At 58.3% G+C, this 57,671-nt stretch carries 48 protein-coding genes, 2 tRNA genes and 3 rRNA genes (2 of these 53 running past the window's edge); 25 read left to right on the top strand and 28 right to left on the bottom strand.

The window, feature by feature from the left end:
- From LOY55_RS26015 to dksA, 15 genes are all read right to left on the bottom strand, one after another.
- Positions 1-417: the 5' end (the start) of a class I SAM-dependent rRNA methyltransferase gene (locus LOY55_RS26015; RefSeq protein ID WP_223522739.1), read on the bottom strand. It extends 600 nt beyond the left edge of the window; 417 of the gene's 1,017 nt are visible here — the first part of the coding sequence; it begins with the start codon at positions 415-417; the stop codon falls past the left edge of the window.
- 104 nt (positions 418-521) lie between these two features.
- Positions 522-1,394: an oxygenase MpaB family protein gene (locus LOY55_RS26010; protein ID WP_046028506.1), complete on the bottom strand. Its 873-nt coding sequence runs from the start codon at positions 1,392-1,394 to the stop codon at positions 522-524.
- 65 nt (positions 1,395-1,459) lie between these two features.
- Positions 1,460-3,397, bottom strand: a complete 1,938-nt coding sequence (acs, locus tag LOY55_RS26005) for an acetate--CoA ligase (RefSeq protein WP_109786278.1) — start codon at positions 3,395-3,397, stop codon at positions 1,460-1,462.
- Between the two features lie 179 nt (positions 3,398-3,576).
- Positions 3,577-5,241, bottom strand: a complete 1,665-nt coding sequence (gene pgi, locus LOY55_RS26000) for a glucose-6-phosphate isomerase (protein ID WP_109786277.1) — start codon at positions 5,239-5,241, stop codon at positions 3,577-3,579.
- Between the two features lie 231 nt (positions 5,242-5,472).
- Positions 5,473-5,853 (bottom strand): aspartate 1-decarboxylase, encoded by a 381-nt coding sequence (panD, locus tag LOY55_RS25995; RefSeq protein ID WP_003228271.1) that lies wholly within the window; start codon positions 5,851-5,853, stop codon positions 5,473-5,475.
- A gap of 207 nt (positions 5,854-6,060) precedes the next feature.
- Positions 6,061-6,921, bottom strand: coding sequence for a pantoate--beta-alanine ligase (gene panC, locus LOY55_RS25990; RefSeq protein ID WP_223522740.1), 861 nt, complete (start codon positions 6,919-6,921; stop codon positions 6,061-6,063).
- Positions 6,918-7,718, bottom strand: coding sequence for a 3-methyl-2-oxobutanoate hydroxymethyltransferase (gene panB, locus LOY55_RS25985; protein ID WP_109786275.1), 801 nt, complete (start codon positions 7,716-7,718; stop codon positions 6,918-6,920). The genes panC and panB overlap by 4 nt, the downstream gene beginning before the upstream one ends.
- 366 nt (positions 7,719-8,084) lie before the next feature.
- Positions 8,085-8,570 carry a 2-amino-4-hydroxy-6-hydroxymethyldihydropteridine diphosphokinase gene (folK, locus tag LOY55_RS25980; protein ID WP_223522741.1) on the bottom strand — a complete coding sequence of 162 codons (486 nt, stop codon included), beginning with the start codon at positions 8,568-8,570 and terminating at the stop codon, positions 8,085-8,087.
- Between the two features lie 4 nt (positions 8,571-8,574).
- Positions 8,575-9,975, bottom strand: a complete 1,401-nt coding sequence (locus LOY55_RS25975; protein WP_046028499.1) for a polynucleotide adenylyltransferase PcnB — start codon at positions 9,973-9,975, stop codon at positions 8,575-8,577.
- Positions 9,976-10,900: 925 nt separating this feature from the next.
- A complete protein-coding gene (locus LOY55_RS25970; protein WP_223522742.1) occupies positions 10,901-12,337 on the bottom strand; it encodes a sigma-54 dependent transcriptional regulator in 1,437 nt (478 codons plus the stop codon).
- A 22-nt stretch (positions 12,338-12,359) separates the two neighbouring features.
- Positions 12,360-15,314 carry a sensor histidine kinase gene (locus LOY55_RS25965; protein ID WP_175648970.1) on the bottom strand — a complete coding sequence of 985 codons (2,955 nt, stop codon included), beginning with the start codon at positions 15,312-15,314 and terminating at the stop codon, positions 12,360-12,362.
- Positions 15,298-15,474: a hypothetical protein gene (locus LOY55_RS25960; protein WP_003176118.1), complete on the bottom strand. Its 177-nt coding sequence runs from the start codon at positions 15,472-15,474 to the stop codon at positions 15,298-15,300. Before LOY55_RS25960 ends, LOY55_RS25965 begins: the two co-directional genes overlap by 17 nt.
- Positions 15,475-15,551: 77 nt before the next feature.
- Positions 15,552-16,436 carry a tRNA glutamyl-Q(34) synthetase GluQRS gene (gene gluQRS, locus LOY55_RS25955; protein ID WP_223522748.1) on the bottom strand — a complete coding sequence of 295 codons (885 nt, stop codon included), beginning with the start codon at positions 16,434-16,436 and terminating at the stop codon, positions 15,552-15,554.
- Between the two features lie 21 nt (positions 16,437-16,457).
- Positions 16,458-16,643: a hypothetical protein gene (locus LOY55_RS25950; protein WP_223522743.1), complete on the bottom strand. Its 186-nt coding sequence runs from the start codon at positions 16,641-16,643 to the stop codon at positions 16,458-16,460.
- 7 nt (positions 16,644-16,650) lie between these two features.
- Positions 16,651-17,094 carry an RNA polymerase-binding protein DksA gene (gene dksA / locus LOY55_RS25945; protein ID WP_046028491.1) on the bottom strand — a complete coding sequence of 148 codons (444 nt, stop codon included), beginning with the start codon at positions 17,092-17,094 and terminating at the stop codon, positions 16,651-16,653.
- Positions 17,095-17,429: 335 nt separating this feature from the next.
- Between dksA and LOY55_RS25940 the strand changes: the two genes are divergently transcribed.
- Positions 17,430-18,602 carry a pyridoxal phosphate-dependent aminotransferase gene (locus tag LOY55_RS25940; protein WP_109786270.1) on the top strand — a complete coding sequence of 391 codons (1,173 nt, stop codon included), beginning with the start codon at positions 17,430-17,432 and terminating at the stop codon, positions 18,600-18,602.
- Complete coding sequence (sfsA, locus tag LOY55_RS25935) at positions 18,602-19,315, top strand: DNA/RNA nuclease SfsA (protein WP_046028488.1); 714 nt, start codon at positions 18,602-18,604, stop codon at positions 19,313-19,315. Before LOY55_RS25940 ends, sfsA begins: the two co-directional genes overlap by 1 nt.
- Here sfsA and LOY55_RS25930 read toward each other — a convergent pair.
- Complete coding sequence (locus LOY55_RS25930; RefSeq protein ID WP_109786269.1) at positions 19,312-19,629, bottom strand: Rieske (2Fe-2S) protein; 318 nt, start codon at positions 19,627-19,629, stop codon at positions 19,312-19,314. The two genes, sfsA and LOY55_RS25930, sit on opposite strands and share 4 nt — an antisense overlap.
- A 165-nt stretch (positions 19,630-19,794) precedes the next feature.
- On the opposite strand from LOY55_RS25930, the gene LOY55_RS25925 reads away from it, so the two are divergent.
- Genes LOY55_RS25925 through LOY55_RS25915 form a run of 3 tightly spaced genes read left to right on the top strand, consistent with a single transcriptional unit; the run spans position 19,795 to position 22,468 of the window.
- Positions 19,795-20,667, top strand: a complete 873-nt coding sequence (locus LOY55_RS25925; protein ID WP_109786268.1) for a hemin ABC transporter substrate-binding protein — start codon at positions 19,795-19,797, stop codon at positions 20,665-20,667.
- A 50-nt stretch (positions 20,668-20,717) separates the two neighbouring features.
- Positions 20,718-21,701, top strand: coding sequence for an iron ABC transporter permease (locus tag LOY55_RS25920; protein WP_175649034.1), 984 nt, complete (start codon positions 20,718-20,720; stop codon positions 21,699-21,701).
- A complete protein-coding gene (locus tag LOY55_RS25915; protein WP_223522744.1) occupies positions 21,701-22,468 on the top strand; it encodes a heme ABC transporter ATP-binding protein in 768 nt (255 codons plus the stop codon). The genes LOY55_RS25920 and LOY55_RS25915 overlap by 1 nt, the downstream gene beginning before the upstream one ends.
- A gap of 251 nt (positions 22,469-22,719) precedes the next feature.
- On the opposite strand, the gene LOY55_RS25910 is transcribed toward LOY55_RS25915, so the two are convergent.
- The 3 genes from LOY55_RS25910 to LOY55_RS25900 all read right to left on the bottom strand — a co-directional run bounded on the left by LOY55_RS25910 (position 22,720) and on the right by LOY55_RS25900 (position 25,227).
- Positions 22,720-22,992, bottom strand: a complete 273-nt coding sequence (locus tag LOY55_RS25910; RefSeq protein WP_007948654.1) for a TfoX/Sxy family protein — start codon at positions 22,990-22,992, stop codon at positions 22,720-22,722.
- 243 nt (positions 22,993-23,235) lie between these two features.
- On the bottom strand, positions 23,236-23,580 hold the full coding sequence (locus LOY55_RS25905; protein WP_046028469.1) for a pentapeptide repeat-containing protein: 345 nt from the start codon (positions 23,578-23,580) through the stop codon (positions 23,236-23,238).
- Positions 23,581-23,670: 90 nt separating this feature from the next.
- A complete protein-coding gene (locus tag LOY55_RS25900) occupies positions 23,671-25,227 on the bottom strand; it encodes a bifunctional aminoglycoside phosphotransferase/ATP-binding protein (protein ID WP_109786266.1) in 1,557 nt (518 codons plus the stop codon).
- Positions 25,228-25,345: 118 nt separating this feature from the next.
- On the opposite strand from LOY55_RS25900, the gene mrcB reads away from it, so the two are divergent.
- From mrcB to LOY55_RS25885, 3 genes are read left to right on the top strand one after another with little or no spacing between them, the layout of a single operon-like run.
- Entirely contained in the window at positions 25,346-27,670 is a 2,325-nt protein-coding gene (mrcB, locus tag LOY55_RS25895; protein ID WP_109786265.1) for a penicillin-binding protein 1B, read from the top strand.
- 16 nt (positions 27,671-27,686) lie between these two features.
- Positions 27,687-28,427: a tetratricopeptide repeat protein gene (locus tag LOY55_RS25890; RefSeq protein ID WP_046028464.1), complete on the top strand. Its 741-nt coding sequence runs from the start codon at positions 27,687-27,689 to the stop codon at positions 28,425-28,427.
- Positions 28,427-28,762, top strand: coding sequence for a YqcC family protein (locus tag LOY55_RS25885; RefSeq protein ID WP_046028462.1), 336 nt, complete (start codon positions 28,427-28,429; stop codon positions 28,760-28,762). The genes LOY55_RS25890 and LOY55_RS25885 overlap by 1 nt, the downstream gene beginning before the upstream one ends.
- A 121-nt stretch (positions 28,763-28,883) precedes the next feature.
- Here LOY55_RS25885 and LOY55_RS25880 read toward each other — a convergent pair whose 3' ends face one another.
- Positions 28,884-29,300, bottom strand: a complete 417-nt coding sequence (locus LOY55_RS25880; RefSeq protein ID WP_223522745.1) for a DUF4124 domain-containing protein — start codon at positions 29,298-29,300, stop codon at positions 28,884-28,886.
- 400 nt (positions 29,301-29,700) lie between these two features.
- Between LOY55_RS25880 and LOY55_RS25875 the strand changes: the two genes are divergently transcribed.
- The 14 genes from LOY55_RS25875 to LOY55_RS25810 all read left to right on the top strand — a co-directional run bounded on the left by LOY55_RS25875 (position 29,701) and on the right by LOY55_RS25810 (position 45,105).
- The gene (locus LOY55_RS25875) at positions 29,701-31,425 is read left to right on the top strand and encodes an acetolactate synthase 3 large subunit (protein ID WP_258667089.1); all 1,725 of its coding nucleotides are present in this window, start codon (positions 29,701-29,703) and stop codon (positions 31,423-31,425) included.
- Between the two features lie 2 nt (positions 31,426-31,427).
- Entirely contained in the window at positions 31,428-31,919 is a 492-nt protein-coding gene (gene ilvN, locus LOY55_RS25870) for an acetolactate synthase small subunit (protein WP_003176102.1), read from the top strand.
- A 48-nt stretch (positions 31,920-31,967) separates the two neighbouring features.
- Positions 31,968-32,984: a ketol-acid reductoisomerase gene (ilvC, locus tag LOY55_RS25865; RefSeq protein WP_007948647.1), complete on the top strand. Its 1,017-nt coding sequence runs from the start codon at positions 31,968-31,970 to the stop codon at positions 32,982-32,984.
- A gap of 146 nt (positions 32,985-33,130) precedes the next feature.
- A complete protein-coding gene (gene pssA, locus LOY55_RS25860; protein WP_007948646.1) occupies positions 33,131-33,988 on the top strand; it encodes a CDP-diacylglycerol--serine O-phosphatidyltransferase in 858 nt (285 codons plus the stop codon).
- Positions 33,989-34,051: 63 nt separating this feature from the next.
- Positions 34,052-35,065 (top strand): protein-methionine-sulfoxide reductase catalytic subunit MsrP, encoded by a 1,014-nt coding sequence (gene msrP / locus LOY55_RS25855; RefSeq protein ID WP_109786263.1) that lies wholly within the window; start codon positions 34,052-34,054, stop codon positions 35,063-35,065.
- The gene (msrQ, locus tag LOY55_RS25850) at positions 35,065-35,685 is read left to right on the top strand and encodes a protein-methionine-sulfoxide reductase heme-binding subunit MsrQ (RefSeq protein WP_046028455.1); all 621 of its coding nucleotides are present in this window, start codon (positions 35,065-35,067) and stop codon (positions 35,683-35,685) included. Before msrP ends, msrQ begins: the two co-directional genes overlap by 1 nt.
- 498 nt (positions 35,686-36,183) lie before the next feature.
- A 16S ribosomal RNA gene (locus tag LOY55_RS25845) occupies positions 36,184-37,720 on the top strand.
- Between the two features lie 81 nt (positions 37,721-37,801).
- Positions 37,802-37,878: transfer RNA gene (locus LOY55_RS25840), tRNA-Ile, on the top strand.
- Positions 37,879-37,908: 30 nt separating this feature from the next.
- Positions 37,909-37,984: transfer RNA gene (locus tag LOY55_RS25835), tRNA-Ala, on the top strand.
- Positions 37,985-38,232: 248 nt separating this feature from the next.
- Positions 38,233-41,124 (top strand): 23S ribosomal RNA (locus LOY55_RS25830).
- Between the two features lie 152 nt (positions 41,125-41,276).
- Positions 41,277-41,392 (top strand): 5S ribosomal RNA (gene rrf, locus LOY55_RS25825).
- The 16S, 23S and 5S rRNA genes sit together here with 2 tRNA genes alongside, the layout of an rRNA operon.
- Before the next feature lie 147 nt (positions 41,393-41,539).
- Positions 41,540-42,199: a paraquat-inducible protein A gene (locus tag LOY55_RS25820; protein WP_046030087.1), complete on the top strand. Its 660-nt coding sequence runs from the start codon at positions 41,540-41,542 to the stop codon at positions 42,197-42,199.
- Positions 42,186-42,809, top strand: coding sequence for a paraquat-inducible protein A (locus LOY55_RS25815; protein WP_046030089.1), 624 nt, complete (start codon positions 42,186-42,188; stop codon positions 42,807-42,809). The genes LOY55_RS25820 and LOY55_RS25815 overlap by 14 nt, the downstream gene beginning before the upstream one ends.
- Positions 42,802-45,105, top strand: a complete 2,304-nt coding sequence (locus LOY55_RS25810; protein ID WP_046030091.1) for an intermembrane transport protein PqiB — start codon at positions 42,802-42,804, stop codon at positions 45,103-45,105. The genes LOY55_RS25815 and LOY55_RS25810 overlap by 8 nt, the downstream gene beginning before the upstream one ends.
- 71 nt (positions 45,106-45,176) lie before the next feature.
- Here LOY55_RS25810 and mksF read toward each other — a convergent pair whose 3' ends face one another.
- The 3 genes from mksF to mksB are packed head-to-tail and all read right to left on the bottom strand — an operon-like array spanning position 45,177 to position 49,979.
- Entirely contained in the window at positions 45,177-48,017 is a 2,841-nt protein-coding gene (gene mksF / locus LOY55_RS25805) for an Mks condensin complex protein MksF (RefSeq protein WP_223523500.1), read from the bottom strand.
- Complete coding sequence (mksE, locus tag LOY55_RS25800) at positions 48,014-48,715, bottom strand: Mks condensin complex protein MksE (RefSeq protein WP_046030094.1); 702 nt, start codon at positions 48,713-48,715, stop codon at positions 48,014-48,016. Before mksE ends, mksF begins: the two co-directional genes overlap by 4 nt.
- Positions 48,705-49,979, bottom strand: a complete 1,275-nt coding sequence (gene mksB / locus LOY55_RS25795) for an Mks condensin complex protein MksB (protein WP_046030232.1) — start codon at positions 49,977-49,979, stop codon at positions 48,705-48,707. The genes mksE and mksB overlap by 11 nt, the downstream gene beginning before the upstream one ends.
- Before the next feature lie 207 nt (positions 49,980-50,186).
- Here mksB and LOY55_RS25790 point away from each other — a divergent pair, with 207 nt between their 5' ends.
- Positions 50,187-50,927, top strand: coding sequence for an energy transducer TonB (locus tag LOY55_RS25790; protein WP_223523503.1), 741 nt, complete (start codon positions 50,187-50,189; stop codon positions 50,925-50,927).
- Positions 50,920-51,372 carry a ribosomal protein S18-alanine N-acetyltransferase gene (gene rimI / locus LOY55_RS25785; protein WP_109787800.1) on the top strand — a complete coding sequence of 151 codons (453 nt, stop codon included), beginning with the start codon at positions 50,920-50,922 and terminating at the stop codon, positions 51,370-51,372. Before LOY55_RS25790 ends, rimI begins: the two co-directional genes overlap by 8 nt.
- Before the next feature lie 43 nt (positions 51,373-51,415).
- On the opposite strand, the gene LOY55_RS25780 is transcribed toward rimI, so the two are convergent.
- Positions 51,416-51,820, bottom strand: coding sequence for a serine kinase/phosphatase (locus LOY55_RS25780; protein WP_109787801.1), 405 nt, complete (start codon positions 51,818-51,820; stop codon positions 51,416-51,418).
- A gap of 167 nt (positions 51,821-51,987) precedes the next feature.
- Here LOY55_RS25780 and can point away from each other — a divergent pair, with 167 nt between their 5' ends.
- Positions 51,988-52,632 (top strand): carbonate dehydratase, encoded by a 645-nt coding sequence (gene can, locus LOY55_RS25775; RefSeq protein WP_046030109.1) that lies wholly within the window; start codon positions 51,988-51,990, stop codon positions 52,630-52,632.
- Positions 52,633-52,650: 18 nt separating this feature from the next.
- Here the strand turns inward: can and LOY55_RS25770 are convergent, their stop codons facing one another.
- From LOY55_RS25770 to LOY55_RS25755, 4 genes are all read right to left on the bottom strand, one after another.
- Positions 52,651-53,172: an SET domain-containing protein-lysine N-methyltransferase gene (locus tag LOY55_RS25770; protein WP_046030110.1), complete on the bottom strand. Its 522-nt coding sequence runs from the start codon at positions 53,170-53,172 to the stop codon at positions 52,651-52,653.
- A 180-nt stretch (positions 53,173-53,352) separates the two neighbouring features.
- Positions 53,353-54,525 (bottom strand): hypothetical protein, encoded by a 1,173-nt coding sequence (locus tag LOY55_RS25765; RefSeq protein ID WP_109787802.1) that lies wholly within the window; start codon positions 54,523-54,525, stop codon positions 53,353-53,355.
- Positions 54,526-54,598: 73 nt separating this feature from the next.
- The gene (locus LOY55_RS25760; protein WP_223523498.1) at positions 54,599-56,332 is read right to left on the bottom strand and encodes a J domain-containing protein; all 1,734 of its coding nucleotides are present in this window, start codon (positions 56,330-56,332) and stop codon (positions 54,599-54,601) included.
- Positions 56,333-56,343: 11 nt separating this feature from the next.
- Positions 56,344-57,671, bottom strand: partial view of a molecular chaperone HscC gene (locus LOY55_RS25755; protein WP_109787804.1) — the 3' portion only. 370 nt of this gene lie beyond the right edge of the window; 1,328 of the gene's 1,698 nt are visible here — the last part of the coding sequence; the start codon falls outside the window, past its right edge; the stop codon is at positions 56,344-56,346.

The following is a 57,671-nucleotide window of genomic DNA, read 5'->3' as shown; positions in this document are numbered from 1 at the left end:
GCGCAGGTCGAGGAATAGCAAAGGGTCCTGGCCGGCATGGCGCCCGCGAACCCGGTAGTTCAGGCCCCACTCGTGGCCGACCAGATCCTGAAGCGCGGCTTCATCGGCCTGGTAGACGGTGTCTTCGCGGTCGATGCGCGAATTGCCACGGGAGCGGTCGTTGTAGACCAACAGGGTTTCCAGGCCCAGGTGTTGATTTATGGCGTCGTGCAATTGCAGCAGGGCGTCGCGTTCCAGAGACTGGTGAAAGCTTTGCACCAGCAGTTGCGGACCATAGCGGTCGATGGTCAGGCCACCGGCGCCTTCCTGGCTGCCGTGGAACAGGCGATAGCAATCGGTGCCTTGCTGATGCAGTTCGGCAAGCAGGTCCTGGCGATGTTCGAGGGCGGCGCGCAGCGCCTGATTCAAGGAAGACATGCTGGGCGCCTTGCAGGAGGGAATTTGGCGCGGGAGTTTAACAGCATTGCACCTGATCCCGAGCCACTGATCGTTCCCACGCGGAGCGTTGGAACGATCAATCGTCAGGTCAACAGCCCCATCCGCCGCTTCGCCCGCTGCACCGAGCCATTGCGCACTGCCCAGCGCAGCATCGGTGCACTGCGGTTAACGCTGGCGCGGATCAGTTTGCGTTGCAGTGGATTCTGGCTGACGCCGAGCATGGCACTGGCCCAGTCCGGTAGCAGATCGATACCCGCCTGCATCATCAAACCGCCAAAAGGCTTGGCCAAACGGCTGGGGGAGGGCGCGCTCAGCAGCAACCGCAACACTTCCCGGCTGCGTTCGTCGCACAGCAACTGAGGGCGAATGCGCGCAAGGTAATCGGCAATGGCCTGTCGCGAGCGGGGTACATCGCGGGCACCCAGGCGTTCGGCAACGATGGCGATTTCTGCGTAGTAGCGATCCTGATCGGCCAGCGACAGCGCCGGATTGCGGTAACGCAAATGCGCGGCGAGAAAGTTGCTGACCTCGGCCACATGCACCCAGGTCAGCAAGTCTGGATCACTGGCGGCGTAGGGGCGTCCGTCCGGTGCCGTACCGGTGACTTGCAGGTGGATGGTGCGGACTTTCTCGATCAGCCAGTCGGCATCCTTTCGCGAACCAAACGTGGTGCCAGAGATGAACTGCCCGGTGCGGCGCAGTCGGCCGAGCATGTCCTCACGAAAATTCGAATGATCCCAGACCCCGGCCAGCGCCAGTGGATGCAGGGCTTGCAGCATCAGGGCGCTGATGCCGCCAATGAGCATGCTGCTGAAATCGCCGTGCACTTGCCAACTCACCGAGTCGGGGCCGAACAGGCCGGGATCACCTTTGGGATTTTCCAGATCGAGCTTGCCCAGTGACAGACCGCTCAGGCTCATGATTTGGGTTTCGATGCGGGTACGGATGAATTCCATGGCGACTCAGTGGCGAAAAAAAGGCGCGGCCATCGCTGGCCGCGCGGGTGGGATGCAACAACAAATCATTGGTTCAGGCGTTTGTCGATCAAGCCCTGAACGACACTCGGATCGGCCAGGGTCGAGGTGTCGCCCAGGCTGTCCAGCTCATTGCAGGCGATCTTGCGCAGAATACGCCGCATGATCTTGCCCGACCGGGTTTTAGGCAAGGCCGGAGCCCACTGGATCAAGTCCGGTTTGGCGAAGCTGCCGATGTCCTTGCTGACGTGGTCGAGCAATTCCTTCTTCAGTTCGTCATTGGGGTCGGTGCCGTTCATGGGCGTGACGAAGGCGTAGATGCCCTGGCCTTTGACGTCGTGGGGATAACCGACCACGGCGGCTTCGGCGATGCTGTCATGCAGCACCAGGGCGCTTTCCACTTCGGCAGTGCCGATGCGGTGGCCGGAGACGTTGATCACGTCGTCGATGCGCCCGGTGATCCAGTAATCGCCGTCCTCATCGCGTCGCGCGCCGTCGCCGGTGAAGTAATAACCGGGGTAGGGCTTGAAGTAGGTGTCGATCATCCGTTGCGGGTCGCCGTAGACACTGCGGATCTGTGCCGGCCAACTGGACTTGATCGCCAGCACGCCGCTGCCGGCGCCTTTGATTTCCTTGCCCGTTTCATCGAGCAACACCGGTTGTACACCAAACATCGGTTGCGTGGCGCAGCCGGGTTTGATTCGTTGCGCGCTGACCAGCGGGCTGAGCATGATGCCGCCGGTTTCGGTCTGCCACCAGGTATCGACGATGGGGCAACGCTGCTCGCCGACCACATTGAAGTACCAATCCCACGCCTCCGGATTGATCGGCTCACCCACAGTGCCGAGTAATCTGAGGCTTGCGCGGGACGTTTCCTGCAACGGTTCGCGGCCTTCACGCATCAAGGCGCGCAGGGCGGTGGGCGCGGTGTAGAAGATGTTGACGTGGTGCTTGTCGATGACTTGCCAGAAACGCGAGGTGCTCGGGTAACTCGGTACGCCTTCGAAGATTAGCGTGGTCGCGCCGTTGGCCAACGGGCCGTAGACGATGTAGCTGTGACCGGTGACCCAGCCGACATCGGCGGTGCACCAGAACACTTCGTCATCACGGTAGTCGAGCACGTATTTGAAGGTCATCGCTGCTTGCAGCAGGTAGCCGCCAGTGGTGTGCAACACGCCTTTGGGTTTGCCGGTGCTGCCGGAGGTGTAGAGGATGAACAGCGGATCTTCGGCGTCCATCGGTTCCGGCGGGCAGTCGTCGCTGACATCACGCAAGGCCTGGTGATACCAGAGATCGCGGCCTTCAACCCAGTTCACATCGCCCTGGGTGCGCTCGACGACGATGACCGTGCTGACGTTCGGGCAGCTCTGAAGGGCCTTGTCGACGTTGTGTTTGAGTGGCACGAATTTACCGCCACGCACGCCTTCATCGGCGGTGATTACCGTGCGGCAGTCAGCGTCGAGAATCCGGTCGCGCAGGGAGTCCGGCGAGAAACCCCCAAACACCACCGAATGCACCGCTCCGATGCGTGTACAGGCGAGCATGGCGTAAGCGGCTTCGGGGATCATCGGCATGTAAATGCAGACGCGATCGCCTTTCTTCACGCCGCGGCTCTTGAGCACGTTGGCCAGGCGACAGACGTTGTGATGGAGTTTTTTGTAGGTGATTTGCGCGGATTCGGCGGGATCGTCGCCTTCCCAGATGATCGCGATTTGATCGCCGCGTTGTTTCAAATGACGGTCGATGCAGTTGTAACTGACGTTCAACTGACCGCCGGCAAACCAGCTCGCTTCACCGGTTTTCAGGTTATAGCGCTGGACGGTGTCCCACGGCGTACTCCAGTCGAGAAAGCGCGTGGCTTGTTCGGCCCAGAACGTACTGGGGTGTTCGATGGATTCGCGATACAGGCGCTGGTAGTCGTCTTGACTCAAATGCGCAGCCCGGCGGACGGCATCGGCTTTGGGGAACGTGCTGATATCGAACATGACGGTTCCTTATGCTTGTTTTGCGACAAGGATAAAGATGCGCCGAGTAGCGAGTGGGTTCAAGCCTTGCACCGCCCCTGTAAGAGCCGAGCTTGCTGGCGATGCAGACGTCGCGGTGGATCAGATACACCGCGTCATCGTTCATCGCGAGCAAGCCCGGCTCCTACGGGAGTGGGGTGTTAACCGCGGTGACGACCGCGGAAGTAGTTGATCAGGCCTTGGGTCGAAGCATCGTCAGCCGGGGTTTCTTCGCTGCCGACGAGGCGGTTGTAGACGCCTTTGCCCAACTCTTTACCCAGTTCCACGCCCCACTGGTCGAAGGCGTTGATGCCCCAGACCACGCTTTGCACGAAGACTTTGTGTTCGTACATGGCCACCAATGCACCGAGACGACGCGGGCTGATGCGCTCGACCACCAGGGTGTTGCTCGGGCGGTTGCCCGGGATCACCTTGTGCGGTGCGAGTTTCTGCACATCGGCTTCGCTCATGCCTTTGTCACGCAGTTCGGCTTCGGCCTCGCTGAGGGTCTTGCCGAGCATCAGCGCCTGGCTTTGCGACAGGCAGTTGGCGTACAGCCACTGGTGGTGGTCGGACACCGGGTTGAAGCTGACGATCGGCACGATGAAGTCAGCCGGGATCAGTTGGGTGCCTTGGTGCAGCAACTGGTGATAGGCGTGTTGGCCGTTGCAGCCGACGCCACCCCAGATCACCGGACCGGTGTCGGTGGACACTGGCGTGCCATCCTGACGCACGCTCTTGCCGTTGGATTCCATGTCCAGCTGTTGCAAGTGCTTGGTGATGTTCCGCAAGTAGTGGTCATACGGCAGGATGGCGTGGCTTTGTGCACCCCAGAAATTGCCGTACCACACGCCGAGCAAGGCCAGCAGTACCGGCATGTTCTGCTCGAACGGCGCGGTCTGGAAATGCTGGTCCATGGTGTAGGCACCGGACAGCAGTTCCTTGAAGTTGGACATGCCGATGGCCAGGGCAATCGGCAAACCGATGGCCGACCACAGCGAGTAACGACCGCCGACCCAGTCCCACATCGGGAAGATGTTTTCTTCACGAATGCCGAAGGCCACGGCCGCTGCATTGTTGCTGGAAACGGCGATGAAGTGGCGATACAGCTCGGCTTCCGAGCCGCCCTGAGCCAGGTACCAGGCGCGTGCGGCCTGGGCGTTTTTCAGGGTTTCGAGGGTGTTGAAAGATTTCGACGAGACGATGAACAGCGTGGTCTCGGCGCGCAGCTTCATGGCCAGTTCGTGGAATTCGCTGCCGTCGATGTTTGCCAAATAGTGGCAACGCACGCCTTTCTGGGCGTAGGACAGCAAGGCTTCGGACACCAGTTCCGGGCCGAGGAACGAGCCACCGATGCCGATGTTCACCACGTCAGTGATCGGCTTCTCGGTGTAACCGCGCCACAAGCCGTCGTGGATGCGGCCCACGAGGTCGGTGATCTGGTTCAGTACTTTGTGCACTTCCGGCATCACGTTGACGCCATTGACCGACAACTTGTCGCCAACCGGGCGGCGCAGTGCGGTGTGCAGGGCCGGACGACCTTCGGACGCATTGACGATTTCGCCTTCGAACAGCGATTTGATCGCGCCCTTGAGGTCGACTTCGTTGGCCAGACCCACCAGCAGATTGCGGGTCTCGGTGGTGATCAGGTTCTTCGAGTAATCGAGAAACAAACCGCAGCTGCTAAGGGTGAATTGAGTGAAACGCTGCGGGTCGGCATTGAAGGCCTCGCGCATGCTGAAATCCTGCATGGCTTGGCGGTGATCATTCAACGCTTGCCAGGCGGGCAGAGCGGTAACGTCGTGAGGGGTGCGGTAGTACGCCATCGCTGCGGGTTTCCTTTTTACTTGAACGGCCTTTTGAACACTAAAAATCCCGGAGCGCCTGGGGTGGCGCGTCCGGTCAACTGCGTCGACACGATCTCATGGCGCAGGGCGACTACAGTAAACCCCGCGCCTTGATCTGTCTTGACTTTGTCTGACCTGTTTCCTGTACTTTTTTAACATCGAAGTCAGGAACAACCCGACAAACGGAGGGTCGGCAGCGCTTCGGTGCGATCAGGCGACCTGAACCGGAATGGCGTTACTGGTGTGGCTCAGCTCATTGCCCGGCGCCATGTAGAGCATGCGCGGTTTGAAGTTGAGCAATTCGGCTTCGCTGTAATGGGCGTAAGCACAGATGATCACGCGATCACCGACCTTGGCCTTGTGGGCTGCGGCACCATTGACCGAGATCATGCGCGAACCTTCTTCGCCACGAATGGCGTAGGTGGTGAAGCGTTCGCCGTTGTCGACGTTATAGATCTGGATCTGCTCGTATTCACGGATGCCGGACAAGTCCAGCCATTCGCCGTCGATGGCGCAGGAACCTTCGTAATCGAGGACAGCGTGGGTGACTTCGGCGCGATGCAGCTTGGCCTTGAGCATGATGGCGTGCATGAGTGTTTCCCCAGGTCGGAATCGAACGGCGGGCAGTTTGCCCGAAGGGTTTGTGGGCGGCAATACAGCTGAAATGCAATCTTCAGAGCCACCAAAAAACCTGTGGGAGCCAAGCTTGCTCGCGATGAGGCCCGCACATTCAACATCATTGTTGAATACCAGATCGCTATCGCGAGCAAGCAAGGCTCCCATAGGGTTTGGTGGTGTTTAGACGGGGGCGTCGAGGTTCAGGTGCAGGTTGTCGATCAACCGCGTGGTGCCGAGGAACGCGGCCACCAGAATCACCAGGTCGCGATCTTCTGGCGTCGCCGGGCGCAAGGTCAGCGCCTGGCGGATTTCCAGATAGTCGGGACGCAAACCGGCGGTTTCAAGTTGTTTGATCTGTGCGTCGATCAGCGCCGGGAAATCCCGCTCACCTTGCTTGATTGCCTCGGCAATCGAACTCAGCGTGCGATAGACCACGGGCGCCACGGCACGCTGTTCTTCGCTGAGAAAGCCATTGCGCGATGACAGCGCCAGGCCATCGGCTGCACGGACAGTCGGTTCGCCAATGATCTGGATCGGCATGTTCAGGTCATGCACCAGGGATTTGATCACCGCCAGTTGCTGGAAGTCTTTCTGGCCGAAGATCGCCAGGTCTGGCTGGACCATGTTGAACAACTTGCTGACCACCGTCGCCACACCTTCAAAATGCCCAGGACGGCTGGCGCCGCACAGGCCTTCAGACAGCAGTGGAACGCTGACGCGAGTCTGGCCGGCCATGCCGTCCGGGTACATTTCTTCAACGGCTGGCGCGAACAGCAAGTGGCAACCGGCCTGGAGCAGCTTCTCCTGGTCGGCAGCGAGGGTGCGCGGGTATTTGTCGAGGTCTTCGCCAGCGCCGAATTGCAGCGGGTTGACGAAGATGCTCGCGACCACGAAATCCACCCGCTGGGAGGCTTTGGTAATCAGTGCAATATGACCGCTGTGCAGGTTGCCCATGGTCGGCACGAAGCCGATGCGCTTGCCTTCGCTGCGGGCACGGGCCACGGCGGCCCGCAGTTCGCGTACGGTTTTTACGGTGTTCATGCAGAGAATCCGTGTTCGATGCCTGGGAAAGTCGCCGCTTTGACTTCGGTCACGTAAGCACTCAGGGCTGCTTGAATGGTGTTCTGGCCAGTCATGAAGTTCTTCACGAACTTTGGCACACGGCCGGTAATCGACAAGCCCAGCATGTCGTGCAGGACCAGGACCTGGCCGTCAGTGCCGCTGCCGGCGCCGATCCCGATGACCGGAATCTTCACGGCCTGGGTGATTTCTTCAGCCAGTTCGCTGGGCACGCATTCGAGCAGCAACATGGCGGCGCCAGCCTGTTCCAGTGAGATGGCATCGGCGCGCATCTGCCTGGCCTGGTTTTCGTTACGCCCCTGGACTTTGTAACCGCCCAGGATGTTCACCGATTGCGGTGTCAGCCCCAGGTGCGCGCACACCGGGATACCGCGTTCGGCCAGCAGGCGGATCGAGTCCGCCAGCCACAGTGCGCCTTCTACCTTGACCATGTGTGCACCGGCCTGCATCAACAGGGCACTGTTGGTCATGGCTTGTTCGGTGGTGGCGTAGGCCATGAACGGCAAGTCGGCGAGGATCAACGCATCGGTGTTGCCGCGTTTGACCGCTGCGACGTGGTAAGCCATTTCGGCGGTCGTCACGGGCAGGGTACTGTCGTGACCTTGCAAAACCATGCCGAGGGAGTCGCCCACCAGCAACACTTCGACACCAGCCTCATTGCAGGCGTGGGCGAAGGTCGCGTCATAGCAGGTCAGCATGGTGATTTTTTCACCTTTTTGCTTGAGACCTTGCAGCGTGGTCAGGGTGATGGCTGGCATGAAAAGTTCCTCATTCAGGCGCTGTGGAAACTACTGCGAGTAACGCGCGTGATTCTTCGTTAAATACAGGCGCACGGTCTGTTGTCGTGCTTTTACGGCCTGGATTGCGCCCTTCAACGCCGTGTTGGCGGCAGCGGGACGCCTATAGTCGTGAGGAGAACTCGGGAAGTCAATTGCATGTGTTACCGCATTGTTACGACAGGGGTGTTACCGGGGTAACTGATGCGATTCAGCAACTATCGATCTCATGCCAGACACCAAACCAATGTGGGAGCGAGCCTGCTCGCGAATGCGGTGGATCAGTCAACTTTAAGTTTAATGACACACCGCATTCGCGAGCAGGCTCGCTCCCACAGGGGATTTGCGTCAACTTTTGGGGAGGCGTTCCAGGCCGACGAACGGGCAGGCTGCGACTAGATCCTTCAGATTGCGGCCATCGGCCAGGCGCAAATCCGCAGGCGCCAGTTCGGCCAGTGGATACAGGACAAAGGCCCGTTCCTGCAGGTGGTAATGCGGAACCTTGAGGCGCGGCTCATCGATCAGTCGATCGCCAAACAGCACGATGTCCAGATCCAGCGTACGAGGGCCCCAACGCTCCAGGCGCTCACGACCCTGTCCGTTCTCGATGGCTTGCAGCGCATCGAGCAGTTCCAGCGGGGCGAGTGTGCTGTCGAGGGCGGCGACCGCGTTGGTGTAACGCGGTTGGCCGGGTAGCAGCGAATCGCTTTGATAGAAAGCGGACACATCGACCAGCTCGGTCTGCGGTAAACGCGCCAGCGCTTCGACGGCGCTGCGCAATTGTTCGGTGGGGGCAGCCAGATTGCTGCCCATGCCGATGTAGATGCGTTCCATGGATTTACTCGCCCGAGACGCTCGGTGCGCCGGCAGCGCGTTTGCGCTTGGCGCCACCGCTGCGGCGACGTTTGCGGGGGGCGCCGGTGCCGTCGTCCTTGCCGCTGAGGTCGCGGATCATGTCGCGACGTTCGCTGTCATTGGCGTCCTGATAGTCCGTCCACCATTCGCCCAGGCCATCGGTCTGCTCGCCGGCGCTTTCGCGCAGCAGCAAGAAGTCGTAACCGGCGCGGAAGCGTGGGTTGTCCAGCAACAGGTCGGCACGCTTGCCGCTGCGGCGTGGCAGGCGCTCTTGCATGTCCCAGATCTCACGGATCGGCATGGTGAAGCGTTTTGGAATCGCAATGCGCTGACACTGTTCGGCAATCAGCTCGTGAGCCGCTTCCTGCATGGCCGGAATCGGCGGCATGCCGCGTTCTTGCAGGCGCAATACGCGAGCCGGCAGGGCAGGCCACAACAGGGCGGCAAACAGGAACGCCGGGGTCACCGGTTTGTTCTGCTTGATCCGCAGGTCCGTGTTGATCAGCGCTTCGCTGATGAGGGTGTGGGTATACGTCGGGTTGTATTCGAGCGCCTCGGCACTGGCCGGGAACAGCGGATCGAACAGTTGCAAGTCGACCAGCATCTCGAAGGTGTCCGCGGCGTGGCCGGAGAGGAACAGCTTGAGCACTTCTTCGAACAGACGGGCCGACGGGATCTCGCGCAGCATCGGTGCCAGTTCGCGAATCGGCAGGGCACTGTGTTTTTCGATACCGAAATTCAACTTGGCGGCAAAACGCACGGCCCGCAGCATCCGCACCGGGTCTTCCTGGTAGCGCTGCTTCGGATCGCCGATCAAGCGGATCAGGTGATTGCGGATGTCGTGTACGCCGTTGGCGTAGTCGAGGATGCGCTCGCTGACCGGATCGTAGTAGAGGGCGTTGATGGTGAAGTCGCGGCGTTGCGCGTCTTCTTCCAGCGTGCCATAGACGTTGTCGCGCAAGATGCGCCCGCTTTCATTACGGGAAGACTGGTTGCTGTCTTCTTCCTCGTCGTTTTGCGGGTGATTGGCGCGGAAGGTCGCGACTTCGATGATTTCTCGACCGAAGTGGATGTGCACCAGTTTGAATCGACGGCCGATGATCCGCGCGTTGCGGAATTCGGCACGCACCTGTTCAGGTGTGGCGCTGGTGGCAACGTCAAAGTCTTTGGGCGTGATGCCGAGCAGCATGTCACGCACGCAGCCGCCGACCAGGTAAGCCTGATAACCGGCGTTCTGCAGGCGTTCGACGATATTCACCGCGTAACGGCTGAATTGCGCCTTTTGCAGCGAGTGTTGGCCGCTGTTGAGCACTTCAGGCGTACTGCGAATGTGTTGCGTATGACGCTTGGGAGAACGGAATGACTGGAACAGCTTCTTCAGCATGGGATGCACTGTTTGAAGGAATGTTCGGCCATAACAGAAGAATGACCGCATGATGGGCGGGGATTCTAGCATTTAGTCGAGGGATGGTGTAGGAAGCTGCGCAAGCAGCTGAAGGGGATATCTGGCAGACGCTATCCGTGTAGCCGGTGACGAGCAACACGAGGCTGCGTCCGGCGGCGAAGCCGTCGTCATTGCGGTGTTTCAGATGAAACGGGTCGTCTGTATTACGACTGCTGCGCAGCCGAACGCAGCCTCGCAGGCTCGACAGCTGCTACACGAGCCAACGCAGCCTCGCGTTGCTCGACAGCTGCTACAGGTCGGACGGGGGTTGGCAATTGCTGTCGCGTAAACGCCAGAAACTACAAGGGGAGCCGAAGCTCCCCAAGAAGTAGTTGCATGCTCTATTTTTATTATTGGTTTCGGGCTTTTTGTTTTTGTTAAGTGCCCTCGCCATGAAGATTTTCCTTCATGACCCTCCCAATCGGGAGCCAAGAGCAAACGGATTGCTTTGGTCGCTGTGCTGCAGTGATCTTGCGATCCAACCAGTTCAGGCACTGTCTGAGTGACAGTTTTTTATTATTCTCGGCCTGGTCGTGGGGCAAGCCCCAAATACAACGCCTCTCCAAAAGAATCAGTTAGCTGCGCCTCTCGCCGTCTTGTTTTTATTGTGCGTGAGTCGATTCGTCTTATTTTTATTGTCTTTTGCATTGCTTGTTATTGTTCTTGTACTAAACATATAGCAGGGTGCGTGCCAACTTTTGCGAACCCCAATAAAACAAGGGGTTAGGTCGGTCGGTGGGGTTTTTCAGGGGCAAAAAAAACCGGGGCTTCGTTACCGTAAGCCCCGGCTTCTGTTACGTGATAAATCTGAGGTAACAGTTTTTTCAGCGTGTCACGTGTTACCCACGCCTCAGACAGGTGACGTTCAGCTCTCGCTGGCGACCCCGGTCTTGCGCCGTGGGATGCCCAGGCGCTGACGCCGCTCCCACAGGCATTTGCGGCTGACCCCGAGTTTGCGGGCCAGCTCGGTTTCGGTCATGTGGTCCTGGTGCTCGAGAACGAAGTGCTGGAAATAATCTTCCAGTGACAAGTCTTCGGTTGGCTCATGACTGGAATTACCGCCGTTGTTGCCCTGCTGCGGCGCCAGGCCGATGAACTCGTCCTCTTCCAGATCGCTCAGCTCGATGTCGATACCCAGCAGTTCAGCAGAGATTTCCGGGCTCTCGCACAGGATGACCGCGCGCTCGACCGCGTTTTCCAGCTCGCGAACGTTACCGGGCCAGGAATAATGACGAATCGCTTGCTCGGCATCCGCGGCGAATTTCAGGTCGGTGCGGTTGATCCGCGCGCTCTGTCGCGCCAGGAACGCATTGGCGATTTCGTTCACGTCCGCACCGCGCTCGCGCAAGGCTGGCAGCTTCAGGGCGATCACATGGAGGCGGTAATACAAGTCTTCGCGGAACTGGCCGATTTTTGCCAGGCTCTTGAGGTCGCGGTGAGTCGCCGCGATCAGGCGCACGTCAACCTTCTGCGATTGAACCGAACCCACACGGCGAATTTCGCCTTCCTGCAACACGCGCAGCAGGCGAGCCTGGGCTTCGAGTGGCAGTTCGCCGATTTCGTCGAGGAACAGGGTGCCGCCGTCCGCCGCTTCCACCAGGCCGGCACGCCCGGCGCTGGCGCCGGTGAATGCGCCTTTTTCGTGACCGAACAGCTCGGACTCGATCAGGCTTTCCGGAATGGCCGCGCAGTTCACCGAAATCATCGGCGCCTTGGCGCGGCGGGACAGGTTGTGCAGGGCGCGCGCCACCAGTTCTTTACCGGTACCGGATTCGCCCTGGATCAGGACGTTGGAATCGGTTGGGGCGACTTTGCGAATTTTGCTGTACAGGTCCTGCATCGGCGGACACGAGCCAATGATGCCGATTTCGCCGTTGCTGTTGTCGGCACCCGCTTTCGCGGCGCCATTGCCGGCTTTACCCGCAGCAGGTTCACCGTTGGCTGGCAGCGATTGTCGGTCACGCAGGATCCGGGCGACGGCCTGGAGCATTTCGTCGTGATCGAAAGGCTTGGCAATGTAATCCACCGCGCCCATCTTCATTGAGTCGACCGCCGAACGCAGGCTGGCGTAGCTGGTCATGATCAGCACCGGGGTGCCTTGGCCGAGTTTGATCAACTCGGTGCCAGGTGCGCCGGGCAGGCGCAGGTCACTGACGATCAGGTCGAACGTGGGAATGGTGAAGCGTTCTTGTGCTTCCTGCACTGAACCGGCTTCGCTGACCTGGTACTGGTTGCGTTCCAGCAGGCGGCGCAAGGCGGAGCGGATAATTGTTTCGTCTTCGACGATCAAAATGTGCGGCATTGATTCGATACTCTCGACGGTCTCAGTTCACAGCGGACGTCGCTTCGACATGACGCGGCAAGGTCACCCTGATACGGGTGCCGCGTTGGCTTTGAACATCAGCCGGGCTGTCGATGGTGATTTGTCCATAATGCTCTTCAACGATGGAATAGACCAGTGCAAGGCCCAGACCGGTGCCTTCGCCAGGATCCTTGGTGGTGAAGAAAGGTTCGAACAATCGGTCCATGATGTTCTTCGGAATACCGCTGCCTTCGTCTTCCACGATCAGGTCGACCGTGTGTTCGCCGGCTTCGCTTTTAACCCGCACGGCGCTACCCGCAGGCGAGGCGTCGCGGGCGTTTGAGAGCAGATTGATGAGTACTTGGGCGAGTCGCTGCGGATCGCCTTCGACCCAGTGATCGGGGTCGCACAGATTATAGAACTGCACTTCGAAATTGCGTCGGTTCAAGGCCAGCAGGCCGATGGCATCTTGAGCCACTTCGGCCAGACAGACGGGTTCGTCGCTGTGCTGGTGACTGCCGGCGTGGGCGAAGCTCATCAGCGATTGAACGATGCGTGAGACGCGTTTGGTCTGTTCGAGGATCTGCCCGCTGATTTCCTTCAGCTCGCCATCGTCTTCGCGCTCTTCGCGCAGGTTCTGCGCCAGGCACGCAATGCCGGTAATCGGGTTGCCGATTTCATGGGCCACACCTGCCGCGAGTCGGCCGATGCTGGCCAGGCGCTCGGAATGCACCAGCTTGTCTTCGAGCATCTGGGTTTCGGTCAAGTCTTCCACCAGCAACACCAAACCGCTGTTACCCGGCGCCAGCGGTTCATCGATCGCCGCTTTGTGCAGGTTCAGCCAGCGAGTCTGGCCATCAAGGGCCAGGTGCTGCTTGTGCAAATGCTCGTCGGGCAGGTTGATGAAGCCTTGCAGCAGTTCTTTCCACGGATCGGCAATGGTGCTCAGGCGTGAACCGACCACACGCTGCGCGGCAATACCCGTCAGTTCCTCCATGGCTTTGTTCCACATGAGGATTTCCTGATCCTTGGCCAGCGAGCAAACGCCCATCGGCAGTTCTTGCAGGGTCTGGCGGTGATAGCGGCGCAGGGCATCGAGTTCGGCGGCCAGGCCGGTCAGCCGTGAGTGGTAATCCTCAAGGCGACTTTCGATGAAGTGAATGTCCTCGGTGACGTAGTTCTCGCCACCCGCCTTATAAGGCAGGAACGTCTCGACCATGTCTTGGGCAACGCTGGGGCCCATCAAGCCGGACAGGTTGGCTTCGATACGGTCACGCAAGCGACGCAAGGCGTAAGGCCGGCGCTCGTCGAACGGCAGATAGAGATCGCGCAGCGCCTGTTCGACTTCCTTCTGTGCAGCCTTGGCGCCCAAGGGTTTTGCCAGCTGCGTGGCGAATTCCTGGGGTGACGCGGCGTGCAGTTCGCGACGTTGCGGGCGACGTACATTGTCCACGGCGCAGGCTTCGGCGGCGCTGGCCTCTTCGGGGCTGGCGTTGGTAAACAGCGAGATCAGGGTGAACATCAGCACGTTGGCCGCCAGCGATGCGATGGCCGCCATGTGCCAGCTAGTGTCGTCCAGCACGTAGATCATGTTCAGCAGGGGAATGTAGAAGCCCTGCAGGTTGCCCACCAGTGGCAACAACATGGTCACCAGCCACACCAGAATCCCTGCCAGCAAACCGGCAATGAAGCCCCGGCGGTTGGCGGTCGGCCAGTACAGAACCGAGAGAACGCCTGGCAAGAACTGCAATGTGGCGACAAACGCGACGATGCCGAGATTGGCCAGATCCTGCTCCACGCCCAGCAGCAAGTAGAAACCGTAGCCGGCCATGATAATTGCGACGATCAGCGCCCGACGAGTCCACTTCAGCCAGCGGTAGATATTGCCTTCGGCCGGTGGTTGATAGAGCGGCAGCACCAGGTGGTTCAGTGCCATCCCGGACAGCGCCAGGGTGGTGACGATGATCAGGCCGCTCGCTGCCGACAAACCGCCGACATACGCCAGCAGCGCCAAGGCTTTGCTGTTGGCGGCGATGCCGATGCCAAGAGTGAAATACTCAGGATTAGTCGTGGCGCCGAGTTTCAGCCCGGCCCAGAGAATCAGCGGCACCGCCAGGCTCATCAGCAGCAGAAACAGCGGCAAACCCCAGCTGGCACTGACCAGCGAGCGCGGGTTGAGGTTTTCGGTAAACGTCATGTGATACATGTGCGGCATCACGATTGCCGAAGCAAAAAACACCAGCAGCAGCGTGCGCCACGGACCTTCTTGCAGCGGGGTGTGCAAGGCGGCGAGGGCGGTCTGGTTTTGCAGCAGCCACAGTTCAAGCTGTTGCGGGCCGTCGAACACGCCGTACAGCGCATACAGGCCGACGCCGCCAATGGCGATCAGTTTGATGACCGATTCGAAGGCAATCGCGAACACCAGGCCTTCATGTTTTTCTCGGGTGGCGATGTGGCGCGAGCCGAAGAAAATCGTAAACAGCGTAATCAGGGCGCAGAAACTCAGGGCCACGCGATGTTGAACCGGTTCGCGAGTAAGGATGCCGATGGAGTCGGCCACGGCCTGAATCTGCAACGCCAATAACGGCAGGACGCCGATCAGCATGAAAATCGTCGTCAGCGCGCCGGCCCAGGTGCTACGGAAACGGAACGCGAACAGGTCGGCCAGGGACGACAACTGATAAGTGCGAGTGATTTTCAGGATTGGGTACAGCAACACCGGTGCCAGCAGAAATGCGCCGGATACCCCCAGGTAGCTGGACAGAAAGCCGTAACCGTACTGGTAGGCCAGGCCGACCGTGCCGTAAAAAGCCCAGGCGCTGGCGTAGACGCCCAGCGACAGGGTGTACGTCAGCGGGTGGCGAATGATCGCCCGGGGGATCATGCCCCGTTCACTGACCCAGGCCACGCCGAACAGCACCGCCAGGTACGCGGCGCTGATCAGGATCATCTGGGTCAGGCTAAAGCTCATCGGCATCTTTTTGGCTCTGCAGGATGAAGGTCACAACGATCAGGATCAGCCAGAGCAAATAAGGGCGATACCAGGCGCCAGTGGCGTCGATCCACCAATCCATGATGGCCGGGGAGAACAGATAAATCCCCACTACCAGGAGCAGGACCAAGCGATAGATGTACATCCCGGCCTCTCTTTTTTATGCGTGTGCCCGAAAACGTGCGGCGATGGTAACGGATGGGCGCGCCACTGCAAGTGCGATCACTGCAGTTGCGCCTCGGGCAGGTTCAGTGTGCGCGGGATCAGCGACGCATCCCAGTGGGCAATGCCCCAGTCCAACACTTCCCGTGGGGTGGCGTAAGCCAGTTCGGTACCGGGTTTTTGCCCGAGTGCGCGTAAGGCACGCAACAACAAAGGTGTCGCCTGATCTTCGGTCAACGGCGGCGATCGGTAGGATTTGCCGAGTTTGTTGCCATCGGGCTGGGTAATCAGCGGGATGTGCAGATAACGCAGTTGGCGCAGGCCGAGCAGTTCTTGCAGATAGAGCTGGCGCGGCGTGGAGTCCAGCAGGTCGGCACCCCGCACGATATCGGTGATGCCTTGCCAGGCGTCATCCAGGACGACGGCCAGTTGATAGGCATACAGCCCGTCGCGGCGGCGAATCACAAAATCGCCCACCTCGCGACCCAGGTGCTGACGGTATTCGCCCTGGACGCGGTCGGTGAAGTGGTATTCCAGTTCAGGGACGCGCAGGCGAATCGCGGCGTCTTCGGTGCCATGGCCGGCATTGCGGCACAGGCCCGGATAAATGCCGTGATAAGGCTCCAGCTGTTTTCGCGAGCAGGTACAGGCGTAAGCCAGGCCATGGTTGAACAGGCTGTTGAGCACTTCGGCGTAGGCGTCGTGCCGTTCACTCTGGCGGACCATCTCGCCGTCCCATTCAAAGCCATAGCTTTCCAGGGCATTGAGGATCGCCGCTTGAGCGCCGGGTTCTTCCCGTGGCGGGTCGAGGTCTTCCATGCGCATCAGCCAGCGGCCCCCCACCGAGCGGGCGTCGAGGTATGAAGCGAGTGCGGCGACCAGCGAACCGAAATGCAGGTGGCCGCTGGGGGTAGGGGCGAAGCGCCCGATGTAAGCGGAAGAGATGATGGCAGTCATGAGGGGCGATTACGTTGTCTGGTCGTATTGAGCATGGCTTGAAGCCGTCATCGCGAGCAAGCTCGGCTCCTGCAGGAAGTCGCGCCAGCCTTTGTAGGAGCCGAGCTTGCTCGCGATGGCGATTTTAAAGACAACAGGTATCTTCAAATACCAGAAACAAAAACGGAGCGTTCGCACGCTCCGTTCTTCGTTCAAGTCGATGTTACTTGCCGACTTGCTTTTCCTTGATTTCCGCCAGGGTCTTGCAGTCAACGCACATGTCGGCGGTAGGGCGGGCTTCCAGTCGCTTGACGCCAATTTCGACGCCGCAGGACTCGCACCAGCCATATTCTTCGTCTTCAATCAACTGAAGGGTTTTGTCGATCTTCTTGATCAACTTGCGCTCGCGGTCGCGGGCGCGCAGTTCGAGGGCGAACTCTTCTTCCTGGCTGGCACGGTCTGCCGGATCCGGGAAGTTGGCTGCCTCGTCCTTCATGTGATCAACCGTGCGGTCGACTTCCTGCATCAAGTCCTGTTTCCACTTGTTCAGGACCTTGGTGAAGTGCGCGCGCATGGGCTTGCCCATGTACTCCTCGCCCTTCACTTCTTTGTAGGGTTCGAAGCCGCTGATCGTCGGGCTCGGTTGTTGCTTTGCTTGGGTGGACATGAAATAGACCGCCTCTACTCTTGTAATCCATCTGCGCAGGATTGCTCCATCACCGACACCTGCCGGCCCCGCGGCTGCAAGCGGGCGAACTTACCAGATCAAATCGGACCGCGCTACTCCCGGATGTCGAGGTAGTGGCCCGCAGGCCTTGCAAATCATTGCAAAGCCTTGTCTGGTGGTGCTGGAGACCTGATCAAATATTGATTTTAGTCAAACTTGGGGTACTCGTTTGGGTCGTTTGTGGCCGGGCTTATTAACGGTTGTGACCGCTTTAGGTTCTCGCTCGTTCCTGTGCTTGGGTAGAATTGATTTTTTTCTCTGTTGAAGGAAGGCTAATGGCTCAGTCCTACAGTGCCCGCAGTCGCGCGATCGAACCTTTTCACGTCATGGCGTTGCTGGCACGGGCCAATGAGCTGCAAGCCGCCGGTCACGACGTGATCCACCTGGAAATCGGCGAGCCGGACTTCACCACCGCCGAACCGATCATTCAGGCCGGCCAGGCCGCGTTGACGGCGGGGAAGACCCGTTACACCGCCGCACGGGGCATTCCCGAGCTGCGAGACGCCATCTCCGGTTTCTATCAGCAGCGGTATGGGTTGAACATCGACCCTCAACGAATCCTCATCACCCCCGGCGGTTCGGGTGCTTTGTTGCTGGCCAGCGCCTTGCTGGTGGACCCGGGCAAGCACTGGCTGCTGGCGGACCCCGGCTACCCGTGCAATCGCCACTTCCTGAGATTGGTGGAAGGCGCGGCGCAGCTTGTTCCAGTAGGTCCTGAGGTGCGTTATCAACTGACCCCTGATCTGGTGGCGCGTCATTGGGACCACGACAGTGTCGGCGCATTGGTAGCGTCCCCGGCCAACCCGACCGGGACGATCCTGACCCGTGACGAGCTGGCGGGGTTATCGCAGGCGATCAAGGTTCGCCATGGTCATCTGGTGGTGGACGAGATCTATCACGGCCTGACCTATGGCACCGATGCGGCCAGCGTGTTGGAAGTCGATGACAACGCCTTTGTGCTGAACAGTTTTTCAAAGTACTTCGGCATGACCGGTTGGCGGCTCGGCTGGCTGGTGGCGCCGGAAGCGGCAGTCGGCGAGCTGGAAAAACTCGCGCAAAATCTCTATATCAGCGCGCCGAGCATGGCCCAGTATGCCGCTCTGGCTTGCTTTGAACCGGCGACCATCAGCATTCTCGAAGAGCGTCGCGCCGAGTTTGGTCGTCGTCGCGATTTCCTGCTGCCGGCCCTGCGTGAATTGGGATTCGGCATTGCCGTGGAGCCTGAGGGCGCGTTCTATTTGTATGCGGATATCAGCAAGTTCGGCGGAGATGCCTTCGCGTTCTGCCGGCACTTCCTCGAAACCGAGCATGTGGCATTTACTCCGGGGCTGGATTTCGGGCGATATCAGGCTGGGCACCATGTGCGTTTTGCCTACACCCAAAGCCTGCCGCGCCTGGAAGAAGCGGTCGAGCGGATCGCTCGTGGATTGAAGAGTTGGCAAGGCTGATGCGTTTTCATCCTCCCCTCGAAAAAGGGCGACTTATCCGCCGTTACAAGCGTTTTCTTGCCGATATCGAAACCGTTAGCGGCGAGTTGCTGACCATTCATTGTCCCAATACGGGCTCGATGCTCAATTGCCAGGTCGAAGGCGGGCAGGTCTGGTTCAGCCGCTCCAATGACCCGAAGCGCAAGTTGCCCGGTACCTGGGAGGTTGGCGAAACCCCGCAAGGGCGCCTGTTTTGCGTTAACACCGGGCGAGCCAATGGTTTGATCGAAGAGGCGCTGCGCGGCGGTGTCATCAGCGAGTTGAACGGTTTTACCGAACTGAAGCGCGAAGTCGCCTACGGTCAGGAAAGAAGCCGAATCGATTTCCGCCTCGATTACCCCGGCGGTCCTGCTTATATAGAAGTCAAAAGCGTCACCCTGGGTTTTGACGGCTCATCGGTAGCTGCGTTTCCCGACGCCGTTACCCAGCGCGGGGCCAAGCATTTGCGTGAATTAGCGCATCTGGCCCGTGACGGGATTCGCGCGGTTCAGTTGTATTGCGTCAACCTGACCGGCATCGACGCGGTACGTCCAGCAGAGGAAATCGATTCGGCCTACGCGGTGGCCTTGCGTGAGGCGGTCGCGTGCGGGGTCGAGGTGCTGGCCTATGGTGTGCGGTTGACCCATGAAGAGATGGTGGTCGATCGGCGTCTGGACGTGCTGCTCAACGGCTAAAGGCTGACCCAGATGCCTTGCGCGTCTTCGCGGCAGGGCACGGTGGTCAATGATTGGCCCGCGCAGGGGCCGGAAACGCACTCGCCGTCTTCAATCAGAAACAGTGCGCCGTGGGTGGCGCACTGGATCAGGCTGTTGCTGGGGTCGAGAAAGCTGTCTGGCGTCCACTCCAGGCCAACGCCGCGGTGCGGGCAGCGATTGATGTAGACGTAGACCTGGCCAGCCCGGCGTACGGCGAAGAGCTTCTGGCCGTCGATGTCGAAACCGCGACTGCTGGCGTCAGCCAATTCGGCGCCGGTGCAAAGAAACTTCATGTCTATCCTCAAGTCCTGCGTCTCGTGACCAGATATGTCCGAGCTTGACGTTCAAATGCAAACAATTATCAAATGGCCGCCTTGCCCGTCGGGCGCAGGTGCCAGTGGCCGAGAATACTTGGCCTGCCATCTCGATGCCTGGGAAAACTTTAAAGGAAGCTGTTTATGCGCCTGAGTACCCGCGTTGCTGCGCTCTGTGTCGGACTTCTCGTCAGCCACCACGGCGCAGCGGCCGAGTTGCCACAACGTTGGGTCAGTGCCGGTGGCGCATTGTCCGAGTGGGTGAGCGCGCTGGGGGGCGAATCGAAGCTGGTCGGCGTCGACACTACCAGTCAGCATCCTGAAAGCCTCAAGTCGCTGCCAAGCATTGGCTATCAGCGGCAGTTGTCGGCGGAGGGTATCTTGAGCTTAAGCCCGCAGATACTGATCGGCACCGAAGAAATGGGTCCGCCGCCCGTGCTGTCGCAGATTCGTAATGCCGGGGTGCAGGTCGAATTGTTCTCGGCGCAGCCGGATTTGCCGACATTGCAGGGTAACTTGCAGCACCTGGGCCAGTTGCTTGGGGCTGAAGATCAGGCTGCGCAGGCGTTCCAGCGTTATCAGGAGCAACTTGAACAACAAAAAGTCCGGGTGACCAAGGTGCAGCTGACGAAAAAATCACCGGGCGTGTTGGTGTTGCTCGGTCATGCAGGCGGCAAGCCGCTCATCGCAGGCAAGGACACCGCGGCCGATTGGATACTGCGACAGGCCGGCGGCCACAACCTGGCAACGCATACTGGTTACAAACCTTTTTCAGTCGAGTCGCTGGTCAGCCTGGACCCGGAGGTGCTGGTGTTTGCTGACCGGGCACTGACCGGTGATGCGGCGCGGGCCGCGCTGTTCAAGGAAAACCCGATGCTGTCCTCGACCCGTGCGGCGAAGGACGGTCGAGTCATGGAGCTGGATCCGACGTTGTTGGTGGGCGGGTTGGGGCCGCGGCTGCCGGAAAGCCTGAAAAAACTGTCTGACGGGTTCTTCCCGGGCACCGTCGGCCAATGACTCTCCTGATTAAACCTCGTGCGTTGTTCATTGGCCTGAGCCTTTTGTGTTTGCTGGCGATCTGGCTGTCATTGGCGCTGGGTCCGGTCAGCTTGCCGTTGCTCGATACCGCGCACGCAGTGCTGCGCCTGGCCGGATTGCCGATTGCACCGCAAGGCCTTGAGCAAGCCGAATTGATCGTGGGGCAGATCCGTCTGCCGCGAACCTTGCTGGGGTTGGCGGTGGGGGGCGTGCTGGCGCTCTCCGGTGTGGCCATGCAGGGCCTGTTTCGTAACCCGTTGGCCGATCCGGGATTGGTGGGGGTGTCCAGCGGCGCCGCATTGGGTGCGGCCATCGCGATTGTGGGCGGGTCGATGTTTGGCGGCCTGCCTGAGTCGTTCGGGCCTTACCTGTTGTCGGTGTGTGCGTTTCTCGGTGGGTTGGGTGTGACAGCACTGGTGTATCGGCTCGGTCGACGCAACGGTCAGACCAACGTCGCAACCATGTTGCTGGCCGGTATCGCCTTGACCGCTCTGGCGGGCTCGGCGGTGGGGTTGTTCACCTACCTGGCGGACGACGCGACCCTGCGTACGCTGACGTTCTGGAATCTGGGCAGCCTTAACGGCGCCAGTTACGCGCGTCTCTGGCCATTGCTGCTGGTGAGCACGGGCGTGGCGCTCTGGCTGCCGCGTCGAGCCAAAGCCTTGAATGCATTGTTGCTGGGGGAGTCGGAAGCCGGCCATTTGGGCATCAACGTTGAAGGGCTCAAGCGCGAATTGGTGTTCTGTACCGCCTTGGGTGTCGGCGCGGCGGTGGCGGCGGCGGGGATGATCGGGTTTGTCGGCCTGGTGGTGCCGCACCTCGTGCGCTTGCTGGCCGGTCCTGATCATCGGGTGTTGCTGCCTGCCTCGGTGCTCGCCGGTGCCAGTCTTCTGCTGTTCGCCGATCTGGTGGCGCGCCTGGCGTTGGCGCCCGCCGAATTGCCGATCGGTATCGTCACGGCCTTTATCGGTGCGCCGTTTTTTCTGTTTTTACTGCTCCGGAGTCGCGCCTGATGTTGCGCACGCAAAACCTGCAAATCCGTCGGGGCAGCAAGACTGTACTGGCGGACATCACGCTCGAACTTCGGCCAGGTGAAGTGCTTGGTGTGCTCGGCCCTAATGGCGCCGGCAAAAGTACCTTGCTCGGTGCCTTGTGCGGGGAGTTGCACGCCGACCAAGGCAGTGTCTGGCTCGATGATCGCGAATTGAATCACTGGGCCGCACCGCTGCGCGCACAGCGGCTGGCGGTACTGCCGCAGGTGTCGACGCTGGACTTTGCCTTTCGTGTTGAAGAAGTCGTGGGTATGGGGCGTTTGCCCCATCAAAGCGGTCGAGTGCGCGATGACGAGATCGTTGCCTGCGCCCTGCGCGCCGCTGATGCCGGGCACCTGAGTGGTCGCAGCTATCTGGCCTTGTCCGGCGGCGAGCGTCAGCGCGTGCATCTGGCGCGGGTGCTGGCGCAGCTCTGGCCGGGTGAGGTGGGCCAGACGCTGCTGCTCGATGAGCCGACATCGATGCTCGACCCGCTGCATCAACACACCACCTTACAAGCGGTGCGCGAGTTTGCCGATCACGGCGCGGCGGTGCTGGTCATCCTGCATGATCTGAATCTGGCGGCGCGTTACTGTGATCGTCTGTTGCTGCTTGAAGGCGGGCGCCCGGTTGCGCTGGATACGCCGCAGCACGTCTTGAAGCCTGAGTCGCTCAAAGCAGTGTTCGGGCTGGAAGTGTTGGTGCAGCAGCACCCGGAGCGCGGGCATCCGCTGATCATCGCCCGCTGAAAAATATATCGGGTTGAACATGCCTCTGGTGCCGGTTTTTCACAGGCAAAAAAAGACCCGGCAAGAGCCGGGTCAAATAACCGTGATTAGCCTGATGAGGAGATATCTGAGAGTCCGAACCAAGGGCTGTTCAAATATCGACCAGTCTCGCGACCAGCTGGTGGTAATCATAGCGATTCTCATTACCATGTCAACCGCTGTTTTTCAGTTTCTTTGAGATGCCTCGTCAATTCGGTTCAAAGCCAATGATTTCAAGCCTTGTGGCGCGAGGAAATCGCCTCCAGCTGTTTGTTCAAGGCTTCTTTGCGCTCGGCGGGAATGTCATTCCAATGCACGTCCATCAGTGCGCCTTCGATCGCATACAACAACACCTTGGACGCCCGAAAACCGCGCGTACGCACGGCCCGATAAGCATCCACCGCCCCGAGGCGACGCAAGTCCGACGCACTGTGGATGCCCACGGCATGCAGCCACTGTGCTGACGTCTTGCCAAGATTCTTCAGGTGTTGCAGTTCATCATTCATCAAGCCTCCTTGCGACGGCCGAACGGTGCGTGGGCGAGCCTATCAGGAGTGTAGCCATCAGTAGGAAAAGCGTGATTGTTTGGTCGTTTTCGACGCAAAAGCTTCTAAGAGGAAGACACCAGTCATTGAGTAAAAAGCATTGCGAATGCAGTGGGGGCGGGTGTCGGAAGTCGAACCTGGGGCAGTCCACACGGCATCCAGCGCAAAGCGGGGGCGCTGGATTTGTTGGGTAGAGCGTCGTTTTTAGCGGGTGCGATAACGCAGGCGAGTGCCGAAGTTCATCGACATAAGAATCTCGTCTGCACTCAGCTCTGGCGGGAAGTAGGCACCGGAGATTTGAGCATGTGCCAGGCTGGCACCTTCCAGTGAGGCGTTACGAAAATCGATGCCGCGCAAATCGGCGGAGCGAAAATAGGCATCGGTGAAGTCGACACCATCAGCGTTCAGCTCGCGCAAGTCCAGGCCTCGGAAATCGCCACCGACCATGTCGACAGTTCCGTAGTTGGCGCGTTCGGCGTTGAAGCCTGCGATGTCATCTTTGTGCAGCAAGGCATACAGCGGGGTGTCGAGAAGTTTGGGCTGGCTCATGTCGCATCACCTGATGGTTTTATGACGCCAGTATAGTGCCACTATTTGGCAGCCGTGAAGCCAGCGGAGGCCTCACGGCTGAAATAGTTTTTACAGACCTGGCATGCGTTGACGAATTTGCGCGACGACCGTGTCGAGCGTCCCGCTTTCATTGGTCTGAACGCGTTTGCTGTACAGAATCTCTGCTGGCGTCAGCGGTTCGCGATTGGCTTGCTGGGCTGCGATAACGGTCAGGTTGGCGTCAGACGGATCCTTTTTGTCTGCCTGGCGCAGGGCCAACCAGCTCTCGATCACGGCTTGCGGTGCATGGCAATCAAGGATCAGGAACGGAGCGCCAGTGGCTTCGGCGACTTTTGCCGCGTTTTCGCGCTGGTCGTGCTTGAGGTAAGTGGCATCGATCACCACCGGAAAACCGGCGCGCAGGATGACCGCAGCAATCTCGTGAAGACGGCTGTAGGTGGTGGCGCTGGCGTCGGCGCTATAAATGCCGGCCTGCGGGTCATTCGCGACGGTTTGTTCGCCGAACAGACGCTTGCGCTCTACATCCGAGCGAAGACGAATGGCGCCCAACGCTTCTACCAGGCGCATTGCTACGTGGCTCTTGCCGACAGCGGACACGCCGTGGGTGATGGCCATGAAACGCGAGGGAATGGTGCTGTAGCTTTCCGCGAGGTTGGCGTAGTTGCGGTATTGGCGCAGGGTCGTGGCGCGTTGTACCGGGTCGGCTTCGGCCGGCATGCTGAACAGGCTCACCTTGGCGCGAACCAGTGCGCGATAGGCTTTATAGAAGTTCAGCAGCTCAAGGCCCTGGTAGTCGCCGGTCAGCTCCAGGTACTGGCTGACGAAACGGCGCGCGAGGCATTTCAAGCCACGGTCTTCCAGGTCCATCGCCAGGAAACCGGTGTCGGCATAAACGTCGGTGAAGCGGAACGGTTCGTTGAACTCGATGCAGTCGAAGATCACGACCTTGCCATCGATTACTGTCGCGTTGCCGAGGTGGATATCACCGTGGCATTCACGAATGAAACCTTCGGCCTTGCGCTGGGCGAACAGCGGCTTGAGGCGTTCGAAGCTGCTTTCGGCCCAGGCTTGCAGGGCGTCCAGTTGTACCAGGTCGGCCTTGTCGCTGAGGAATGGACGGATCTGTTCGAAGTTCTGGCGTACGGGTGCCATAACGCTGTCGGGGGTGCCGGCTTCGTGTTCGGCAGGCACTTTCGGTGCGTTGAGGTGGAAATGAGCAATCTGCGCGGCCATCTCGTCGATGTGGGCGGTAGTCAGTTCGCCATTGGCCTGCAGGGTGCTGAGCAATTGGCTCTGTGGGAACTGACGCATTTTCAGCGCGAAATCGACTACAGGGCCGTCGCCACCGAACTGCGGTGCTTCGGCGCTGCCGGTGATTGGCAACACTTGCAGGTACAAGTCGTCGGTCAGGCGCTGGTTGAGGCGCAGTTCTTCACCGCAGAAATGCTCACGTGCATCCAGGCTGGTGAAGTCGAGGAAACCGAAATTCACCGGCTTCTTCACTTTATAAGCAAAGGGGCCTGTGAGGATGACCCAGGAAATATGGGTCTCGATGACCTGGAAACCGTCTACCGGGTGCGGGTAGAGGGCCGGGTTTTGCAGGGCAGCAATCAGGGACTGGCTCACAGGCGATCCTTCAGAGTCTGGGAAAAATTCAAGGCCGCCATTATGGCCGCAAGTCCGCCTGACGCAAACCTCGGAGGGCTCCTGTTGAGTATTAATAAAGTGCGTATAATCCGCCGCCATGACTCGTACTCGATCCCCCCGCACTCCAAAAAAACCACCTTCCCGGGGCCTGCACCCGTGGCTGGGCTGGGCCCTTAAACTCAGTCTGGTCGGCCTTGTGGTGCTCGCCGGATTCGCGGTTTACCTCGACGCTATCGTCCAGGAAAAGTTCTCCGGCAAACGCTGGACCATTCCGGCCAAGGTGTATGCACGCCCGCTGGAGCTGTTCACTGGCCAGAAGCTGAGCAAGGAAGACTTTCTCACCGAACTCGACGCCTTGGGCTACCGGCGCGAAAGCGTGAGCAATGGCCCTGGTGCGGCGTCGGTCAACGGCAATACCGTCGATCTGAACACCCGTGGCTTCCAGTTCTATGAAGGCCTGGAGAAACCTCAGCCCGTGCGCGTGCGTTTCTCCGGCGACTATGTTGCTGAACTCTCGGCGACCAACGGTTCGAAGCTTTCCGTGGTGCGCCTTGAACCGCTGATGATCGGCGGTATTTACCCGAAAAATCTGGAAGACCGCATCCTGATCAAAATTGATCAGGTCCCGCCGTATCTGCTGGAGACCCTGGTCGCCGTGGAAGACCGGGATTTCTATAGCCACTGGGGCGTGTCACCCAAGTCGATTGCACGCGCTGTCTGGGTCAACACGTCTGGCGGCAAGATGACCCAGGGCGGCAGTACGCTGACGCAACAGTTGGTCAAGAACTTCTATCTGACCAGTGAGCGCAGCCTGACCCGTAAACTCACCGAAGCCATGATGGCGATGTTGCTTGAGCTGCATTACGACAAACCGGAGATTCTTGAGGCTTACCTCAATGAAGTGTTCGTCGGTCAGGACGGCCAGCGCGCGGTGCACGGTTTCGGTCTGGCCAGTCAGTTCTTCTTCGGGCAGCCGTTGTCCGAATTGAAACTGCATCAAGTTGCCTTGCTGGTGGGGATGGTCAAGGGGCCGTCCTATTACAACCCGCGTCGCAATCCTGAGCGAGCGCTTGAGCGGCGCAATCTGGTGCTCGATGTCCTCCAGGAACAAGGCGTCGCCACCGCCGAGCAGGTCGAAGCTGCGAAAAAAATGCCGCTGGGTGTAACGACACGCGGCAAGCTGGCCGACAGCTCGTTCCCGGGCTTTATCGACTTGGTCAAGCGCCAGTTGCGCGAAGACTACCGCGACGAAGACTTGACCGAAGAAGGCCTGCGGATCTTCACCAGTTTCGACCCGATTCTGCAGATGAAAGCCGAAGCTTCCGTCAACGACACCTTCAAGCGACTGTCCGGTCGCAAGGGTTCCGATGACGTCGAAGCGGCCATGGTCGTGACCAACCCGGAAACCGGTGAAGTCCAGGCCATGATCGGCAGCCGCCAGGCCAGTTTTGCAGGCTTCAACCGTGCGCTGGATGCGGTGCGCCCCATCGGCTCATTGATCAAACCGGCGGTTTATCTGACGGCGCTTGAGAAGCCTACCCAGTACACGCTGACCAGTTGGCTGTCGGACGAATCCTTCTCGGTCAAGGGCGCGGACGGTCAGGTCTGGAAACCGCAGAACTATGATCGCCGTTCCCACGGTACAGTGTTCCTGTATCAGGGGCTGGCGCATTCCTACAACCTGTCGACTGCGCGTCTCGGATTGGCAGTGGGTGTACCGAATGTCCTCAAGACCCTGGCGCGCCTGGGGGTAACTCGCGAGTTCCCGGCATTCCCGTCGATGTTGCTGGGGGCCGGTGGCATGACGCCAATTGAAGTGGCGACCATGTACCAGACGCTGGCCAATGGTGGTTTCAACACGCCGATGCGCGGGATTCGCAGCGTATTGACCGCCGAAGGCGAACCGCTCAAGCGCTATCCGTTCCAGATCGAACAGCGTTTTGATCCGGCTTCTATCTACCTGATCCAGAGCGCCATGCAGCGAGTCATGCGTGAAGGTACCGGCAGTTCGGTTTATAACGTGTTGCCAAAGACCCTGACCCTGGCCGGCAAGACCGGTACCAGTAACGACTCGCGGGACAGTTGGTTCGCAGGTTTCAGTCAGGACCTGCTGGCGGTGGTCTGGCTGGGCCGTGATGACAACGGCAAGACGCCGTTCACCGGTGCTACCGGTGCCTTGCAGGTCTGGACCAGCTTCATGCGTAAAGCCGATCCATTGCCACTGGACATGCCGCAGCCGGATAACGTTGTTCAGGCGTGGGTCGATTCGCATACCGGACAAGGCTCCGATGCCAACTGCCCGGGCGCCGTGCAGATGCCGTATATTCGCGGCAGCGAACCACCTCCCGGTGCAGCTTGCGGTGGCGAAGGCCCTGCTTCCGGCGAAACGGTGATGGATTGGGTCAAGGGCTGGATGAATTAAGCAAAGAGGGATTCACGTGAACAAGTGGTTGATACCAGCGGTTGCCGCCGTGGCATTGCTCAGCGGTTGTTCCACCGTACAACGCGGTTCGATTCCGGTTGAGGATTCCGGTACGGCTGTGTCCAACAGCGAGCGGATCTCGGCGAATGGCGGTTTCCGCAAGACGACAGTGAAGCGTCCTGTGCAAGCCCAGACCCAAACCCAGGCGATTCCGCAGGGCGACACCGGTGTGGTGGTGATGGTCCCGGGTGGCGGCGCCGTCACTTCGGCCCCGATCAGTACCTCGCCGATCACCCCAGGCCCGATTACTCCGGGGCCGATCGATACGTCGCCGGTCCAGTCGGCACCGATCAATCAGGGCAGCTACAGCATGCCGTCGACACCGAGCGGGATTCCTTCGGCCAGCGCCGGTGGCCTGTCGGCCGATGAGCAACTGGATGGCCCGGTGCTCGCGCTGTTGACCACGGCTCAGCAGCAACAGGCCAGCGGCGACCTCAACGGTGCTTCGTCCAGTCTCGAGCGCGCCCAGCGTGTCGCGCCGCGTGAGCCACAAGTGCTTTATCGCCTCGCTCAGGTGCGCATGGCTCAAGGTGATGCCGCGCAGGCTGAACAATTCGCTCGTCGTGGGCTGACGTTCGCCAATGGTCGTCCGGATCTTCAGGCCAGCCTGTGGGAATTGATCGCCCAGGCACGCGAGAAACAGGGTGATTCCAGCGGCGCTACGCTGGCCCGCCAGAAGGCCAAGGTTTCGCTGTGATGGATGCCCGCTTTCCGAAGATTGCCGAGCAGTTGCTGCTGATCGAGCGTGAATTGCGGGTGCAGGGGTGGTGGGATGAAGTCCCACCCTCCGCTGAAGCGCTTGCCAGTGTCGAGCCGTTTTCGGTCGATACGCTGGATTTTGAACAGTGGCTGCAATGGATTTTCTTGCCTCGCATGAAGATCATCCTCGAACAGGATTTGCCGCTGCCTAACGCTTCGGGCATTCAGGAGATGGCCGAAATGGTCTTCGCCGGGCGCAATGTCCAGGGCAAGGACCGGCAGCTACAAGTGCTGCTCAAAGAGTTCGATCTACTGATCACCGCCTCCCGCTAACACCGATCTCTGTAGGAGCCGAGCTTGCTCCGGGCGGCGTTCCGACGATAGCGGTGCAACATTCAACAGGCCGGTTGGGTGTTTCGCCCTCATCGCGAGCAAGCTCTGCTCCTACAGGTACTTACTGGCAGTTATCCGTAATCTGTTTCTGTGTTTCGCTGATGCGCTCCTGACGTTGTTGATCGGTCAGGCGGCGAATCTCGCCGTCCACATCTTCCCGAAGTCGCGGATTGTTCTGCAGTTGCGCCAGATTCGTTCGCGCCTGCATGCAAAATGTCTTCAACTGAGCTTGCTGCTCGGCGACCTGCTTTTTTACGTTGTTGTCGATGACCTGTTGATCGCCTATGGCGTTGCTGCGTGGCAGCGTCTGCGGATTGCTGACAGAAGAGGAGGGCGGCAGCACGGTGGTGGCCTCCTGTCCTTGGGGCGGTTGTGAATCAAAGTGCGTTACGCCTTGGGCATCGACCCATTTGTAGATCTGACCCGCCATGCATAAAGGGCTGATCAGCAGGCAGACCATGAAGAATGTCGTTCGCATGCCATTTCCTTGTCATTAGTTGCGCAATCCAAGCTAACACAGTGGCTGTTTAGCGATTTTTTCTTGCTTTCTCATGTGCTTACTTCAATAAAGCACATACACGACTTGACTTGCAGGGGACGAAACAGAAGAATCCAAAGTCCGCTGTAGAGGGACTGCCAGAAGCAGACCCACTCGGCAGATCATGAGGCGCACATCCGCGCCGACCTGTTACACCCGCAACGCGTTACCTCGCGCTGGGTGGGAAAAGCCCGCAACACTTGGGACGATCCCAATACTTGCTCAGTCAGTGCTGACGTAGTCGGCGACCACCGTCGCTCATGCTCTGCTGAGAAGTAAACCTATTAAGACCCGTCCCTGTTTATGTGGGCGGTATTCTGGCGTTTTAGAGGTGAACAACGTGGAGCTTTTATCTGGCGGTGAGATGCTCGTCCGCTTCTTGCGTGACGAAGGCGTCAAATATATCTACGGGTACCCGGGTGGTGCTCTTCTTCATGTCTACGATGCCCTGTTCAAAGAACCGGAAGTGACCCACATCCTGGTTCGTCACGAACAAGCGGCTACCCATATGGCTGACGGCTATGCCCGTGCCACCGGTAAAGCCGGCGTGGTACTGGTGACTTCCGGTCCTGGCGCAACCAATGCCATCACCGGTATCGCCACGGCTTATATGGACTCCATTCCGATGGTGGTTATTTCCGGCCAGGTGCCTAGCACCATGGTGGGTACCGATGCGTTCCAGGAAACCGACATGATCGGTATCTCCCGGCCGATCGTGAAGCACAGCTTCATGATCAAGCACGCGTCGGAAATTCCGGAAGTCATGAAGAAGGCCTTCTACCTGGCGCAATCCGGTCGTCCTGGTCCGGTCGTTGTCGATATCCCGAAAGACATGACCAACCCGGCCGAGAAGTACGAATACGTATTCCCGAAAAAAGCCAAGCTGCGTTCCTACAGCCCGGCCGTTCGTGGTCACTCTGGGCAAATCCGCAAGGCGGCAGAAATGCTCCTGGCGGCCAAGCGTCCTGTGATGTACGCAGGCGGCGGCGTGATTCTCGGTGGTGGCTCCGCGCCGCTGACCGAATTGGCGCAGATGCTCAACCTGCCAGTGACCAATACCCTGATGGGTCTGGGTGCCTACCCTGGCACCGACCGTCAGTTCATCGGCATGCTCGGTATGCACGGCAGCTACACCGCCAACCTGGCGATGCACCATGCCGACGTGATCCTTGCGGTCGGCGCTCGTTTCGATGACCGCGTGATCAATGGCCCGGCCAAGTTCTGCCCGAATGCCAAGATCATTCACATCGACATCGACCCGGCTTCTATTTCCAAGACCATCAAGGCTGACGTGCCTATCGTTGGTCCGGTCGAGAGCGTCCTGACCGAAATGGTCGCGATCCTCAAGGAAATCGGCGAGACCCCGAACAAGGAGTCCGTTGCCAGCTGGTGGAAGCAAGTTGACGAGTGGCGTGGTGATCGCGGCCTGTTCCCTTACGACAAGGGCGACGGCAGCGTGATCAAGCCGCAGACCGTGATCGAAACCCTGTGCGAAGTGACCAATGGCGATGCCTATGTCGCTTCGGATGTAGGGCAGCACCAGATGTTTGCTGCGCAGTACTACAAGTTCAACAAGCCGAACCGCTGGATCAACTCCGGTGGCCTGGGCACCATGGGCTTCGGTTTTCCGGCAGCCATGGGCATCAAGTTGAGCTTCCCGGAAGACGATGTCGTCTGTGTCACCGGCGAAGGCAGCATCCAGATGAACATTCAGGAACTGTCGACCTGTCTGCAATATGGTTTGCCGGTAAAAATCCTGATCCTGAATAACGGTGTGCTGGGTATGGTTCGCCAGTGGCAGGACATGAGCTATGGCAGCCGTCATTCTCATTCCTACATGGAATCGTTGCCTGACTTCGTCAAACTGGCAGAAGCTTACGGCCACATTGGCGTGCGCATCACCGATTCGAAAGATTTGAAGTCGAAGATGGAAGAGGCGTTTGCCATGAAAGATCGCCTGGTGGTGATCGATGTTTCGGTCGACACCAGCGAGCACGTCTACCCGATGCAGATCAAAGACGGCTCCATGCGCGATATGTGGTTGAGCAAGACGGAGCGTACTTAATCATGCGGCACATTATTTCCTTGCTTCTGGAAAACGAACCCGGCGCTTTGTCTCGCGTAGTCGGCCTGTTCTCGCAGCGCAACTACAACATCGAAAGTCTGACCGTGGCGCCAACCGAAGACCCGACCCTGTCGCGTCTGACGCTGACCACTGTCGGTCACGATGAGGTCATCGAGCAGATCACCAAGAACCTGAACAAGCTGATCGAAGTGGTAAAACTGGTCGACCTGTCGGAAAGTGCTCACATCGAGCGCGAACTGATGCTGGTCAAGGTCAAGGCCACCGGCGCCCAGCGCGCCGAGATCAAGCGCACTACCGATATTTACCGTGGGCAGATCGTCGATGTCAGCGCCAGCGTGTATACCGTTCAATTGACCGGTACCAGCGACAAGCTCGACAGCTTCATTCAGTCCATCGGCACTGCGTCGATTCTGGAGACCGTCCGTAGCGGCGTGACCGGTATTGCTCGCGGCGACAAAGTACTCAGCATCTAAACCAAATTAGCGAATGGCCTGAACGGCCTGGATATATAGGGGAATTTCATGAAAGTTTATTACGAAAAAGACTGCGACCTGTCCATCATCCAGGGCAAGAAAGTTGCCATCATCGGTTACGGCTCCCAGGGCCACGCTCAAGCGTGCAACCTGAAAGATTCCGGCGTTGACGTGACTGTTGGTCTGCGTAAAGGCTCGGCCACCGTTGCCAAAGCTGAAGCTCACGGCCTGAAAGTGACTGACGTTGCTTCCGCTGTTGCTGCCGCCGACCTGGTCATGATCCTGACCCCGGACGAGTTCCAGTCTGCCCTGTACAAGAACGAAATCGAGCCGAACATCAAGAAGGGCGCCACCCTGGCCTTCTCCCACGGCTTCGCGATTCACTACAACCAGGTTGTTCCGCGCGCTGACCTCGACGTGATCATGATCGCGCCGAAGGCTCCGGGCCACACCGTACGTTCCGAGTTCGTGAAGGGCGGCGGTATCCCTGACCTGATCGCTATCTACCAGGACGCCTCGGGCAACGCCAAAAACGTTGCACTGTCCTACGCTGCTGGCGTTGGTGGTGGTCGTACCGGCATCATCGAAACCACCTTCAAGGACGAGACTGAAACCGACCTGTTCGGCGAACAAGCCGTTCTGTGCGGCGGTACCGTTGAACTGGTCAAAGCCGGTTTCGAAACCCTGGTTGAAGCTGGCTATGCGCCGGAAATGGCCTACTTCGAATGCCTGCACGAACTGAAGCTGATCGTTGACCTCATGTACGAAGGCGGTATCGCCAACATGAACTACTCGATCTCCAACAACGCCGAATACGGCGAGTACGTGACCGGCCCGGAAGTAATCAACGCCGAATCCCGTCAGGCCATGCGCAACGCCCTGAAACGTATTCAGGATGGCGAATACGCCAAAATGTTCATCAGCGAAGGCGCAACCGGCTACCCTTCGATGACCGCCAAGCGTCGTAACAACGCCGCTCACGGTATCGAGATCATCGGCGAGCAACTGCGCTCCATGATGCCGTGGATCGGTGCCAACAAGATCGTCGACAAAGCTAAAAACTAAGTCACGCGCTTGTACGGAAAACGCGGCCTAGGCCGCGTTTTTTCGTTTGAGTTCGCCGGTTCTGGTATAAAGCTGCATCGTTTGTGGCCGAACCGTCGCCCCAGACACCTGTCGAAAACTTTCCACCCTGTTGCAAGGTAATGTCCATGAGCGAACGCCCCGAAGAGCCAAACCAGGCTTCTGACGCCGAAAGCCTGCTGCCCATCGATGAGCACATCGAAGAAGGGCATGACGCTGAAGGCCGTAAAGTCCGGCATCGTGGTATCTATCTTCTGCCGAACCTGTTCACCACTGCGAACCTGTTCGCAGGGTTTTATTCCATCATCAACTCGATGAGTGCCCAGGCCGCGTTGAGCGCCGGTGATTCGGTCAATGCGAGCAAGTACTTTGCTTTTGCGGCGATCGCGATTTTTGTCGCGATGGTGCTTGATGGTCTCGATGGTCGTGTGGCCCGGATGACCAATACCCAGAGCGCATTTGGTGCCGAGTACGACTCGCTGTCAGATATGGTCGCCTTTGGCGTCGCGCCGGCATTATTGGCGTTTGGCTGGGCCTTGGGTGATATGGGCAAGGTCGGCTGGATGGTTGCCTTCATCTATGTGGCGGGTGCGGCTTTGCGTTTGGCGCGCTTCAACACCCAGGTCGGCACTGCGGATAAACGCTACTTCATCGGTCTGGCCAGTCCGGCGGCGGCGGGTGTGGTTGCCGGGATTGTCTGGGCGTTCAGCGACTACGGCATCCAGGGTTCCAAGATGTCCTTCCTGGTTGCGCTGATGGTGGCTGCTGCCGGTATGCTGATGGTCAGCAATATCAAGTACAACAGCTTCAAGGAGCTCGACTTGAAAGGGCGCGTGCCTTTTGTGGCGATCCTGGCGGTGGTGTTGGTGTTTGCTGTGGTATTCAGCGATCCACCACGCATCCTGCTGCTGGTTTTCCTTGCTTACGCGGCCTCCGGTCCGGTGCAGTACTTGTTGCGTCTTCGTCGGCACAAAAACGCCGAGTGATGTAATTTCCCTCATACTCCGCAGTCTATGGGTGCATCTGTCCTCCAAAGCTGCGGAGTTGTCATGCTGATCAAAGTCCCCAAAGCGTCTGACTGCCATGAGTCGGACGTCACATCTGAAGCCTTCTATCTATCCCGTCGAAAAGTTCTTGGTGCTGCCGTTGCGGGCTTGGCGATAAGCAGCCTGCCTCGTTGGGCGTCGGCCGAAGATGTTGCTCGTTATGCAGACGTCGAGCCTGGCAAGGCACCTACCTGGTTTACTGAAAAGCTTCCCTCTACCAAATGGGGGGCGGTCAACGTCAAGGATGAGTCGATTACGCCATTCAAGGACGCGACCCATTACAACAACTTCTACGAGTTCGGCACTGATAAAGGTGACCCGGCTGCCAATGCCGGCGCACTGAAGACCGAGCCGTGGAGCGTTGTAGTGGATGGCGAAGTGGGCAAGCCTGGACGCTATGCGCTTGAAGACTTCATGAAGCCTTATCAGTTGGAAGAGCGCATCTACCGTCTTCGCTGCGTAGAGGCTTGGTCGATGGTCATTCCGTGGATTGGTTTTCCCATTTCGGCATTACTCAAGCAAGTGGAGCCAACCTCCAAGGCGAAGTACATTCGCTTCGAAACCCTCGAGGATCCCAAGAGTATGCCGGGGCAGCGTTCCGGCTTTGCCTTGATCGACTGGCCCTATGTAGAAGGGTTGCGTCTGGATGAGGCGATGAACCCGTTGGCGATTCTTGCGATCGGCATGTATGGGCGTGAGTTGCCCAATCAGAATGGAGCGCCGTTGCGTTTGGTGGTGCCCTGGAAGTATGGATTCAAAAGCATCAAATCCATTGTGCGTATCAGTCTGGTCAGCGAGCAGCCGAAAACAACATGGCAGAGCATTGCAGCGGATGAGTATGGTTTCTACGCGAATGTGAATCCTGCGGTTGATCATCCGCGTTGGACTCAGGCGCGGGAGCGCCGTTTGCCCAGTGGTTTGTTCAAGCCCAATGTGCGCGACACACAGATGTTCAACGGCTACGCGGATGAAGTCGCCTCTCTTTATACAGGGCTCGATTTGCGGAAGAACTACTGATGCGTTTTCCGGTTTGGCGTCTTGGCGTTTTTATAGTGGCAGCGGTGTGGCCGCTGCTTTGGCTGTATCAGGCCTGGACGGATGTGTTGGGCCCGGACCCAGGCAAAATTCTGGTTGATCGGCTTGGGTTGGGCACGCTTGTTTTGCTACTCATTACGCTCAGTATGACGCCCCTGCAAAAACTCACCGGGTGGGCAGGGTGGGTGGCTGTGCGAAGGCAGTTGGGGTTGTGGTGCTTTGCTTATGTGGTTCTGCATTTGAGTGGCTATACGGCGTTCATTCTAGGATTTGACTGGTCGCAGCTGGGTGTTGAGTTGCGCAAACGGCCATACATTATCGTCGGTACGCTGGCGTTTCTGTGTTTGCTGGCGTTGGCGGTGACATCTAATCGTTACAGTCAGCGGCGTTTGGGCGCACGCTGGAAGAAGCTGCATCGGCTCGTCTATGTGATTCTCGGGCTTGGGTTGCTGCATATGTTGTGGATCGTGCGTGCTGATCTGAAGGAGTGGACGGTATACGCCTCGATAGGGGCGTTGCTGTTAGTGCTGCGTGTGCCAGCAGTTGCCCGGCGAATCCCGCGGTTTGTGGCTAAAAAGGTACCGTCTGCACGAAAGGTGTAATTAAGTGTTGACGGCAGATTCAGGATGTCTATAATTCGCCCCACTTCCGGCGCAGTCGAAACGGAAAACTCCTTGGTAAACAAAGAGTTACGCAGTTTTCGGCAGTGAGTGGCTTCAGTTCATCGAAGTCCGAAAGGAGTTGAAAAAGAGGTGTTGACAGCAGCGTGTAACGCTGTAGAATTCGCCTCCCGCTACCGAGTGATCGGAAGCGCAAGTGGTTGAAGTTGTTAAAGATTTCCAAGCGAAACTTTGAAAACTTCTGAAAATAACCACTTGACAGCAACAGAGGCTGCTGTAGAATGCGCGCCTCGGTTGAGACGAAAGATCTTAACCAACCGCTCTTTAACAACTGAATCAAGCAATTCGTGTGGGTGCTTGTGGAGTCAGGCTGATAGTCAACAAGATTATCAGCATCACAAGTTACTCCGCGAGAAATCAAAGATGTAACCAACGATTGCTGAGCCAAGTTTAGGGTTTCTTAAAAACCCAAAGATGTTTGAACTGAAGAGTTTGATCATGGCTCAGATTGAACGCTGGCGGCAGGCCTAACACATGCAAGTCGAGCGGTAGAGAGAAGCTTGCTTCTCTTGAGAGCGGCGGACGGGTGAGTAATGCCTAGGAATCTGCCTGGTAGTGGGGGATAACGTTCGGAAACGGACGCTAATACCGCATACGTCCTACGGGAGAAAGCAGGGGACCTTCGGGCCTTGCGCTATCAGATGAGCCTAGGTCGGATTAGCTAGTTGGTGAGGTAATGGCTCACCAAGGCGACGATCCGTAACTGGTCTGAGAGGATGATCAGTCACACTGGAACTGAGACACGGTCCAGACTCCTACGGGAGGCAGCAGTGGGGAATATTGGACAATGGGCGAAAGCCTGATCCAGCCATGCCGCGTGTGTGAAGAAGGTCTTCGGATTGTAAAGCACTTTAAGTTGGGAGGAAGGGTTGTAACCTAATACGTTGCAATTTTGACGTTACCGACAGAATAAGCACCGGCTAACTCTGTGCCAGCAGCCGCGGTAATACAGAGGGTGCAAGCGTTAATCGGAATTACTGGGCGTAAAGCGCGCGTAGGTGGTTCGTTAAGTTGGATGTGAAATCCCCGGGCTCAACCTGGGAACTGCATTCAAAACTGTCGAGCTAGAGTATGGTAGAGGGTGGTGGAATTTCCTGTGTAGCGGTGAAATGCGTAGATATAGGAAGGAACACCAGTGGCGAAGGCGACCACCTGGACTGATACTGACACTGAGGTGCGAAAGCGTGGGGAGCAAACAGGATTAGATACCCTGGTAGTCCACGCCGTAAACGATGTCAACTAGCCGTTGGGAGCCTTGAGCTCTTAGTGGCGCAGCTAACGCATTAAGTTGACCGCCTGGGGAGTACGGCCGCAAGGTTAAAACTCAAATGAATTGACGGGGGCCCGCACAAGCGGTGGAGCATGTGGTTTAATTCGAAGCAACGCGAAGAACCTTACCAGGCCTTGACATCCAATGAACTTTCCAGAGATGGATCGGTGCCTTCGGGAACATTGAGACAGGTGCTGCATGGCTGTCGTCAGCTCGTGTCGTGAGATGTTGGGTTAAGTCCCGTAACGAGCGCAACCCTTGTCCTTAGTTACCAGCACGTAATGGTGGGCACTCTAAGGAGACTGCCGGTGACAAACCGGAGGAAGGTGGGGATGACGTCAAGTCATCATGGCCCTTACGGCCTGGGCTACACACGTGCTACAATGGTCGGTACAGAGGGTTGCCAAGCCGCGAGGTGGAGCTAATCCCAGAAAACCGATCGTAGTCCGGATCGCAGTCTGCAACTCGACTGCGTGAAGTCGGAATCGCTAGTAATCGCGAATCAGAATGTCGCGGTGAATACGTTCCCGGGCCTTGTACACACCGCCCGTCACACCATGGGAGTGGGTTGCACCAGAAGTAGCTAGTCTAACCTTCGGGAGGACGGTTACCACGGTGTGATTCATGACTGGGGTGAAGTCGTAACAAGGTAGCCGTAGGGGAACCTGCGGCTGGATCACCTCCTTAATCGACGACATCAGCTGCTCCATAAGTTCCCACACGAATTGCTTGATTCATTGAAGAAGACGAAAGAAGCAGCCCGAAATTGGGTCTGTAGCTCAGTTGGTTAGAGCGCACCCCTGATAAGGGTGAGGTCGGCAGTTCGAATCTGCCCAGACCCACCAATTTTGTGTGGGAAACGCCTGTAGAAATACGGGGCCATAGCTCAGCTGGGAGAGCGCCTGCCTTGCACGCAGGAGGTCAACGGTTCGATCCCGTTTGGCTCCACCACTACTGCTTCTGAAGTTTGAAAGCTTAGAAATGAGCATTCCATCGAGAGATGGTGAATGTTGATTTCTAGTCTTTGACTAGTTCGTTCTTTAAAAATTTGGGTATGTGATAGAAAGATAGACTGAACGTTACTTTCACTGGTAACGGATCAGGCTAAGGTAAAATTTGTGAGTTGCTCTTAATTGAGTATTATCGAATTTTCGGCGAATGTCGTCTTCACAGTATAACCAGATTGCTTGGGGTTATATGGTCAAGTGAAGAAGCGCATACGGTGGATGCCTTGGCAGTCAGAGGCGATGAAAGACGTGGTAGCCTGCGAAAAGCTTCGGGGAGTCGGCAAACAGACTTTGATCCGGAGATGTCTGAATGGGGGAACCCAGCCATCATAAGATGGTTATCTTGTACTGAATACATAGGTGCAAGAGGCGAACCAGGGGAACTGAAACATCTAAGTACCCTGAGGAAAAGAAATCAACCGAGATTCCCTTAGTAGTGGCGAGCGAACGGGGACTAGCCCTTAAGTGGCTTTGAGATTAGCGGAACGCTCTGGAAAGTGCGGCCATAGTGGGTGATAGCCCTGTACGCGAAAATCTCTTGGTCATGAAATCGAGTAGGACGGAGCACGAGAAACTTTGTCTGAATATGGGGGGACCATCCTCCAAGGCTAAATACTACTGACTGACCGATAGTGAACTAGTACCGTGAGGGAAAGGCGAAAAGAACCCCGGAGAGGGGAGTGAAATAGATCCTGAAACCGTATGCGTACAAGCAGTGGGAGCCCACTTTGTTGGGTGACTGCGTACCTTTTGTATAATGGGTCAGCGACTTATTTTCAGTGGCGAGCTTAACCGAATAGGGGAGGCGTAGCGAAAGCGAGTCTTAATAGGGCGTCTAGTCGCTGGGAATAGACCCGAAACCGGGCGATCTATCCATGGGCAGGTTGAAGGTTGGGTAACACTAACTGGAGGACCGAACCGACTACCGTTGAAAAGTTAGCGGATGACCTGTGGATCGGAGTGAAAGGCTAATCAAGCTCGGAGATAGCTGGTTCTCCTCGAAAGCTATTTAGGTAGCGCCTCATGTATCACTGTAGGGGGTAGAGCACTGTTTCGGCTAGGGGGTCATCCCGACTTACCAAACCGATGCAAACTCCGAATACCTACAAGTGCCGAGCATGGGAGACACACGGCGGGTGCTAACGTCCGTCGTGAAAAGGGAAACAACCCAGACCGTCAGCTAAGGTCCCAAAGTTATGGTTAAGTGGGAAACGATGTGGGAAGGCTTAGACAGCTAGGAGGTTGGCTTAGAAGCAGCCACCCTTTAAAGAAAGCGTAATAGCTCACTAGTCGAGTCGGCCTGCGCGGAAGATGTAACGGGGCTCAAACCATACACCGAAGCTACGGGTATCACTTAGGTGATGCGGTAGAGGAGCGTTCTGTAAGCCTGTGAAGGTGAGTTGAGAAGCTTGCTGGAGGTATCAGAAGTGCGAATGCTGACATGAGTAACGACAATGGGTGTGAAAAACACCCACGCCGAAAGACCAAGGTTTCCTGCGCAACGTTAATCGACGCAGGGTTAGTCGGTCCCTAAGGCGAGGCTGAAAAGCGTAGTCGATGGAAAACAGGTTAATATTCCTGTACTTCTGGTTATTGCGATGGAGGGACGGAGAAGGCTAGGCCAGCTTGGCGTTGGTTGTCCAAGTTTAAGGTGGTAGGCTGGAATCTTAGGTAAATCCGGGATTCTAAGGCCGAGAGCTGATGACGAGTGTACTTTTAGTACACGAAGTGGTTGATGCCATGCTTCCAAGAAAAGCTTCTAAGCTTCAGGTAACCAGGAACCGTACCCCAAACCGACACAGGTGGTTGGGTAGAGAATACCAAGGCGCTTGAGAGAACTCGGGTGAAGGAACTAGGCAAAATGGCACCGTAACTTCGGGAGAAGGTGCGCCGGTGAGGGTGAAGCATTTACTGCGTAAGCCCATGCCGGTCGAAGATACCAGGCCGCTGCGACTGTTTATTAAAAACACAGCACTCTGCAAACACGAAAGTGGACGTATAGGGTGTGACGCCTGCCCGGTGCCGGAAGGTTAATTGATGGGGTTAGCTAACGCGAAGCTCTTGATCGAAGCCCCGGTAAACGGCGGCCGTAACTATAACGGTCCTAAGGTAGCGAAATTCCTTGTCGGGTAAGTTCCGACCTGCACGAATGGCGTAACGATGGCGGCGCTGTCTCCACCCGAGACTCAGTGAAATTGAAATCGCTGTGAAGATGCAGTGTATCCGCGGCTAGACGGAAAGACCCCGTGAACCTTTACTATAGCTTTGCACTGGACTTTGAATTTGCTTGTGTAGGATAGGTGGGAGGCTTTGAAGCGTGGACGCCAGTTCGCGTGGAGCCAACCTTGAAATACCACCCTGGCAACTTTGAGGTTCTAACTCAGGTCCGTTATCCGGATCGAGGACAGTGTATGGTGGGTAGTTTGACTGGGGCGGTCTCCTCCTAAAGAGTAACGGAGGAGTACGAAGGTGCGCTCAGACCGGTCGGAAATCGGTCGTAGAGTATAAAGGCAAAAGCGCGCTTGACTGCGAGACAGACACGTCGAGCAGGTACGAAAGTAGGTCTTAGTGATCCGGTGGTTCTGTATGGAAGGGCCATCGCTCAACGGATAAAAGGTACTCCGGGGATAACAGGCTGATACCGCCCAAGAGTTCATATCGACGGCGGTGTTTGGCACCTCGATGTCGGCTCATCACATCCTGGGGCTGAAGCCGGTCCCAAGGGTATGGCTGTTCGCCATTTAAAGTGGTACGCGAGCTGGGTTTAGAACGTCGTGAGACAGTTCGGTCCCTATCTGCCGTGGACGTTTGAGATTTGAGAGGGGCTGCTCCTAGTACGAGAGGACCGGAGTGGACGAACCTCTGGTGTTCCGGTTGTCACGCCAGTGGCATTGCCGGGTAGCTATGTTCGGAATAGATAACCGCTGAAAGCATCTAAGCGGGAAACTAGCCTCAAGATGAGATCTCACTGGGACCTTGAGTCCCCTGAAGGGCCGTCGAAGACTACGACGTTGATAGGTTGGGTGTGTAAGCGCTGTGAGGCGTTGAGCTAACCAATACTAATTGCCCGTGAGGCTTGACCATATAACACCCAAGCAATTTGACTACTCGAGAGAGCATCAGATTGCGGTGTGTGAAGACGATACATTGTCGAAAATTCGAAACACACAAATCTATTACATACCCATTCGCTGGAGCGTGATCTTGCAAGAGAGCACGACCTGGCTACCGAATTTCTTGACGACCATAGAGCATTGGAACCACCTGATCCCATCCCGAACTCAGCAGTGAAACGATGCATCGCCGATGGTAGTGTGGGGTTTCCCCATGTGAGAGTAGGTCATCGTCAAGATTAAATTCCGAAACCCCAATTGCGAAAGCAGTTGGGGTTTTGTTTTGCCTGCGAAAAAGTACTCACCTGCTTAACGCACAAAATGGCGCAGTTATTTTCGACTCATGCCTCTAGAATAGGACCAACTTTTTCGGAATCAGAGTCTTTATGTCAGATCCGGTTGACGCCACCAGGCTGTCAGAATTACCGCTGAACGATTTGGTCGCGTGTCATGAGTGCGATTTGCTGATGCGCAAACCTGAACTCGCCCACGATGAGAAAGCGCTGTGCCCGCGTTGTGGTTATGAACTCTACGCACATAGGCATAACGTCGTGCAGCGCAGCCTCGCCTTGGTCATCGCCGCTTTATTGTTGTATGTGCCGGCGAACTTTTTACCCATCATGGAGCTCAATCTACTCGGGCAATCGACGCAGGACACTGTCTGGAGCGGCGTTGTCGGCTTGTTTGATACGGGTATGCAAAGCGTTTCTGTGATTGTGTTCCTGTGCAGCATGGGCATTCCGTTGCTCAAACTGCTCTGTCAATTAATCGTGCTGTTGAGCATTCGCTTTGATATCGGACGCAGCTACGGCTTGCTGCTCTATCGCATTTATCACCATTTACGGGACTGGGGAATGCTCGAGGTTTACCTCATGGGCGTACTGGTCGCGATCGTAAAGCTGGCAGATATGGCGGCCATTACCGTAGGTCTTGGCCTGGTGTGCTTTATCAGTTTGTTGTTGATTCAGGTCTGGTTGGAGGTGGTGATGTCGCCTCATCAGGTCTGGCAGGCGTTATCAGGAGAGGATGCCCATGCGGGCGATTGATGCAGGCATTCTGATTTGTGCGGAATGCCATGAGTTGAACAAGCAGGAAGCTGACACCGACGAGCAAGTTTGCACCCGTTGTGGTGCGCTGGTTCATGCCCGTCGCCCGAACAGCCTGGTGCGCACCTGGGCGCTGCTGATTACCGCGGCGATTCTTTACATTCCGGCCAACCTGCTGCCGATCATGACCATCAATTCACTCGGTAAGGGCGCCCCGAGCACCATCATGTCCGGCGTGATTGATCTGGTTCATTACGGCATGTTTCCCATCGCGGCAGTGGTGTTCATTGCCAGTATTCTAGTGCCGACGTTCAAATTGGTGGGCATCGGCTTGCTGCTGTTTTCGATACAGCGCCGCCAGCCACTCTCGGCTCGCCAACGAATCTGGATGTACCGCTTTATCGAGTTCATCGGCCGCTGGTCGATGCTGGATATCTTTGTGATCGCCATCCTGGTGGCGGTCGTTAATTTCGGACGGCTTGCCAGTATCGAAGCCAATCTTGGCGCCATCGCCTTCGCCAGCGTGGTGATTTTGACGATGCTTGCCGCAGTATCTTTCGATCCCCGACTGATTTGGGATAACACGGAGTCGGACGACGACCATGACTGATTTGCCTACAGCAAAAACCCGACCGGCCTCGAACTGGTCGGCTATCTGGATTCTGCCCCTCATTGCGTTGATCATCGGTGGCTGGCTCGGGTGGCGTGCCTACAACGAGACCGGAATCGAAATTCAGGTGCGGTTCGAAAGCGGTGAAGGCATCCAGGCCAACAAGACTGAAGTGGTCTACAAAGGGATGTCGGTCGGCAAGGTCAAAGCCCTCAAGCTCGATGACGAAGGCGCTTCCAAGGGGGTGATCGCAACCGTCGAGATGAATAAGGATGTCGAGCAATACCTCAGGACCAGCACGCGCTTCTGGCTGGTCAAACCGAGCGTGACCCTGGCCGGGATCACCGGTCTGGAAACGCTGGTCTCTGGTAACTATGTAGCGATCAGCCCGGGAGAAGGCGAGCCTGTTCGCAAATTCAAGGCGCTGGCTGAAGAACCTCCCTTGTCAGACGCGAAGCCGGGTTTGCACCTGACCATCAAGGCTGATCGACTTGGTTCGCTCAACCGTGGCAGCCCGGTGTTCTACAAGCAGATCAAGGTCGGCCAGATCAAAAGCTACGTGCTCTCGCAGGATCAGAGCACGGTCGAGCTCAAAGTTTTCATCGAACCCACCTACGCCAATCTGGTGCGCAAACACACGCGTTTCTGGAACGCCAGTGGCGTTAGCATCGACGCGAACCTGTCCGGTGTGAAGATTCGCAGTGAGTCGCTTGCCAGCATTGTCGCCGGTGGTATCGCGTTCGCCACGCCGGAGAACCGTAAGGACAGCCCGCCCACCGATCCGAGCCTGCCGTTCCGTCTTTATGAAGACTTTGACGCCGCTGCCGCCGGTATTCGGGTCAAGGTCAAACTCACCGACTTCGAAGGATTGCAGGCTGGCCGTACGCCGGTGATGTACAAAGGCATCCAGGTCGGCAACCTGAAAGCGCTGAAGATCGATCCGGACCTGTCCGGCGCCACCGCCGAATTGACCCTTGATCCGTTGGCTGAAGATTATCTGGTGACCGGCACTCAGTTCTGGGTGGTCAAGCCATCGATTTCCCTGGCGGGTATCACCGGTCTGGAAGCGCTGGTCAAAGGTAACTACATTGCCGTGCGCCCTGGCGACAAAGGCTCTGCGCCGCAACGTGAATACGTGGCGCGGCCCAAGGCGCCGCCGCTGGATTTGCGTTCGCCGGGCCTGCACCTGGTGTTGTTTACCGAGAGCCTGGGCTCACTGGAGGTCGGCAGTCCGATTCTCTACAAGCAGGTCAAGGTCGGTTCCGTTCAGAGTTATCAATTCTCCAAAACCAAGAAGCAATTGGTGATTGGCGTTCACATCGAGAAGGAATACGAAGGGCTGGTCAACGCCTCGACGCGATTCTGGAATGCCAGCGGCATCACACTCTCGGGCGGATTGACGGGCGGAATCCAGGTTAAAAGTGAGTCGCTGCAAAGCCTGATGGCCGGCGGCATTGCCTTCGAAACCCCGCAAGCCAAGGCGCCGCTGCAAAAGAAAATTCCGCGTTTTCGTTTGTTCGCCAACCATGAAGAAGCCAATCAGAAAGGCACCCTGGTCACCATCAAGGTCGAGCGCGCCGACGGTTTGCGTGACGGTACGCCTGTGCGATTCAAAGGGCTGGATGTCGGCAAGATTGAAGACGTTGACCTCAGCGATGACCTGCAATCGGTGTTGCTCACCGCGCGGATCACCGAAGTGCCGGAACGCATCGCTCGGGTAGGCACCCAGTTCTGGGTGGTTAAACCTGAGTTAGGGCTGATCAAGACCTCCAATCTCGAAACCCTGGTGACTGGTCAATACATCGAAGTACAGCCCGCACCGAAGAACCTCGGCCCGCAGAAGAATTTCGTCGCATTGGCCAACCCGCCGGAAGCCGCCAAGTCAGAGACTGGCTTGAGTCTGGTCTTGAGCGCCGCTCGGCGTGGTTCGCTGAAAACCGGCGTGCCGGTAACGTACCGCGAAATCACCGTGGGCAAAGTGACGGGCTACGAACTTGGGCAGACCGCAGACCGCGTGTTGGTGCACATCCAGATTGAGCCGAAATACGCGCCGCTGGTGCGCAGTGGTACGCGATTCTGGAACAGCAGCGGATTTGGTTTCGACTTCGGTTTGTTCAAAGGCGCGACGGTGCGTACTGAATCCCTGGAAACGATGATCCAGGGCGGCATCGCCTTTGCCACGCCAGACGGCGACCGGATGGGCAGCGCGGTGCGGCCTGGTCAGACGTTCCCGCTGTTCGACAAGTTCGAAGACGAATGGCTGACCTGGGCACCGAAAATCTCCCTCGGCAAATAAGCTCAGGCAACAGGCATAAAAAAGGCCGCGATCCATTGGATCGCGGCCTTTTCCGTATCTAACGGATTAACTCAGACCGCATCCAGCTCCGGCTCATCCGCTTGCACAACGACGCTGGCCTTCACTTCATCATGACGACGGATGTACTTCCAGTCCGCCTCGTCGATGTAGATCCCGCTCGGCCCGCTGCCACCTTCCAGGTCAATCGCGACACTGGCGCACACTTGTGGCTTCACGCTTGCCAGGATTGGCACGAAGCCCAATTGCAGGCTGGTTTCCAGCAAGGCTGCCTGGTTCTTCTCGTCGATGTCCGCCGCCTCGTCGAGGTAGTACGGCAGACGCACGCGACCGGCCTGGTCGCGGTCCATCAAGTGCAGCAACAAATACATGTTGGTCAGCGCCTTGATGGTCATCGTGGTGCCATTGGAGGCGGCGCCGTCGATGTCGGTGTGAATTACCGGCTGGCCGTTGACCTTGGTGATCTCGAACGCGAGTTCGAACAAGTCCTTGAGACCGAGCTGGTTGTGGTTGGCCGCCACCAGCCGTGCCAGGTATTCCTTGGCCTCTTCGTTCTTGTTGTCCTGTTCGGCGCTTTGGCTCAGGTCGAAGACGGAGAGGGTTTCGCCTTCTTCGTACTGGCCGGCGCTGTGGATAATCTGGTCGATGTGCTTGAGCGCTTCCTTGTTCGGCGCGAGCACGATGCGGAAGCTCTGCAGGTTGGACACCTGACGCTTGTTGATCTCGCGGTTGAACAACGCCAGTTGGTGCTCGAGGCTGTCGTAGTCGCTACGGATGTTGCGCAGGGTCCGGGCGATGTCGGTGACCGCCGCACGGCGCGCCTTGCCCAGCGTCAGGGCTTCGTCGGTGCGATGCGCGTAGGCGTTGATCAGCAATTGCAGACGACGCTCCATGTCGTCTTCGCTGTCGAACTTGGCCACGCCCTTGAGGCGGACTTGTGCGTACAACGCTTCGATCTGACCGTCGCTGCGCAGCAAACCCTGCCAGCTGTCCTGATAGTCATTGAGCAGCGGCAGCAGGTTGTCCATGGAGTCGTCGATCGGGTCCATGAACGGGGTGCCGAACGGCAAGTCTGCCGGCAGCAACTGACGGCGACGCAGGGCGTCGTCGAGGGTGCGTTGCTTGGCTTCCATGTCGCCGATCTGACGACCGACCAGTTGCAGCTTGGCCGACAGTTGCTGGACACGCTCGGTGAAGGCGTCGCTGGAGCGTTTCAATTCATCCTGCGCGGCTTCCATCTGCGCCAATTGCTCAAGCTTGTCGCCTTCTTCGGCGCTCAAGGTTTGCGCGCGACGGAAGTCTTCCAGGGCTTTCTGCGCATCCAGCACTTGCTGGTACAGCGCTTCCGTCTGGGTCTTGCTCGCGGCGCGGTCGGCGGCGACGGCTTGTTGGGTCTTGAGTTGCTTGAGTTCTTTGTCCAGACGCTCTTTCTGATCGCGCAACGCTGCACGGTCAGCCAGGGCTTGCAGCGCCGGCGGCTCGATGTTCGAGATGTCGATGGACAGGCCCGGCACTTCGAAGCGCTCGCCTTTGAAGCCGTCGAGGATCAGCTCCATGGATTTGACCCACTGACCGTCCTCGTCCAGCGTAATCCCATGCTCGCCCAGCGGCAGGCTGAACAGCGCGCTGTTGAACAGGCGCATCAGGCGCTCGACATCCTGTTGCGAGAACTCTTCGCGCAGTCGGGCGTAGCTGTTGTTGTCGGCGTGATCGAGTTGCTGCTTGACCGACTTCAGGCGTTTTTCCAGATCGCGCAGACGCTCTTCGAGGTCTTCGGCGCTGAACTGACGGGACTGCGCCAGCGCACCGGCCAGTTCATCGTGAGCGTCCTTGGCCGCCAGCAGTTGCTGTTCCAGCACCTTGACGTCATCGACCAGGGCGAAGCGATGCTTGAGCACCGACAACTCGCCGAGCCAGCGCTGGATCCCGGTGATTTCCCGCTCCAGACGCATCAGCTCTTGCGTGCCGCCACGCTGATCGTTTTGCAGCGCGTCTTGTTCATTGCGGTAATGCTCGGCCTGAATCGTCAGCTCTTCCTTGCGTGCACTGGCGTAGTCCGACCAAGTGCCGAGCAGGGAATCGAGCAGCGGTGAGATACGGTGCAGCTTGCCACGCAGAATATTGCGCTGGGCAACGCCCGCGGCCAGGGCTTCAACCAGCGGGCCGGCGGTGACCAGCGAGTTGTAATCCTGCTCCATGCGCCGTACATCGCGGAACGCCTCTTCACACGCGGCGATGTAATCGACGCTGCCGGAACGCAGGCTGTGCTCGAACGCATCGAGGAACAGCTGCTTGAGTTTCGCCGCCGTAATTTCGCGCATGTGCAGCAAGTTGATGAACAGCGCACGGAAGGTTTTCAGGCTCTGTTCACTGGTGGAGCGCAGCGGGATCAAGGTCAGGTCGAGTGGAATCGACGTGTGACCGCCGACCAGCAAACGACGCAGCTCATCCGGCTTCAACTCGTAGGCTTTGAGGCCTTCGCGTTCAAGGTTGGTGAACAATTCTTTCTGGCGCAGGCAGGTGTCGTTCTTCTGGTAATGGGCCAGATCGAGTTTGCCAGCGTAGGCAAAGAATTGGTGACCGAAACCACCGCCCGGGCCGCGGCCGACCACGCCGATCACGTGCGGGCCGTGGGGCAGGGAGACTTCAACGAGAATGTAACTGGTGTCCGAGGCGAAGTAGAAACGCCGGGATTGCTCCAGGCTGTACTTGCCGAAACTCATGTCCGACATGCGCGCCAGAATCGGGAACTGCAAGGCGTTGATCGAGGCGGATTTACCGAGGTTGTTCGCGCCGTAGACCGACAGCGGCTCCTCCAGCGGAAACAGGCCGAGGCTGTAACCGGCGGTGTTCAAAAGGGCAAAGCGGCGAATGCCGTAGCGTTCCTTGCTCATGCGTCGAGCTCCTGTTCTTCGGCAATGGCGCGGGCCATGGCGTCTTCTTCGCTTTCACCCTCGAATTCGCTGAGGTCCAACGGGTCATCGGTTTCCAACAGTTTTTCGTCACTGTCGTCATCGATCAGCACCGGCACCGGCAGTGGCAACACGCTGTGCAGGCTGGCCGCCAGGTCACGGTCCTGCTGCACCGACAGGCAGACATCAAGGAAGCGGTGCATCGGCGGCAGGAAACGGTAGATGCCGTTTTCTTCACTGGCGAAACCGAGTTGAGTCATGCGGCGCATGATTTTTTCTTCGAGTTCTTCCTGAGTCTGCACCTCGGCCTGGATGAACAGGTCGCGGTACTTCTCCAGCAGCGACGGCAGTTCATCGCGACCGAGGCTACCGCCGTCGAGCACGGCGACCGGGTCACGGCCCTGATCGGCCAGATGCTCGACGAGGATGAAGGTGAACAGCGCCAGACGTTGCGCGGTCTTGTTCACCGCCGCGGCGGCCAGGTCCGGCACGAAGTAGTAGAAACCACGCGTGTCGCATACCAGTTCAAAGCCCAATGCCTTGAACAGCGTGCGGTACTGGTCCTGGAAATTCGACAGTTGCGCGTACAGCTCCGGGTCGCGGCGGCTGACGTGGTAGCCCTTGAACAGCTCGCGAAAGATCGGCGCCAGCTGAGACAGTTCGGATAGATCAAGATGCATAGGGAGTGCTCGCAGAATCCTCGGCGGTGTCGCTGGCCGAGAGCAGGGCGAAGGAGCGCAGGCTGACCTGGTGCTCATGAGTGTGGTATTCGCGGCGTTCCAGACGCTCGCGTTTGAAGCGTTTTTCCCGCGACAGGCGCGAGAACCAATAAAGCAATTCGTCGGTCGCGCCGTCCGGTTCCTGCTCCAGCAGCCAAGTCATCAAGTCGGGCATCGGCAGGGCGTCTTCGCAGCGTTCGAGCATTTCGCGAACGGTACGTGGCGCGCGCGGGGCTTCGCCTTTCTGGGTCTTGTGGGCCTTGGGGAAACGCGCCGGTTTTGGTTCGAACCGGGCCAGCGCATACACGTAGGCTTCAACCTGACTGGCGCTGCCAAGGAAGGTGCTTTGCGGACGGGTGAACATCGGCATCGCCGCTTGCGGTACGGCGTCGATGCCCTTGCGACGGATCATCGACAGCGCCAGCGCGGCGCCACGGGTCACGGCGTTGTGGCGGCGGGCTTCTTCACGCAGCGGCAGCAGCAACTCGCGGGCATGGCGCAGGGTCAATTGGGCGCTGGTCTGCATTTCGAGGATGCGTGCGTGGGTACGCAGCAGCATGTCGTCATCGACCAGGTGGCCAAGGCGCTGCTGCTCGCTGAGCATCTTGAGCAGGACGGTTTCGACCTTGCGCACACCTTGTTCGAAGGCGCCGTCGGCGTTCACCAGGTCGATCATCGGCTCGACGTATTCGTCCCAGGTCGCCAGGACTTCGGCGTAGCGCTGACGCAACGGAATCTGCCGGTCGCTGGTCTTGGCCCTTTCGGCCACGGCCACCAGCGCCTGTTCGTCGTTGTCGAGCTTCTTCAATACGTCGCGTACGCGCATATCGAGCAAGCGCAACTGGCGCGCCAGATCGTTGCCGTCACGAATGTCGAAAGCGTCCTGAATGTAACCGGCCAGGCGTTCGAGGTGACGCAAGTAGGCTTCGATTTCCAGGCACAGGCCCAGACGGTGCTCACGGCGCAGGTAAGCGAGGAAGTCGTGGATCTGCGCATTGAGCTCGAAGCGGTTCGGGCTTTTCGCCACCGGAACCAGAATATCGAGGCGGATCCACACGTCCAGCAGGCTGGTGATGTCCTGTGGCGTACTGTCGAGTTGCTGGGCGGCCAACTGTGAACGCAATTCGTTGAGGCTCAGAGTGCCTTGGTCGAAGTGCTCGCACAGTGGCTCCAGAAGTGCCCAGTGTTCAGCGAGGGCGCGCAAGACGCGCTTGGGTTCGATCATCGGAATGGCCGGCTGGTTGGCGATTAAAAGCCGCGATTGTACTGCATCGCGGGCGTGTCGATTCACTCTCGGGACAGACTGTCGGGTTTCTATCGATCAAGCGCGGGCGATCTTGAGCGAACGGCGGTAGAATCAGCGCACTTTTAGTTATCCACAAGTGGCCGACCTTTGCTTATCGAGTCTCGTCGTCGCGCTTATTTGACCGCCATGCAGGTGGTCAACTGGCTACCGCGCACCGAATTGCCCTTTGCCGCGCCCTCGCGCCCCGAACTGCTCGAGATGCCTGAGCCGTTGGTCGTCGCCCCGGTAGTGCTGGCTCCAGTGCCTGAAACGCCTGTGGAGCCGCTGGTCAAACCGGCCGAACGGGTGAAAATCGAGGTGCCGCGTCCATCGTTGGCCAGTACGCGCACCAACGCCAAGGTCGAAGAAGAGGCTGCTCCGGTCGTCGCCAAGGCGGTGCAAGTGCCGCCACCGCGCTTCGCCCTGCAATTGCTGCGCGCCGGTCGTTGCCTGCTGCTGGTGGAGTTACCCACAGGCGAAACGTTCCAGACCCGCGATCCCGCTTATCTGCTACTCAAGGACATGCTGCGCGCTGCCGGTTTGCCGGACAGCCCGCAGATCGTCGGCGAGCCGGTACGCTGGCCGCTGCTGGCTCGCGGCACCATGGATCAGGGCCCGGAAGCGGCTCGCGACTTCGTGCAAGGCTTTCTTTCGGCGCGCATCGAAGACGCGCCGTGTGTCTGCGTATGGCTGATCGGCCTGCCGGCGGTGCGTTTTGCCGGTGAGGCGAACGCCGAATCGTTCAACCGTGAAATCCAGGTCGAAGGCCTGGGCTCGGTCTGGGCCCTGCCGGGTCTGGAATTATTAATGGAAGAGCCACAGCGTAAGGCTGATGTCTGGCAAGCCATGCGTCGGCTGATGGCGCGCTGGAAAGAATCAAATGAGTGACGCTGTATCGTTCCGCCCGATGACCGAGGCGGACCTGGACGCTGTACTGAAAGTCGAATACGCGGCGTATAGCCATCCCTGGACACGCGGGATATTCCTCGATGGCCTGGGCAAGTACCAGATCTGGCTGATGTTCGAAGGGCAGCAGCAGGTGGGTCATGGCGTGGTGCAGATCATTCTTGATGAGGCGCACCTGCTCAACATCACCGTCAAGCCGGAAAACCAAGGCCGCGGCCTGGGTTTGACGCTGCTTGAACACCTGATGTCGATTGCCTACAAGGCCGAGGCGCGGGAGTGCTTCCTGGAAGTTCGCGACAGCAATCGGTCGGCGTTTCGCCTGTATGAACGGTACGGGTTCAACGAGATTGGCCGGCGCCGGGATTACTACCCGGCGGTGGGTGGGCGCGAAGATGCGGTGGTCATGGCCTGTACGCTGGTCGACTGAGTCACAGCTATTGCGGCGAGGGAGCAAGCCCCCTCACCGCAGATCAGCGTTTACCGTCCATCGGATCGCGCTGCGCCATCTGCTCCTCGTCCAACCCGTTCCCACCGCCGATGTCATCTTCATCGACAATACTCAAATCCCAATCCGCCTGATCACCGTCGCCCGCCTCATGCGCGTCCCGCGCACCATCCTCATGGATCAGTGTTTCGGGACTCATGTCGTCATCGGTAGGCTCGTGGTCATCGATCGAGGCACCGGTTATGCCGACTGTACGCACACGCTCGGCGGACATCAGCCGTTCGCGTTCGGTTTGGGGCAGTTCGTCACCGATTTTGGCGCTGGGCTCTTCGTCGTCAAAATCCAGTTCGTGCATCGAACCCATGCGGTCTTCGTTGTCGTCGATCGGCTCGGGCTGCACCGCATCGAACGGACGTCGTGAATCATTCATGGCAATTGCTCATACTGTGGGCTTACTAGGGTGGACCCACCGGGCTGCCGAGAATTCCGTCGGCATGGAACGCCAGTTTTAAATGTCAGCGGCTATCCGCATTGCGCGCGTGACCCCGACGGGCGGTTGTCTGTCAAAGCTGCGCACCATTCTCGAGGCTTCTTTGTATGAACGACTTACAAGATCTGATTGATAACAACGAGCGTTGGGCTGACGCGATCAAAAAAGAAGATCCTGACTTCTTCGCCAAGCTGGCCCGCCAACAGACACCGGAGTTCCTCTGGATCGGCTGTTCCGATGCACGGGTGCCGGCCAACGAGATCGTCGGCATGTTGCCGGGTGATCTGTTCGTCCACCGCAATGTGGCCAACGTGGTACTGCACACCGACCTCAACTGCCTGTCAGTGATTCAGTACGCGGTCGACGTCCTCAAGGTCAAACACATCCTGGTCACCGGTCACTACGGCTGCGGTGGCGTGCGCGCCTCGATGCAGGATCGTCAGCTGGGCCTGATCGATGGCTGGCTGCGCTCGATTCGCGATCTTTACTATGAAAAGCGCGAAGAGCTCGCCAAGTTGGCGACTGAGGAGGAGCGGGTCGACCGTCTCTGCGAACTCAACGTGATTCAGCAAGTGGCCAACGTCGGGCATACCAGCATTGTGCAGAACGCCTGGCATCGCGGGCAGAGTCTGTCGATCCACGGTTGCATCTACGGCATCAAGGACGGTCGCTGGAAAAGCCTGAACGCGACCATCAGCGGGTTTGAACAATTGCCGCCGCAATACCGCCTGCGCCCGGTCGAAACGTTGTAAGACTGATCGAGCCTCGGGTCAACTGAGGCTCCGTCGGTGCAAATGCTGATAGAACAACTCACCGTCGGCATTCGGTGGCTCGTCGTAGCCGGTGATCCATTCGCGGCACTCGGCCGACCCGCAGCGGCAGGCAAACTGTCGCAACAGTTTGTCTTCGGTGCTGGCGTAATCCATCGTCAGGATATCGCCGGGGGCGATGTCCTTCAGCGCCCAGATCCACAGTTCACTCATGTCGAGAAAGATGTTCGGCTCGCACGAGTGGCGCAAGAGCCCGCAGAAGCGTGGGTCGTAGAGGTGAATGCCGGACGACAGCTGTCGGGTATGGCGCTGGCGATAAGGCAGCAGATGCCCGGAGACACGGCAAACCCGGCTGATTCGCGGGAATGCGCGCAAGGCCGCAACGGCCGTCGCTGACTCATTGACGTGGATAATCCTGAAGTCTTTGAAGGAGGGAAACCCGAAACGAACGGGTAACTCTTCAAAGGGATAAATCCCGTCCGGTGGTTGTGCACGCGTTCCGTTCAGGGAATGAGGTTTCATAACGATCCTTGTCGGTTGGGTGTTGCGACGTCCAACGCCAACGATCCTGCTGGCCCCTGCAACACTTGGGTGTGTCTCAAGACTCTCGCAATTGAAACGTTCGGTCTACTGTCAGAACTGACAGGGGAAAAGTGCGCTTTCCCGCGTCAGCCATGACGTACGCGGGAAAGCGTTTTTGCTTTAAAGGTGGGGTGCCGGGATCGCCATTGCGGGCGCCGGGGCTTGCAGTAGTTTGAGCTGGGACTTGATCGGTGTTGTCGCGCACTGGGCCACGGCTTGTTCGGGTGTCAGATTGCGAATCGAGGTGTAGAACAACTCGCAGGTTTTTTCCGTCTCGGTCACTTGCCAGGTTTGTGTGCAGCTTTTCAGTTGAACATCAGGGTCGCTGCCCGGTTTGCTGCCCATGCCGGCCTGCCAGCACGCAGCACTCAAGTCCTGGCCCATGACCTTCAGGCCCGCAGCATCGGCCTTGGCCTGGGCATCGTCGCCGGTATAGCTGTCCGGGTTGGCGGCGTACCAGATGTAGCTCGGGTGGTTGGACCCCAGCACCGGCACCTTCACGCCGGCTTTCGGGCTGATCGTGGCCAGCCCCAGCACGTTGACGGTCGGACCATATTGCTGCTTGAGCCAGTTACGCACCGGCGCGCCAAAGGCGACCATTGGCAGCGCCGCGCCTTTGGCGTTCAGGCTGACTTCATTGACCATGGTGGTCTGGTAGTTCTTGAAGTAATCGTAAACACCCTCCAGGTCCTTGCCGGCACTGGCCGGTGCGGCGATTGGCGCGATGTCGATGATGGTCTGATAGCCCGGCGTCTGGTCGGCGGGGATGCCGTTGGCGGTCAGCAGCGTGGCCCAGCGATCAGTGGTCGCCGAACGCAGGTAATCCTGGGCTTGTGTCAGGGAGTAATCCGGTGGGAAGTGCAGCAGTTCGACACTTTTACGGTTTTCCAGGGCCATGCCCAGCGGCAGGAACAAGTACCAGTTGTAGGCCCATTTGCCATCCGCATTGAGCTTGCTGGCGCCGGTGTACGCCAGATCGCCTGCATCGAGCAGCGCGGCCAGTGGTTTTTCGTAGCCTTTTGGGACGCCGCTGATGTCGGCGTAGAGCTGATGGTTATCGGTTTTGACCCGTACTTTGGCCGCGCCATAACCATCGCGTTGCACGCTTTGGGTCAGGTAATGCTCGACGGTCTGCTCGAGCGTCCAGTTGCGAAAGCAGATCACATTGCAGTTGTTGGGGTAGGCGAACAGCCGGGTGACGCGTTCGGTGCTGCCCAGCTTCAGATCGACATCGGCATGGACGGCGGCACTCAGGGTGAGGGCCGCCAGGGTGAGTCCTGTGAGTTTTAACATGCTCAGATCCTTTTCAGCGTGGACCCGCGTGAGTCGCGGGTCACCGTACTAAAGCAGATCGGCTGGTCATCGTTTAGCTGAACCGCAGCTGAGTCAGGTGATATTCAGGAAAGTAAATCTGGCACGCCAGGTCGAGGCCGACCATCACCAGCAAGAACGCCACTTGCAGCGGGCTGAGATACGCCCAATGCAGCGCCGTCAGCCATGGACGACGGGCACGAAGTTCTGGGTCGAGTTCGCCGATGCGCCGTGTGTGCACGAAACCGATCAGCATAAAACCGACGTACGTCACGATCCCGAACCAACCCTGTAGCAGCGCAAACAGCAACAGCATGACGGCCTGCGGTGCGCCGTGGCGGATCAGTAACCAGCGCGTGTCCGGGTTCAAGCGTCGCGGAATCAGTTCTTCCGTCAGCCACAGGTCCTGGACAATAAAGTGGGAGGTGATCACCACCCACCAACTCAGCGCGAAGCGACAAAACGAGAACGGAGCGAGGGCGACAATCAACGGTATGCCGATGCTGTAGCCGACGGAGTTGTGGTTGGAGGGGAAAAAAAACAAATACAGTGCCAAGGCGAAGCCCGCCCAGACTAGCAGCCAGGTTTCGGCCGCGATGGGGCGTGGTAAAAAACGCCGCCAAAAAAACACATCGGTGCGCGGCAACCGCAAGAGCAACTGCGGATACCGCCACTTGAGGGTGTGCGCAAGGTCGTGGCAGGCCTGCCATTCATCCTGGCCGAAGCCGTCAATCATCTGTTTCTGTTGTTGGGGCCGCATTGGGTTCATCAGCAAATGCGCGGCCTGAGCATCGGCAGTCCAGTTGCGGCCATCTCGTGCCTTGGCGCGCTGGTTTTCGTAAAAGCTTTCCTGGTTGCAGCGCTCAATCAAGGCCTGCCAGATCGATGCCGGTTCCGGATGAATGCCTTTTTTGTCATCCCAGCCAAACACCTGTCCGACACGGTCGAACAGCGGCAGGCTCCATTCGGTGTCGTTGAACAATTGCAGGATGATTCGCTGCCATTCCTGGCGTCGATCGAACACCTGCAGCCAGGGTTGGGCGGTGTAACTTTTCAGTTGCGTGAGAAACTCTCGCTCTTTGCCGGCTTCAAGCAGTTCCTGCAAGGCTTGTCGATATTCCTGCAACAAACCGCTGATGAGTGCGTCTTGCTGCTCCTCGGTCATGGCGACGTTTTGCCAGGGGGCTAGCCAGTCCAGATGTTCCACGGCCCAGTTGGCAATCGAACGGCGCAAACCCGGATGATCGAAGCAAAGCCGCAGCAGCAACTGCTCAAACGCTTGAGTGCATTGCTGGTGTCGGGCTTGCTCCCAACGCTCGGGCAAGTTCTGCGCCGTGAGTCCTTCCAGTAGCGCTCGTGCCGCTTGTTCCTGCGGCGCGATGACCGGTTCGTCGTGAAGGAGGAGGGGATCCAGCGGTTTAAGGTACAGCGGCCGTATACGAGGTGGATTCAGCGGTTCGATGTTCAGGGGCCGAAGGCGAGGCGGGTTCAACGGCTCGAACTTCAATGGCTTCAGGTCAAGCACCTCGGCCCACGCCGGCAGATTGACGTGCTCCGGTTGCGTGAATACCTCGGTGGGTGTTTCAGTCGTCGCGACTTCAACCTCTTCAATCGAGTTTTCGGCTCGCCAATGCGCAATCCCCAGCGCTGCTTCATACGCTTCGCGCAAGCGCTGAAAACCGGCCGGATCTTCATCGGGCCTGAACGTTTTCAGCAGCTTTGCATAGCTGCGTTTGATGCTGCGGGCATCGGCGTCTTTGGGCAGTTGCAGGAAAGACCAGCAATCCATGTCGCGGCTCCTTATTGCCAGAGGCCGCTGTCGAGGTTGCTCAATTGCAGGGTCAGCTCGCTGCGCGCTTCACGGATCCGGCGTTCGTCCTGGGACTCCAGCACGCTCTGGAATTGCCGGGCCCACTGACCAATCTGGTCACGCATCTGCCCCAGACTTTCCTGATACAGACGCTCAAGGCGTGCCGTCAACACGGTGTTGACCTGCTGATCACGAGGATGGATCTTCAGCAACGCCAGGCCCTGCAAGCGCTCTTGAATCTCTTCGGCGGTGAGTACGCCGGGATTGTTCTCGATCACCAACGAATGCAAGTCGCCGGTCAGCGGCACGACCACCTGAGCTTCCAGCAGGCCGTTGTTGTCGTAGGTGAAGCGCACGTCCAGCGCCACTTCACCGGCCTTGCGTTTAGGCACTTTGATGTCCAGTTCACCCAGCGCGACGTTATCTTTGACCAAGCGGCTCTCGCCTTGAAAGATCTTCAGTCGCACGCATTCCTGGTTGTCTTGCAGGGTGTAAACGGTTTTGACCCGGCTCACCGGCACGATGCTGTTGCGCTCGATGATCGGCAGGTAATGGCCACTTTCGAATTGCTGGCCAATTTGGGTCGAGGTCTCGATGCCCAAGGTGTAAGAGCAGACGTCTGTCAGCACCACTTCTTCCAGCGCGGCGGAGCGGGCTTTCAGTGCCGCTTGAATAGCTGCGCCGTGGGCCACCACTTCGTCCGGGTCGAGGCTGATGGACGGGAAGCGGCCAAACAGTCCCGCCGCGAGTTTGCGCACCAGCGGCATGCGTGTCGTGCCGCCTACCAGCAGGATTTCGTCGAGATCGCTGACCCGAATGCGCGCATCTCGCAACGCGCGTTCGATCGGTGTGCGCAAGCGTTCAAGCAGCGGCGTGTAGAGGGTGGCCAGTTGCTGTTGGGTGATGGTCTGCGACCATTGTTGGCCATCCACCCGCAGGCTGAACTCCACACTGTTTTCCTGGCCCAGGGCTTTGCGCACGCGCTCGGCTTCGCGCCGTAATGGCTGGATAACGCTGGCGCGGTCCGGGAAGTTGTCGGTGGTGCGATGGTGGTCAAGAAAGTGCTCAAGTAGCACGCTGTCGAAATCCTCACCGCCCAGAAAGTTGTCGCCGGCGCTGGCGCGCACTTCCATCACACCGTCGAAGAGCTCCAGGATCGACACGTCGAAGGTGCCGCCACCGAGGTCGAAAACCAGGAACGAGGTTTCCTTGTCGCGTTGATGCAACCCATACGCCAGCGCTGCCGCCGTCGGTTCGTTGATCAGTTTTTCAACCTTCAAGCCGGCCAGTTCCCCGGCAATGCGCGTGGCTTTGCGCT

This window comes from Pseudomonas sp. B21-040 (assembly GCF_024748695.1).
Classification (GTDB): Bacteria; Pseudomonadota; Gammaproteobacteria; order Pseudomonadales; family Pseudomonadaceae; genus Aquipseudomonas.
This window is presented reverse-complemented; position numbering and strand designations above follow the sequence as displayed.

Bases quoted from the DNA above. Each gene is read 5' to 3' on its own strand.
- mrcB (WP_109786265.1), top strand. From the start codon at position 25,346: ATGACTCGTACTCGATCCCCCCGCACTCCAAAAAAACCACCTTCCCGG.
- mksE (WP_046030094.1), bottom strand. From the start codon at position 48,715: ATGCATCTTGATCTATCCGAACTGTCTCAGCTGGCGCCGATCTTTCGC.
- LOY55_RS25925 (WP_109786268.1), top strand. From the start codon at position 19,795: ATGCGCCTGAGTACCCGCGTTGCTGCGCTCTGTGTCGGACTTCTCGTC.
- LOY55_RS25815 (WP_046030089.1), top strand. From the start codon at position 42,186: ATGCGGGCGATTGATGCAGGCATTCTGATTTGTGCGGAATGCCATGAG.
- pgi (WP_109786277.1), bottom strand. From the start codon at position 5,241: ATGGCGTACTACCGCACCCCTCACGACGTTACCGCTCTGCCCGCCTGG.
- LOY55_RS25880 (WP_223522745.1), bottom strand. From the start codon at position 29,300: ATGCGAACGACATTCTTCATGGTCTGCCTGCTGATCAGCCCTTTATGC.
- panC (WP_223522740.1), bottom strand. From the start codon at position 6,921: ATGAACACCGTAAAAACCGTACGCGAACTGCGGGCCGCCGTGGCCCGT.
- ilvC (WP_007948647.1), top strand. From the start codon at position 31,968: ATGAAAGTTTATTACGAAAAAGACTGCGACCTGTCCATCATCCAGGGC.
- LOY55_RS25765 (WP_109787802.1), bottom strand. From the start codon at position 54,525: ATGTTAAAACTCACAGGACTCACCCTGGCGGCCCTCACCCTGAGTGCC.
- LOY55_RS25885 (WP_046028462.1), top strand. From the start codon at position 28,427: ATGGATGCCCGCTTTCCGAAGATTGCCGAGCAGTTGCTGCTGATCGAG.
- LOY55_RS25960 (WP_003176118.1), bottom strand. From the start codon at position 15,474: ATGTACATCTATCGCTTGGTCCTGCTCCTGGTAGTGGGGATTTATCTG.
- LOY55_RS25915 (WP_223522744.1), top strand. From the start codon at position 21,701: ATGTTGCGCACGCAAAACCTGCAAATCCGTCGGGGCAGCAAGACTGTA.
- LOY55_RS25790 (WP_223523503.1), top strand. From the start codon at position 50,187: ATGCAGGTGGTCAACTGGCTACCGCGCACCGAATTGCCCTTTGCCGCG.
- folK (WP_223522741.1), bottom strand. From the start codon at position 8,570: ATGGAACGCATCTACATCGGCATGGGCAGCAATCTGGCTGCCCCCACC.
- mksB (WP_046030232.1), bottom strand. From the start codon at position 49,979: ATGATCGAACCCAAGCGCGTCTTGCGCGCCCTCGCTGAACACTGGGCA.
- LOY55_RS25770 (WP_046030110.1), bottom strand. From the start codon at position 53,172: ATGAAACCTCATTCCCTGAACGGAACGCGTGCACAACCACCGGACGGG.
- dksA (WP_046028491.1), bottom strand. From the start codon at position 17,094: ATGTCCACCCAAGCAAAGCAACAACCGAGCCCGACGATCAGCGGCTTC.
- LOY55_RS25760 (WP_223523498.1), bottom strand. From the start codon at position 56,332: ATGGATTGCTGGTCTTTCCTGCAACTGCCCAAAGACGCCGATGCCCGC.
- LOY55_RS26010 (WP_046028506.1), bottom strand. From the start codon at position 1,394: ATGGAATTCATCCGTACCCGCATCGAAACCCAAATCATGAGCCTGAGC.
- LOY55_RS25970 (WP_223522742.1), bottom strand. From the start codon at position 12,337: ATGCCGCACATTTTGATCGTCGAAGACGAAACAATTATCCGCTCCGCC.
- LOY55_RS25820 (WP_046030087.1), top strand. From the start codon at position 41,540: ATGTCAGATCCGGTTGACGCCACCAGGCTGTCAGAATTACCGCTGAAC.
- rimI (WP_109787800.1), top strand. From the start codon at position 50,920: ATGAGTGACGCTGTATCGTTCCGCCCGATGACCGAGGCGGACCTGGAC.
- LOY55_RS25810 (WP_046030091.1), top strand. From the start codon at position 42,802: ATGACTGATTTGCCTACAGCAAAAACCCGACCGGCCTCGAACTGGTCG.
- can (WP_046030109.1), top strand. From the start codon at position 51,988: ATGAACGACTTACAAGATCTGATTGATAACAACGAGCGTTGGGCTGAC.
- LOY55_RS25905 (WP_046028469.1), bottom strand. From the start codon at position 23,580: ATGAGCCAGCCCAAACTTCTCGACACCCCGCTGTATGCCTTGCTGCAC.
- LOY55_RS25940 (WP_109786270.1), top strand. From the start codon at position 17,430: ATGGCTCAGTCCTACAGTGCCCGCAGTCGCGCGATCGAACCTTTTCAC.
- ilvN (WP_003176102.1), top strand. From the start codon at position 31,428: ATGCGGCACATTATTTCCTTGCTTCTGGAAAACGAACCCGGCGCTTTG.
- msrP (WP_109786263.1), top strand. From the start codon at position 34,052: ATGCTGATCAAAGTCCCCAAAGCGTCTGACTGCCATGAGTCGGACGTC.
- msrQ (WP_046028455.1), top strand. From the start codon at position 35,065: ATGCGTTTTCCGGTTTGGCGTCTTGGCGTTTTTATAGTGGCAGCGGTG.
- sfsA (WP_046028488.1), top strand. From the start codon at position 18,602: ATGCGTTTTCATCCTCCCCTCGAAAAAGGGCGACTTATCCGCCGTTAC.
- LOY55_RS25780 (WP_109787801.1), bottom strand. From the start codon at position 51,820: ATGAATGATTCACGACGTCCGTTCGATGCGGTGCAGCCCGAGCCGATC.
- panB (WP_109786275.1), bottom strand. From the start codon at position 7,718: ATGCCAGCCATCACCCTGACCACGCTGCAAGGTCTCAAGCAAAAAGGT.
- panD (WP_003228271.1), bottom strand. From the start codon at position 5,853: ATGCACGCCATCATGCTCAAGGCCAAGCTGCATCGCGCCGAAGTCACC.
- LOY55_RS25965 (WP_175648970.1), bottom strand. From the start codon at position 15,314: ATGCCGATGAGCTTTAGCCTGACCCAGATGATCCTGATCAGCGCCGCG.
- LOY55_RS25910 (WP_007948654.1), bottom strand. From the start codon at position 22,992: ATGAATGATGAACTGCAACACCTGAAGAATCTTGGCAAGACGTCAGCA.
- LOY55_RS25930 (WP_109786269.1), bottom strand. From the start codon at position 19,629: ATGAAGTTTCTTTGCACCGGCGCCGAATTGGCTGACGCCAGCAGTCGC.
- pssA (WP_007948646.1), top strand. From the start codon at position 33,131: ATGAGCGAACGCCCCGAAGAGCCAAACCAGGCTTCTGACGCCGAAAGC.
- mksF (WP_223523500.1), bottom strand. From the start codon at position 48,017: ATGAGCAAGGAACGCTACGGCATTCGCCGCTTTGCCCTTTTGAACACC.
- LOY55_RS25975 (WP_046028499.1), bottom strand. From the start codon at position 9,975: ATGCTGAAGAAGCTGTTCCAGTCATTCCGTTCTCCCAAGCGTCATACG.
- acs (WP_109786278.1), bottom strand. From the start codon at position 3,397: ATGTTCGATATCAGCACGTTCCCCAAAGCCGATGCCGTCCGCCGGGCT.